The sequence below is a fragment of the Aphanothece microscopica RSMan92 genome, from assembly GCF_046613545.2.
Taxonomy (GTDB): domain Bacteria; phylum Cyanobacteriota; class Cyanobacteriia; order PCC-6307; family Cyanobiaceae; genus NIES-981.
In genome coordinates, this window is record NZ_JBKKKY020000021.1 from 1 (window position 1) to 41,223 (window position 41,223).

41 protein-coding genes and 1 tRNA gene are annotated in these 41,223 nt (G+C 68.5%); 19 read left to right on the plus strand and 23 right to left on the minus strand.

The window, feature by feature from the left end; genetic code table 11:
- The 6 genes from ACLD7X_RS07905 to ACLD7X_RS07930 form a co-directional block, all read right to left on the minus strand.
- The coding region (locus ACLD7X_RS07905; protein ID WP_411423008.1) for a transglutaminase N-terminal domain-containing protein at positions 1–240 on the minus strand (240 nt) is incomplete at its 3' end.
- A complete protein-coding gene (locus ACLD7X_RS07910; RefSeq protein ID WP_411423009.1) occupies positions 225–1,208 on the minus strand; it encodes an alpha-E domain-containing protein in 984 nt (327 codons plus the stop codon). The genes ACLD7X_RS07905 and ACLD7X_RS07910, both read right to left, overlap by 16 nt.
- On the minus strand, positions 1,202–2,686 hold the full coding sequence (locus tag ACLD7X_RS07915) for a circularly permuted type 2 ATP-grasp protein (RefSeq protein ID WP_411423010.1): 1,485 nt from the start codon (positions 2,684–2,686) through the stop codon (positions 1,202–1,204). The genes ACLD7X_RS07910 and ACLD7X_RS07915 overlap by 7 nt, the downstream gene beginning before the upstream one ends.
- 101 nt (positions 2,687–2,787) lie before the next feature.
- A complete protein-coding gene (ureC, locus tag ACLD7X_RS07920) occupies positions 2,788–4,497 on the minus strand; it encodes an urease subunit alpha (RefSeq protein WP_411423011.1) in 1,710 nt (569 codons plus the stop codon).
- Between the two features lie 61 nt (positions 4,498–4,558).
- Complete coding sequence (locus tag ACLD7X_RS07925) at positions 4,559–4,876, minus strand: urease subunit beta (RefSeq protein ID WP_411423012.1); 318 nt, start codon at positions 4,874–4,876, stop codon at positions 4,559–4,561.
- 34 nt (positions 4,877–4,910) lie between these two features.
- Positions 4,911–5,213, minus strand: coding sequence for an urease subunit gamma (locus ACLD7X_RS07930; protein WP_411423046.1), 303 nt, complete (start codon positions 5,211–5,213; stop codon positions 4,911–4,913).
- Between the two features lie 219 nt (positions 5,214–5,432).
- Between ACLD7X_RS07930 and ACLD7X_RS07935 the strand changes: the two genes are divergently transcribed.
- Complete coding sequence (locus tag ACLD7X_RS07935; RefSeq protein ID WP_411423013.1) at positions 5,433–6,689, plus strand: cation:proton antiporter; 1,257 nt, start codon at positions 5,433–5,435, stop codon at positions 6,687–6,689.
- A 51-nt stretch (positions 6,690–6,740) separates the two neighbouring features.
- Here the strand turns inward: ACLD7X_RS07935 and ACLD7X_RS07940 are convergent, their stop codons facing one another.
- Positions 6,741–7,655 carry an urease accessory protein UreD gene (locus ACLD7X_RS07940; protein WP_411423014.1) on the minus strand — a complete coding sequence of 305 codons (915 nt, stop codon included), beginning with the start codon at positions 7,653–7,655 and terminating at the stop codon, positions 6,741–6,743.
- A 17-nt stretch (positions 7,656–7,672) separates the two neighbouring features.
- Between ACLD7X_RS07940 and ureE the strand changes: the two genes are divergently transcribed.
- From ureE to urtE, 8 genes are all read left to right on the plus strand, one after another.
- Entirely contained in the window at positions 7,673–8,167 is a 495-nt protein-coding gene (gene ureE / locus ACLD7X_RS07945) for an urease accessory protein UreE (RefSeq protein ID WP_411423015.1), read from the plus strand.
- Positions 8,157–8,798 (plus strand): urease accessory protein UreF, encoded by a 642-nt coding sequence (locus ACLD7X_RS07950; protein WP_412007391.1) that lies wholly within the window; start codon positions 8,157–8,159, stop codon positions 8,796–8,798. The genes ureE and ACLD7X_RS07950 overlap by 11 nt, the downstream gene beginning before the upstream one ends.
- An 8-nt stretch (positions 8,799–8,806) precedes the next feature.
- Positions 8,807–9,424: an urease accessory protein UreG gene (gene ureG / locus ACLD7X_RS07955; protein WP_411423017.1), complete on the plus strand. Its 618-nt coding sequence runs from the start codon at positions 8,807–8,809 to the stop codon at positions 9,422–9,424.
- 129 nt (positions 9,425–9,553) lie between these two features.
- Complete coding sequence (urtA, locus tag ACLD7X_RS07960) at positions 9,554–10,834, plus strand: urea ABC transporter substrate-binding protein (protein ID WP_412007392.1); 1,281 nt, start codon at positions 9,554–9,556, stop codon at positions 10,832–10,834.
- Between the two features lie 134 nt (positions 10,835–10,968).
- Entirely contained in the window at positions 10,969–12,126 is a 1,158-nt protein-coding gene (urtB, locus tag ACLD7X_RS07965) for an urea ABC transporter permease subunit UrtB (protein WP_411423019.1), read from the plus strand.
- Positions 12,127–12,129: 3 nt separating this feature from the next.
- Positions 12,130–13,257, plus strand: a complete 1,128-nt coding sequence (gene urtC / locus ACLD7X_RS07970) for an urea ABC transporter permease subunit UrtC (RefSeq protein WP_411423020.1) — start codon at positions 12,130–12,132, stop codon at positions 13,255–13,257.
- On the plus strand, positions 13,254–14,015 hold the full coding sequence (urtD, locus tag ACLD7X_RS07975) for an urea ABC transporter ATP-binding protein UrtD (protein WP_411423021.1): 762 nt from the start codon (positions 13,254–13,256) through the stop codon (positions 14,013–14,015). The genes urtC and urtD overlap by 4 nt, the downstream gene beginning before the upstream one ends.
- 62 nt (positions 14,016–14,077) lie before the next feature.
- Complete coding sequence (urtE, locus tag ACLD7X_RS07980) at positions 14,078–14,779, plus strand: urea ABC transporter ATP-binding subunit UrtE (protein WP_411423022.1); 702 nt, start codon at positions 14,078–14,080, stop codon at positions 14,777–14,779.
- Here urtE and ACLD7X_RS07985 read toward each other — a convergent pair.
- From ACLD7X_RS07985 to ACLD7X_RS08000, 4 genes are read right to left on the minus strand one after another with little or no spacing between them, the layout of a single operon-like run.
- Positions 14,769–15,608, minus strand: a complete 840-nt coding sequence (locus tag ACLD7X_RS07985) for an aminotransferase class IV (RefSeq protein WP_411423023.1) — start codon at positions 15,606–15,608, stop codon at positions 14,769–14,771. The two genes, urtE and ACLD7X_RS07985, sit on opposite strands and share 11 nt — an antisense overlap.
- Positions 15,605–16,996 carry an anthranilate synthase component I family protein gene (locus ACLD7X_RS07990; RefSeq protein ID WP_411423024.1) on the minus strand — a complete coding sequence of 464 codons (1,392 nt, stop codon included), beginning with the start codon at positions 16,994–16,996 and terminating at the stop codon, positions 15,605–15,607. The genes ACLD7X_RS07985 and ACLD7X_RS07990 overlap by 4 nt, the downstream gene beginning before the upstream one ends.
- Complete coding sequence (gene queC, locus ACLD7X_RS07995; protein WP_412006747.1) at positions 16,993–17,679, minus strand: 7-cyano-7-deazaguanine synthase QueC; 687 nt, start codon at positions 17,677–17,679, stop codon at positions 16,993–16,995. The genes ACLD7X_RS07990 and queC overlap by 4 nt, the downstream gene beginning before the upstream one ends.
- A 26-nt stretch (positions 17,680–17,705) precedes the next feature.
- The gene (locus ACLD7X_RS08000; RefSeq protein ID WP_412006748.1) at positions 17,706–18,347 is read right to left on the minus strand and encodes a 7-carboxy-7-deazaguanine synthase QueE; all 642 of its coding nucleotides are present in this window, start codon (positions 18,345–18,347) and stop codon (positions 17,706–17,708) included.
- A 174-nt stretch (positions 18,348–18,521) separates the two neighbouring features.
- Between ACLD7X_RS08000 and ACLD7X_RS08005 the strand changes: the two genes are divergently transcribed.
- The 3 genes from ACLD7X_RS08005 to ACLD7X_RS08015 are packed head-to-tail and all read left to right on the plus strand — an operon-like array spanning position 18,522 to position 23,361.
- Positions 18,522–19,253, plus strand: coding sequence for a peptidylprolyl isomerase (locus ACLD7X_RS08005; protein WP_411423027.1), 732 nt, complete (start codon positions 18,522–18,524; stop codon positions 19,251–19,253).
- Positions 19,250–22,198, plus strand: coding sequence for an ABC transporter transmembrane domain-containing protein (locus tag ACLD7X_RS08010; RefSeq protein ID WP_411423028.1), 2,949 nt, complete (start codon positions 19,250–19,252; stop codon positions 22,196–22,198). Before ACLD7X_RS08005 ends, ACLD7X_RS08010 begins: the two co-directional genes overlap by 4 nt.
- Entirely contained in the window at positions 22,198–23,361 is a 1,164-nt protein-coding gene (locus tag ACLD7X_RS08015) for an HlyD family secretion protein (RefSeq protein WP_411423029.1), read from the plus strand. Before ACLD7X_RS08010 ends, ACLD7X_RS08015 begins: the two co-directional genes overlap by 1 nt.
- 69 nt (positions 23,362–23,430) lie before the next feature.
- Here ACLD7X_RS08015 and ACLD7X_RS08020 read toward each other — a convergent pair whose 3' ends face one another.
- From ACLD7X_RS08020 to gcvT, 5 genes are all read right to left on the minus strand, one after another.
- Positions 23,431–25,077, minus strand: a complete 1,647-nt coding sequence (locus ACLD7X_RS08020) for a CTP synthase (RefSeq protein WP_411423030.1) — start codon at positions 25,075–25,077, stop codon at positions 23,431–23,433.
- A gap of 98 nt (positions 25,078–25,175) precedes the next feature.
- Positions 25,176–25,661 (minus strand): Dps family protein, encoded by a 486-nt coding sequence (locus ACLD7X_RS08025; protein WP_411423031.1) that lies wholly within the window; start codon positions 25,659–25,661, stop codon positions 25,176–25,178.
- 105 nt (positions 25,662–25,766) lie between these two features.
- On the minus strand, positions 25,767–26,720 hold the full coding sequence (locus ACLD7X_RS08030; protein WP_411423032.1) for a sigma-70 family RNA polymerase sigma factor: 954 nt from the start codon (positions 26,718–26,720) through the stop codon (positions 25,767–25,769).
- A 131-nt stretch (positions 26,721–26,851) separates the two neighbouring features.
- Positions 26,852–28,672, minus strand: a complete 1,821-nt coding sequence (gene aspS, locus ACLD7X_RS08035; RefSeq protein WP_411423033.1) for an aspartate--tRNA ligase — start codon at positions 28,670–28,672, stop codon at positions 26,852–26,854.
- Between the two features lie 78 nt (positions 28,673–28,750).
- On the minus strand, positions 28,751–29,866 hold the full coding sequence (gene gcvT, locus ACLD7X_RS08040) for a glycine cleavage system aminomethyltransferase GcvT (protein ID WP_425625128.1): 1,116 nt from the start codon (positions 29,864–29,866) through the stop codon (positions 28,751–28,753).
- Between the two features lie 168 nt (positions 29,867–30,034).
- Here gcvT and ACLD7X_RS08045 point away from each other — a divergent pair, with 168 nt between their 5' ends.
- Positions 30,035–30,280: a hypothetical protein gene (locus tag ACLD7X_RS08045; RefSeq protein ID WP_425625127.1), complete on the plus strand. Its 246-nt coding sequence runs from the start codon at positions 30,035–30,037 to the stop codon at positions 30,278–30,280.
- 114 nt (positions 30,281–30,394) lie between these two features.
- Entirely contained in the window at positions 30,395–30,793 is a 399-nt protein-coding gene (locus tag ACLD7X_RS08050) for a cyclic nucleotide-binding domain-containing protein (RefSeq protein WP_411423034.1), read from the plus strand.
- Positions 30,794–30,820: 27 nt separating this feature from the next.
- Here ACLD7X_RS08050 and speB read toward each other — a convergent pair whose 3' ends face one another.
- Positions 30,821–31,699: an agmatinase gene (gene speB, locus ACLD7X_RS08055; protein WP_411423035.1), complete on the minus strand. Its 879-nt coding sequence runs from the start codon at positions 31,697–31,699 to the stop codon at positions 30,821–30,823.
- Positions 31,696–32,547 (minus strand): polyamine aminopropyltransferase, encoded by an 852-nt coding sequence (speE, locus tag ACLD7X_RS08060; RefSeq protein ID WP_411423036.1) that lies wholly within the window; start codon positions 32,545–32,547, stop codon positions 31,696–31,698. The genes speB and speE overlap by 4 nt, the downstream gene beginning before the upstream one ends.
- A gap of 94 nt (positions 32,548–32,641) precedes the next feature.
- Here speE and arfB point away from each other — a divergent pair, with 94 nt between their 5' ends.
- Positions 32,642–33,094 (plus strand): alternative ribosome rescue aminoacyl-tRNA hydrolase ArfB, encoded by a 453-nt coding sequence (gene arfB, locus ACLD7X_RS08065; protein WP_411423037.1) that lies wholly within the window; start codon positions 32,642–32,644, stop codon positions 33,092–33,094.
- A gap of 17 nt (positions 33,095–33,111) precedes the next feature.
- On the opposite strand, the gene mazG is transcribed toward arfB, so the two are convergent.
- From mazG to ACLD7X_RS08080, 3 genes are read right to left on the minus strand one after another with little or no spacing between them, the layout of a single operon-like run.
- Positions 33,112–33,975, minus strand: coding sequence for a nucleoside triphosphate pyrophosphohydrolase (gene mazG / locus ACLD7X_RS08070; RefSeq protein ID WP_411423038.1), 864 nt, complete (start codon positions 33,973–33,975; stop codon positions 33,112–33,114).
- A gap of 39 nt (positions 33,976–34,014) precedes the next feature.
- Positions 34,015–34,506: a metal-binding protein gene (locus ACLD7X_RS08075; protein WP_412006752.1), complete on the minus strand. Its 492-nt coding sequence runs from the start codon at positions 34,504–34,506 to the stop codon at positions 34,015–34,017.
- Positions 34,506–35,492, minus strand: a complete 987-nt coding sequence (locus tag ACLD7X_RS08080; RefSeq protein ID WP_412006753.1) for a lysophospholipid acyltransferase family protein — start codon at positions 35,490–35,492, stop codon at positions 34,506–34,508. The genes ACLD7X_RS08075 and ACLD7X_RS08080 overlap by 1 nt, the downstream gene beginning before the upstream one ends.
- On the opposite strand from ACLD7X_RS08080, the gene ACLD7X_RS08085 reads away from it, so the two are divergent.
- Positions 35,493–35,564: transfer RNA gene (locus ACLD7X_RS08085), tRNA-Val, on the plus strand.
- A gap of 96 nt (positions 35,565–35,660) precedes the next feature.
- Here ACLD7X_RS08085 and ACLD7X_RS08090 read toward each other — a convergent pair.
- A complete protein-coding gene (locus ACLD7X_RS08090; protein WP_411423041.1) occupies positions 35,661–36,419 on the minus strand; it encodes an AhpC/TSA family protein in 759 nt (252 codons plus the stop codon).
- Between the two features lie 96 nt (positions 36,420–36,515).
- Here ACLD7X_RS08090 and ACLD7X_RS08095 point away from each other — a divergent pair, with 96 nt between their 5' ends.
- Positions 36,516–36,659 carry a chlorophyll a/b-binding protein gene (locus tag ACLD7X_RS08095; RefSeq protein WP_411423042.1) on the plus strand — a complete coding sequence of 48 codons (144 nt, stop codon included), beginning with the start codon at positions 36,516–36,518 and terminating at the stop codon, positions 36,657–36,659.
- 324 nt (positions 36,660–36,983) lie between these two features.
- On the opposite strand, the gene bicA is transcribed toward ACLD7X_RS08095, so the two are convergent.
- Positions 36,984–38,690, minus strand: a complete 1,707-nt coding sequence (bicA, locus tag ACLD7X_RS08100) for a bicarbonate transporter BicA (protein ID WP_411423043.1) — start codon at positions 38,688–38,690, stop codon at positions 36,984–36,986.
- A 497-nt stretch (positions 38,691–39,187) separates the two neighbouring features.
- Here bicA and ACLD7X_RS08105 point away from each other — a divergent pair, with 497 nt between their 5' ends.
- Together ACLD7X_RS08105 and ACLD7X_RS08110 are read left to right on the plus strand one after the other, a co-directional pair.
- Positions 39,188–40,528, plus strand: coding sequence for a cation:proton antiporter (locus ACLD7X_RS08105; protein WP_411423044.1), 1,341 nt, complete (start codon positions 39,188–39,190; stop codon positions 40,526–40,528).
- Between the two features lie 8 nt (positions 40,529–40,536).
- Positions 40,537–41,223 (plus strand): DUF6671 family protein (locus ACLD7X_RS08110; RefSeq protein ID WP_411423045.1); only part of this gene is annotated, 687 nt, incomplete at its 3' end.

Genomic DNA, 41,223 nt, shown 5'->3' on the forward strand with positions numbered 1-41,223 from the left:
CTCGCTGACGGCCCGCACCAGAAACTCCTCGGTGGACCCACCGAAGCGGGCCCGCAGGATTTCATCGCCGCTGGCGGCCAGCAGGGCATAGAAGCGGCTGGGCTCCGGGGTGATCTCCAGATGGAAATTCACCAGCTTCTGGAAGCCATGGCCCCGGGGTTTCAGGCAGAAGCGGTGGGGGCCCAGCAGCACGGGCTGGCTGTAGCCGTAGGTGAAGGCATGGATCAGACGGGCACGCATGCCGGATCCGCAGGGGTGGGTTCGAGAGCCGCGGCGACGAAATAGCGCTGCTCGATCAGGTTGTGGAGTCTGTTGAGGTCGCTCTGCAGTCCGTCAATGGCCTCATGCAGCCCCACGGCGAACAGGTCGTTGATGCGCGTGTAGCTCCAGCGGGCCAGGGTCAGACCGCTGAGGCACTCCAGTTCGTCCGGGGCCCCCGGCACCGAGCGCCCCTGCACGATCTTCAGGGTGTCCTGAATACGCTCGAGGCAATAACGCACGGAGCGGGGAAAGATCGGATCCAGCAGCAGGAAGCCGGCCACGGCCCGCGGTTCGATCGCCTGCTGGCGGGACTGGCGGAACATCTGGTAGGCGCCCGCGCTGCGCAGCAGCGAGATCCACTGCAGCTCGTCCAGGACACCGCCCACTTCGTCCGGGGAAGGCAGCAGCAGGAAGTACTTCACATCCAGGATCCGCGTCGTCTTGTCGGCCCGCTCCAGCAGCCGGCCCAGCCGGCTGAACTGCCAGGAGAGGTCGCGGCTGAGGGTGGAGTCGGTGATGCCGTAGAAGAGCTGGCAGGCCCGGCGGATGTCCCGGAGCTGTTCCTGCGGAGGCTGTTTCCAGAAGCCCTCGTTCTCCTGCAGGGTCCAGTAGATGTCGTTGAGCTGCTCCCACATCTCGGTGGTGATCACCTCGCGGATCTGGCGGGCGTTCTCGCGGGCGATGGCGATGCAGTTCACCACACTGTTGGGATTCTCCTCGGCACGAACCAGGAACTCGACCACGTCCTCAGGGCGCCCCTGGGGGTAGAGGGAATCGAACAGCTCGCGGTCGCCGCTGGCGTCGATCAGGGGAAGCCAGGGCTCGGCACTTCCCGGGGGGCAGTCCAGAGCCATCGCCTCGCTCACTTCCACGAAGCGCGAGATGTTCTCGGCCCGTTCCACGTAGCGGTTGATCCAGTAGAGGGAATCGGCGACGCGGCTCAGCATGGCGCTCCCTGCTGGGACGACTGGCTCTGCTGGGCCGTCCCTCCTCCCTGCTCACTGACGATCCAGGTGTCCTTGCAGCCGCCCCCCTGGGAGGAGTTCACCACCAGGGAACCCCGCCGCAGGGCCACCCGGGTCAGGCCGCCAGGGCTGACCCAGGCCCCCTTGCCCCGCAGCACGTAGGGGCGCAGATCCACGTGGCAGGGGAACAGTTCGCCTTCGCTCAGGGAGGGCACGGTGGACAGCTCCAGGGTGGGCTGGGCGATGTAGTTGCGGGGGTTGGCCTTGATCTTCTCGGCGAAGTCGCTGATCTCCTCCTGGCTGGCATGGGGGCCGATCAGCATGCCGTAGCCGCCGGCTTCGGCCACCGCCTTCACCACCAGCTCCCCGAGGTGCTCCAGCACGTAGGCCCGGTCCTCGGCCCTGGCGCAGAGATAGGTGGGGACGTTTTCGATGATCGGCTCTTCCCCCAGGTAGTAGCGAATCATCTCGGGCACATAGGCGTAGATCAGTTTGTCGTCGGCCACGCCGGTACCCGGGGCATTGGCGATCGCCACCCGACCGGCCCGGTAGGCCTGCATCAGACCCCGCACGCCCAGCATCGAGTCGCTGCGGAACACCGCAGGATCGAGGAAGTCATCGTCGATCCTGCGGTAGATCACATCCACAGGCTCCAGCCCGCCGGTGCTGCGCATCCAGACCCGATCGTCCTGGCAGACCAGATCCCGGCCCTCCACCAGCTGGATCCCCATCTGCTGGGCCAGGTAGCTGTGCTCGAAATAGGCGCTGTTGAACACCCCGGGGGTGAGCAGCACCACGGTTGGACGCTCCGTCCACGGAGCCAGTTCGCGCAGGGTCTGCAGCAGGTGCGAGGGGTAATCGTCGATCGGCTGCACCGTCCGCCCGGCGAACAGGCTCGGGAACATCCGCTTCATGACGCGGCGGTTCTCCAGGAAGTAGGCCACCCCCGAAGGACAGCGCAGGTTGTCCTCCAGCACGCGCCAGGTCCCCTGCCCGTCGCGGATCAGATCCAGGCCGGAGATGTGGCACCACTTGTTGAGTGGCGGCCTGAAGCCCTCCATCTGGGGGCGCCACCCCTGGGAGGTCTCCAGGTCTTCGCGGGGCAGGATGCCGTCGCGCAGGATCAGCTGGTCGCCGTAGATGTCGGCCAGGAACAGATCGATCGCCTCGAGCCGCTGCACCAGACCCCGCTCCAGGGTCTGCCATTCGCTGGCGCCGATCAGCCGGGGCAGGGGGTCGAACGGCAGGATGCGCTCCACGCCCCGGTTGCCGGAGCCGTTGAGGCGAAAGGTGGCCCCCAGGCGCTTGAGCAGCATCCCGGCGGCGGCATGGTTCCGGTTGAGCTCCTCCAACCCGAGTTGCCCCAGGGAGGACAGGAGGGGCCGCAGGGCGCTGCGGGGTTCGTCCGTCCCGCTGAAGTATTCGTCGTAGCCGCGCTGGGGCTTGTACTCCGTGAACATGCCGAGCCTTGAGCCGCCTCCGGATCATGGACACCGGAGGGGGACGCTGCTGGTATGAATTGTTACGGAAGCCCCAGAGCGGCAGTTTCCGAGCAGGAAGTTCAGAGCAGGAAATAGCGCTGGGCCATCGGCAGCACCTCGGCCGGCTCACAGGTGAGCAGCTCCCCGTCGGCGAAGACCTCGTAGGTCTGGGGGTCCACCTCCATCCGGGGCAGGGCGGCGTTGTTGCGCATCTGGGCCTTGCCGATGCCCCGGGTGTTCACCACCGGGACGCAGGCACGCTCCAGGCCGAGGCTGCGGGGGATGTCCGCCTCCAGGGCCGCCTGGCTCACGAAGGTGAGGCAGCTCGGGGCCAGGGCCCGGCCGAAGGCGCCGAACATCGGCCGGCCGTGCACCGGGCCGGGGGTGGGAATCGACGCGTTGGCGTCCCCCATCTGGGCCCAGACGATCGAGCCCCCCTTGAGCACCAGCTCGGGCTTCACGCCGAAGAAGCCGGGCTTCCAGAGCACCAGGTCGGCCAGCTTGCCCACCTCCACCGAACCCACCTGGCTGTCGAGCCCGTGGGCGATGGCCGGGTTGATCGTCACCTTGGCGATGTAGCGCTTCAGGCGGGTGTTGTCGTTGCGGGCGCTGTCCTCCGGCAGGGCGCCTCGCTGCACCTTCATCTTGTGGGCGGTCTGGAAGGTGCGGGTGATCACCTCGCCCACCCGGCCCATGGCCTGGGAGTCGCTGGCGATGATCGAGAAGGCGCCCAGGTCGTGGAGGATGTCCTCGGCGGCGATCGTCTCGCGGCGGATGCGCGATTCGGCGAAGGCCACGTCCTCCGGGATGCGCGGATCGAGGTGGTGGCACACCATCAGCATGTCGAGGTGCTCCTCGAGCGTGTTGCGGGTGTAGGGCCGGGTGGGGTTGGTGCTGCTGGGCAGCACGTGGGCCTCGCCGCAGATGCGGATGATGTCCGGCGCGTGGCCGCCGCCGGCCCCCTCGGTGTGGAAGGTGTGGATCGTGCGGCCGCCGATGGCGCGGATGGTGTCCTCCACGAAGCCGGCCTCGTTGAGGGTGTCGGTGTGGATGCACACCTGCACATCGAAGCGGTCGGCCACCGTGAGGCAGCAGTCGATCGCGGCCGGGGTGGTGCCCCAGTCTTCGTGGAGCTTGAGGCCGCAGGCCCCGGCGCGGATCTGCTCGTCGATCGCCTCGGGGGTGGAGGCGTTGCCCTTGCCGTAGAAGCCCAGGTTCACCGGCAGTCCTTCGGCGGCCTGGAGCATGCGGCCGATGTGGAAGGCGCCGGGGGTGCAGGTGGTGGCGTTGGTGCCGGTGGCCGGGCCGGTACCGCCCCCCAGCAGGGTGGTGACTCCGGAGGCGAGGGCCGTTTCGATCTGCTGCGGGCAGATGAAGTGGATGTGGGTGTCGATGGCGCCGGCGGTGACAATGTGCCCCTCGCCGGCGATCGCCTCGGTGCCGGGACCCACCACGATCGTCACGCCCGCCTGGGTGTCGGGGTTGCCCGCCTTGCCGATCGCCACGATCCGGCCGTCGCGCAGGCCGATGTCCGCCTTGACGATCCCCCACCAGTCGAGGATCAGGGCGTTGGTGATCACCGTGTCCACGGCCCCCTCGGCGCGGCTGGTCTGGGCCTGGCCCATGCCGTCGCGGATCACCTTGCCGCCACCGAACTTCACCTCGTCGCCGTAGACGGTGAAGTCCTGTTCCACCTCCAGGAGCAGTTCGGTGTCGGCCAGCCGCAGCCGGTCGCCGGTGGTGGGGCCGTAGGTCTCGGCGTAGGCGCGGCGGGAGATCCGGTAGGGCATCGCGGCTTCGGGACTGGCGAGGGGGTGGCGGCTAGGGAGGACCGGTCAGTCGAGGGGCGGGTCAGTCGAGCGGACCGTTGACCAGCCCGTTGAATCCGACGATGGTGCGCGTTCCGGCGAAGGGCACCAGCCGCACCTCACGGCGGTCACCGGGTTCGAAGCGGATGGCCGTGCCGGCGGGGATGTCGAGCCGCAGCCCGCGGGCGGCTTCCCGGTCGAACGCCAGGGCGCTGTTCGCTTCCTGAAAGTGGTAGTGGGAGCCCACCTGCACCGGCCGGTCGCCGGTGTTCGCCACCAGCACCGTGGTGACCGGTCGGCCGGCGTTCAGCTCCAGCTCGCCCGGTTCGGGAATCAGTTCGCCTGGGATGAGCGGGGCCATGGGCGGCAGCGGTCGCGGGGACAGGAAGCGGAGGTCAGCGGATCGGGTCGTGCAGGGTGACGAGCTTGGTGCCATCGGGGAAGACCGCCTCGATCTGCACCTCCGGCACCAGTTCCGGCACCCCCTCCATCACCTGGTCACGGCTCAGCCAGGTGGTGCCCTCGCCCATCAGGTCGGCGACCGTCTTGCCGTCCCGGGCGCCCTCGAGCACCAGAAAGCTGAGCCAGGCCACCGCTTCGGGATGGTTCAGCTTCAGACCGCGCTGCAGCCGCCGTTCGGCCAGCAGGGCGGCGGTCACGATCAGGAGCTTGTCCTTCTCCTGGGGAGTGAGGTGCATGGCTCTGGGATGGGGAGGCTGCAGGGGCCATCGCCTCTCCACTCTGGCAGTCATCGGCGTGGCGACCAGGTTCGGCCTGGACGTTCCCGCCGATGGGAGCGGGGCTCAGGGTTGCAGGATCCAGCCCATCGCCGGGTGTCAATGTGCACCAAGGCTTCCTGCTCAGGGTTCCGAGCGCCTCACGCTTCCCGGCAGCCGCTCTCACCGTGATCGCTTCTGATGACGACCTACTCCATTGAATTCGCCAAGCACATCCTGCTCCAGTTTGGTGTGATCCTGGCCGTGGGATCCAGTTGCGCCGTTCTTTCCAAGAAGCTGAAGATTCCCGATGTCGTCACATTCCTGGTTGTGGGAACGCTGCTGGGGCCCGGTGGCCTCGGCTGGATCGACATCAAGGCCGATTCCGCACTCAATCAATTGCTGTTGATCTTTGGATCCTGCTATCTCCTGTTTGACGGCGGCGTCTCGCTGCGATTCCGGGTGATCCAGGAGGTGTGGGTCACGATCGTCTCCCTGGCCACCGCCGGGGTGCTGATCACGGCCGTGATCACCGGTCTGGCCGCGCATTACTTCCTGGGCCTTCCCTTCCTTGTGGCTCTGCTGCTGGCCTCGGTGATCGCCTCCACGGATCCGGCCACCCTGATCCCCGTCTTCCGCCAGGTCAGGGTGAAGGACAGGGTCTCCCAGACCGTGATGTCCGAGTCGGCCTTCAACGACGCCACCGGAGCCATCCTCACCTTCTCGGTGCTTGGCGTCGCCATGGGCACGGGCCAGTTCTCGCTGCAGGCCGCAGCCCTGGAGCTGGGGCATCAGGCCCTGCTCGGGATGGTGGCGGGAGCTCTGCTGGGTTACCTGGCAAGCACGCTGATCGCCCACGAGCGCTATGGCTTTCTGCAGGAATACGCACCGCTGGTGTCGCTGATGGCCGTCATCGCGGCCTACCTCGGTGCCAGCGGTCTGCACGCCAGCGGCTTCATGGCGGTTTTCGTGTTCGGCTTCATGGTGGGGAACAAGGAGTTGTTCGGCTTCGAAATGAAGGAGGGCGAGCAGGAACGGATGGACGACTTCGTGGAAACGACCTCGTTGATCATGCGGATGTTCATCTTTTTCCTGCTGGGCAGCCAGGTGGACTTTGCCCTGATCAACCAGCACCTGATCGGCGGGATCGGCGTGGTGGCGGTGTTGATGCTGGTGGCCCGGCCCGTCACGGTCTTCCTGTGTGCCCTGCCGGATCGCCGCGCCCGGTGGTCGATCGAGGAGCTCCTGTTCATCTGCTGGACGCGGGAGACCGGGGTGATTCCGGGGGCCCTGGCGGGCCTGCTGCTCGGCGTCGGCGCCCCTGAGGCCAAGCTGATCTCCTCGGTGACCTTTCTGGCGATTCTGGTCACGATCCTGGCCCAGGCCACCACCACCCGCTGGCTGGCCGGCCGGCTTCGGCTGCTGGAGGCCGGCCCACCCCAGCACACCCTCGGGTGAGGCCCGCTGGGGCCCGCTGAGGCCCGCGGTCGCAGGCCCGCCCAACCTGCCTCACAGCAGCGGTTGCTCCTGGAAGGGCCACACCCGCGGCAGCTGGGGCGGCGGCAGGCCCCGCACCGCCCGGATCCGGGCCCAGATCCGGCTGAACCAGTAGCGCGCCGCCTGGCTGGAGGGGCCCCGGTAGCGGGCCACCAGGCCCTGCGAGAGGGTGCCGCAAGCCATCTCCCCGTCGAGGCCGTTCCGGTCCGCGCGGCAGCTCTCCACCAGGGTCGCCAGTGCGGTGGGTGTTAGGGAGTCTGGTGCCGCCCAGACCAGGGAGCCATGGACGGGCGACCCTGCCAGGCCGTGCTCCCCCTCGAGCGCGCGCCCCCCCAGTTCGATCCGGTCCACCAGAACCCAGTCGCTCCCCTCCGCCCGGTGGCGCCGGATTTCGAGAGCCGAGCGCCACCGGCCCGAACCCAGACCCTCCCCGGCGGCAGTGCGCCCCAGGCGTACCACCTCGCCCCCCAGGAAGGAAGCTTCCGGCGCGAGCTCCACCCGACAGTGTTGCTCGAACAGCCCATTGGCGTAGACGACGACCTCCTGGGGCAGCCACTCCAGGTCGGCCCCCTCCTCGAGGGTGAAATGCAGGTTCTGGCGGGCCCAGAGGCCTTCTGGCGCCTGCCTGAACCTCCCGATGGAGCCGTAGATCTTCTGGGCTGCCACGCTGGTGAGCAGTGCTCGGCTGCCAGGAGCGAGGGTGGTCGTGATGCTCAGCTGGTCGCCACCCACCAGGCCTCCGGCGGTGTGCAACAGCGGCAATTCGCAGCGCCCATCGGCTTGTGGAAAGGCCCGCTGCAGCTTCAGCGGAGCGCTGGCGGCCCCCTGGTGCACGGTCCTGGCCTGTCCCCCGTCATCCACTCCACGGAAGTTCAGCCGCACCTGGCCGTGCCATGGACGATTCCCTGTGATGCTGGAGATACCCACCTCAGCGCGTTCTGGCCATGATCCCCGCAGCCTCGTCAGGCGCGCCAGCCCCGGCCCCTCTGCTTCTCAACCAGAGGCTGGGGGACGGGGACGGACGGAAGCCTTCCCTGAGGTTGGCTCTCAGTGCCGATGAGCGCAGGCGGCTACGAGGTCTACGCCGCAGCGTCTGCGGACGTCCCTTGCTGTTGCAGCTCCCCCGCGGCGAGGCACTCCAGCCCGGTGAATTGCTGGCGGATGGTGGGCTGGAGCAAGTGGTACGGGTAGAAGCGGCACCGGAGCCTTTGCTGCGAGTTGAGGCTCCTTCGGGTCTAGCCCTGCTGCAGGCCTGCTACCACCTGGGCAACCGGCATGTGGCGATCGAGATCCAGGCAGGGGAACTCAGGTTGCTGGAGGATCCAGTTCTCGCCCATCTGCTCGAGCACCGGGGTCTCACGCTGACCCCGATTGTGGCGCCTTTCCTGCCGGAATTCGGGGCCTATGCCACCGGAGATCGTCATCCCCATGACCACTAGTCGGCTTCGCCTTTTCCAACTGGTCAGCCCTGCGCTCCCGGTTGGTGCCTTCAGTTATGCGGAGGGCCTGGAGGCGCTAGTTCAGGCCGGTCGCCTTCAGGATGCGAGCGCTGTGGCGAGCTGGATCGAAGCCGAGCTTCGCCGGGGCATGCTGGCCGTCGAGGCGGCCTGGTTACCGCAGCTGATGGTTGCCTCAGTGGCGGAGCTGTGCGAGCGCGACCGCTGGTTGCTGGCGATGCGGGAGGCTCCAGAGGTCCGTGCCCAGCAGCGGCAGATGGGCGCCTCGCTGCTGCGGCTGCTGGCGGATCTCGGCTTCGAGCCGCCGCGGCTCGACCTGGCCTGGCCCGTCGCCTTCGCCCTGGCCGGCCGAGCCCTGCAGCTGCCCGCGCTCGAGCTGGTGGAGGCCTATCTGTTCGGCTGGACCGCCAACCAGCTCAGTGCGGCGGTGCGCCTGGTGCCCCTGGGGTCCACCGAGGCCCAGCGCCTGCAGCTGTCCCTCGCGCCCCTGATCGCCGAACGGGCCGTGGAGCTGGCGGCGGCGGATCCGCGCGATCTCTGGAACGGGGGCGTGGGGGCCGGGATCGCCCAGCTGCGCCATGCTGAGCTCTACTCACGGTTGTTCAGGAGCTGAGCGGGGCGATGAGCAAGCTGCGCGTGGGAGTCGCGGGCCCGGTGGGCTCCGGCAAGACGGCCCTGGTGGAGGCCCTCTGCCGCCGGCTGCGCCATCGCCTCCAGCTCGCCGTGGTCACCAACGACATCTACACCCAGGAAGACGCCCAGTTCCTCACCCGCGCGGGGGTCCTGGAGCCCGAGCGCATCCGCGGGGTGGAGACGGGCGGTTGCCCCCACACCGCCATCCGCGAGGACTGTTCGATCAACCGGGCGGCGGTGCAGGAGCTGGAGCAGGCCTTCCCGGACCTCGATCTGGTGCTGGTGGAGAGCGGCGGCGACAACCTGGCGGCGAGCTTCAGCCCGGAACTCGTCGACCTCTGCATCTACGTGATCGATGTGGCGGCCGGCGACAAGATCCCCCGCAAGGGGGGGCCGGGCATCACCCGCTCCGACCTTCTGGTGATCAACAAGGTCGACCTGGCGCCGCTGGTGGGTGCCAGCCTGGGGGTGATGGAGGCCGACACCGAACGGATGCGCGGAGGCAGGCCTTGGTGCTTCACGAACATCCGCAGTGGCGCTGGCCTCGATGCCGTGGAGGATTTCCTGCTCAAGCAGTTGCCCCCTTCGCCTGTGGGCCACCCCTGACCGTTGGGCTGAACGGTCGCGATGGCTACAGGTCGAGGTATTCCCGCCCGATACGGTCAGCGATGCCATAGGACCGCGGCGGTCCAATCAAGCGCTTTTCCCGCAGAGATTTCTATGAACCCTTCCTTCATGCGCAAGCCCTCCTTGCGCCTGATTGGCGGTGCCACGGCCCTGGCCACTTCCTTCTCCCTCGTGGCCTGCGGGGGTGGAGAACAGGCTTCCGGAGATTTTGACGGTGAGGTGAAGGTCGGGATCCTCCATTCCCGCTCCGGCACCATGGCCATCTCCGAAAACACGGTGGCCGAAGCCGAGTTGATGGCCATCGATGAGATCAATGCCAAGGGTGGCATCACCATCGACGGCAAGAAGCTCAAGATCGTTCCGGTCGAAGAAGATGGCGCCTCCGACTGGCCTACCTTCGCCGAGAAGTCGAAGAAGCTGATCGATCAGGATCAGGTGGCCGTGGTGTTCGGCGGCTGGACCTCGGCCAGCCGCAAGGCCATGCTGCCGGTGTTCGAGGCCAAGGATCACTTCCTCTTCTACCCGATCCAGTACGAGGGTCAGGAGTGCTCCAAGAACATCTTCTACAGCGGTGCTGCCCCGAACCAGCAGGCCGAGCCTGCTGTGGAGTGGCTGCTCAACAACAAGGGCAAGGACTTCTTCCTGGTGGGCTCCGACTACGTGTACCCACGTACGGCCAACACCATCATGAAGGAGCAGCTCAAGGCCCAGGGCGGCAAGGTGGTGGGTGAGGACTACCTGCCCCTGGGGAACACCGAAGTCGCTCCGATCATCGCCAAGATCAAGCAGGCGCTGCCCAACGGTGGCGTGATCGTCAACACGCTGAACGGCGACAGCAACGTGGCCTTCTTCAAGCAGATGAAGGCCGCCGGCATCACCCCGGCCAACGGCTACTCGATCATGAGCTTCTCGATCGCCGAGGAGGAAGTCGCGGCGATCGGACCCGAGTACCTGGAGGGCACCTATGCGGCCTGGAACTTCTTCCAGTCGCTGGACACCCCCGAGTCCAAGAAGTTCACCGAGGCCTTCAAGGCCAAGTACGGCGACAACCGCGTCACCAATGACCCTGCGGAAGCCGCCTACATGATGGTCTACCTCTGGGCCAAGGCTGCCGAGAAGGCCAACAGCGTCGATGACAACAAGGTGCGGGAGGCCCTGATCGGCGTCAGCTTCGACGCCCCTGAAGGCAAGGTGACCGTTCAGCCCAACCACCACGTCGAGAAGCGCGTGCTGATCGGCGAGGTGCAGAAGGACGGCATGTTCAAGATCCTCGAGGACAAGGGCTTCGTGAAGCCCGTGGCCTGGAACCAGTTCGTGCCCGAGACCAAGGGCTACACCTGCGACTGGACCCGCACCGACGTGCCCGATCCGGGCAAGTTCAAGATGTGAGCCACATGTGAGTCACGGCGTCAGCCGTCCAGCCACACTCCCCGGCCATCCGGCCCCGGTGGGAGGCATCGGGGGGGGGCTCTCCCCCCCTTTTTTCTGATCAGCCATCCACTCGACGCCCTTGTGAGGGGCCCATGGATCTTCTTTACGAAACCCTGTTCAACGGACTGGCCATCGGCGCTGTGCTTGTCCTTGCCGCCCTCGGACTGGCCGTCGTGTTCGGCCTGATGGGGGTCATCAACATGGCCCACGGTGAGTTGATGATGCTCGGGGCCTACACCACGTTCGTGGTGCAGAACCTGTTCAAGAACGGGCCCCTCGAAGCCCTCTTTCCGGCCTACATCCTTCTGGCGATTCCCGCCGCTTTCCTGGTCAGCGGTCTGGCGGGGCTGCTGCTCGAGAAGACCGTGATCCGGCGCCTCTATGGGCGTCCGCTCGAGACGCTCCTGGCCACCTGGGGCGTCAGCCTGATCCTTCAGCAGTTCGTCCGCTCCGTGAGCAGCGCCTTTGCCATCGGCCTGGTGGCGGCCGTGCTGCTCGGCATCGTCTTCCCCCGGCTGACCCCGCCGGGATGGTGGCAACGCCGCTGGACCCCCCTGCTCGGCGTCGGCAGCTGGGTCGCGGCTGCCCTGGTGGGCATCGTGCTGGCCGCGCTGCTGGGGGGGGTGCGTGCCCTCGATCAGCCCTGGTTCAGCGCCCGCAACATCGACGTCACGGCGCCCCAGTGGCTGCGCGGGTCGATCGAGCTCGGTGCTCTGACCATGCCCACGGCCCGTCTGTTCATCATTGCCCTGACCGTGGTGGCCCTGGTTGCCGTCACCTGGTTCCTGCAGAAGAGCGTCTGGGGCATTCGGATCCGGGCGGTCACCCAGAACCGCCCGATGAGTGATTGCCTCGGGATCCCCACCGAAAAGGTGGATGCCCTCACCTTCCTGGTCGGCTCGGGCCTTGCCGGTGTTGCCGGTGTGGCGGTCACCCTGCTGGGTTCCGTGGGCCCGAACCTCGGGGGCAACTACATCGTCGATTGCTTCATGGTGGTGGTGCTCGGCGGTGTCGGCAAGCTGCTCGGCACCGTGGTGGCCGCACTGGGCATCGGCGTGTTGAGTTACGTGGTCGGCTCCGGTTCCCTGCTGCTGGTCTGGCCGGCCATGCCGGCCGGGATCAGCGAGACGGTGAGCTTCTTTGCCACCACCTCCATGGCCAAGGTTCTCGTGTTCGCCGTGATCGTGGTCTTTCTGCAGTTCCGGCCGGCGGGTCTGTTCCCGCAGAAGGGCCGCCTGGTGGAGGCCTGACCGATGCACCCCCTGCGTCGATGGCTTCCCTGGCTCCTGGTCGTGGCGGCCGCCCTTCTCCTTCCGGCCGTACTGCCTCCATTCCGGCTCAACCTGCTGGGCCGTTTTCTCTCCCTGGGCATCGTGGCCCTCGGCATTGATCTGATCTGGGGTTTCACCGGGATGCTCAGCCTGGGCCAGGGCATTTTCTTTGCCCTCGGGGGCTATGCCCTGGGGATGCACCTCCAGCTCACTTCCCTTCAGCCAGGACAGTTGCCGGAATTCTTCGGTCTTTATGGGGTGCAGGAGCTCCCGGCGTTCTGGCAACCCTTCCAGTCCCCGACCTTCACCTTCTTCTGCATCTGGGTGCTGCCGGCCCTGGTGGCCGGGGTGCTGGGCTATCTGGTGTTCCGCAACCGCATCAAAGGGGTCTACTTCTCGATCCTGACCCAGGCCGCGCTGCTGGTCTTCTTCAACTTCTTCAACGGCCAGCAGAAGCTGATCAACGGCACCAACGGTCTCAAGACCGACACGGCCCGGATCCTCGGCGAACTCGTCGGCAGCGATGCCATGCAGCGCAACCTGTTCTGGCTCACGGTCGTGCTGGTGGTCGCTGCCTGGCTGCTCTGCCGCTGGCTCACCCGCGGTCGCTTCGGCGATGCCCTGATCGCCATCCGGGATGACGAGCCCCGGCTGCGCTTCACGGGCTACAACCCCACCGCCTACAAGACCGTGGTCTTCGCCATCGCCGGTGCCATGGCCGGGGTCAGCGGTGCCCTCTACACCGTGCAGTCGGGCATCATTTCCCCCCAGTTCATGGCCGTTCCGTTCTCCATCGAGATGGTCATCTGGGTGGCGGTGGGTGGCCGCGGCACCCTGGTCGGCGCCGTGATCGGTGCCGTGCTGATCAACTACGCCAAGAGCCTGGTCTCCGAGCAGCTGCCGGAAACCTGGCTGTTCATCCAGGGGGGCCTCTTCCTTCTCGTCGTCACCGCGCTGCCCGATGGGCTGGTCGGCTGGTGGCGCCAGGGAGGTCCTCGCCACATCCAGGCCATGCTCGGCTGGCCTCCCCTGGCGCCCACCTACCCGAGTCTGGATCTCGATCCTGCCGTCCAGGCCGAGAAGCAGGACCTCCAGGGAGGTTCCCGATGACATCCACGCCACTGCTCGAGCTGCGCGGTGTGAGCGTCAGCTTCGATGGCTTCTGGGCGCTCAGCGATCTCAACCTCCGTCTTGCCCCGGGGGAACTCAGGGCCGTGATCGGCCCCAACGGTGCCGGCAAGACCACCTTCCTGGATGTCATCACCGGCAAGGTGCGACCCACCAAGGGAGACGTGTTCTTCCGCGGCCAGTCGCTCCTCGGCATCAGTGAGCACAAGATCGCCAGGCTCGGGATCGGTCGCAAGTTCCAGACGCCCCGCGTCTACCAGAACCTCACCCCCCGCCGCAATCTGGAGCTAGCCGTCAGCCGCCGTTCCTCCCCCTTCGATCTGCTGTTCGGCCGGCTCGATTCCAGCGCCCGGGACAGGGTGCAGCACCTGCTGGGGGTCGTGGGCCTCGAGCCCCACGCCAACCAGCGGGCCGGCGGTCTGTCCCATGGCCAGAAGCAGTGGCTGGAGATCGCCATGCTGGTGGCCCAGGATCCCCAGCTGCTCCTGGTGGATGAGCCGGTCGCGGGTCTGACGGATGAGGAGACCATGCTCACCTCCGAACTGCTCAAGCAGCTCTCCGGCGATCACACCGTGCTGGTGATCGAGCACGACATGGAGTTCATCCGCGACCTCAAGGCTCCTGTCACGGTGCTCCATGAAGGGCATGTGCTCTGCGAGGGCTCGATGGATCAGGTGCAGAGCGATCCGCGGGTGATCGAGGTCTATCTCGGCCGTGAGTCCGAGGGCGAATTCAACTGAACCGGAAGTCCATGACCGCCATCACCGTCCAGCCGACCTCCCCCCAGCCCGTCTCGGACAGGGTGCTGGAGGTTCAGGATCTGAACGTCTATTACGGCGAGAGCCACATCCTGCGCAATGTCGATCTGTCCGTGCGTCCCGGGCAGATGGTCTGCCTGATCGGCCGCAACGGGGTGGGCAAGTCCACCCTGCTCAAGACGGTGGTCGGGCTGCTCCGCCAGCGCAGTGGCCGGGTGGAACTGCTGGGCCGGGACCTCACCGGTCTGCCGCCCCACCGCAGGGCCCGCGGGGGCATCGCCTATGTGCCCCAGGGGCGCGAGATCATTCCCCAGCTCACCGTGAGGGAAAACCTCATGCTGGGCATGGAGGCGCTTCCGGGCGGCCTGGGCCAGCACCGCCACATCGATCCGGTGGTGTTCGAGCTCTTCCCCGTGCTGGAGAAGTTCCTGGCGCGACGTGGCGGCGACCTCTCGGGCGGGCAACAGCAGCAGCTGGCCATCGCCCGGGCCCTGCTCGGCAAGCCGAAGCTGCTGCTGCTGGACGAGCCCACCGAAGGCATCCAGCCCTCGGTCGTGCTCGACATCGAGCGGGCCGTCCGACGCATCATCGAGACCACCGGCATCAGTGTGCTCCTGGTGGAACAACATCTCCACTTCGTGCGCCAGGCGGACTGGTACTACGCCATGCAGAAGGGCGGTGTGGTGGCCAGCGGTCCCACCGCCGAACTCAGCAAGGAGGTGGTGGACCGCTTCCTCAGCGTCTGAGCAGCCGGCGCCAGAAGCTTTCGGCCCCCTCCAGCCGCGGCAGCGGCTGGTTGTCCAGCTGGCTGATCGGCCGGCAGCCCAGGCTGTTGAGCAGTACGGCGCCATCCCCGTGCAGGAGCTGGTCGGGCTGCACCACTCCCTCCGTGGCCAGTCCCAGGGCGAGGGCCCGGGCCCGCATCACCCCGGGCAGGCACCCGCTCGCCAGGGGCGGGGTGATCCAGTGGTGGCCCTGCCGCAGCATCAGGTTGGCCGCCGTGCCGCAGCAGAGCCCGCCAGCACTGCTGCTGAGCAGCGCGTCGTCGGCCCCTGCCGCGGCGGCCTGCCGACGGGCCTGGATGGCGGATGCATAGCTGAAGGTCTTGCAGCGGCTCAGCAGGCTGCCGGCCTGGCGCCGCTCCGTGGGACTCACGATCACCCGCACCGCGCTGAAGCTGGCCTCGAGGGCGGTGAGCTGCAGCCAGCACCGGTGCGCGCTGTGGCGGGGGATCGCCAGACCCCGTCCCCCCCCCGAAGCGGCGCTGCCCCGGCTCCAGTTCAGACGCAGGGCTCCCCGCCGGATCCCACTGCGCCGGATGGCCTCCGCGATGGTGTGCGCCAGGACCGGGGCCAGGGGCGGCGGCTCCATCCCCAGCAACCGGGCCCCGTCCGTCCAGCGCTCGAGGTGCTCCTCCAGCAGCCAGGGCTGACCTGCCTCCACCCAGACCGTCTCGAAGATCCCGTCGGCGAGCAGCAGGCCCCGGTCATCGAGGGGCAGCTGCAGCGCCCCCGGCTCCCCCCAGCGCCCGTGGGGGGCTGGGGAATCGATCCAGGCGATCGCTGCACTGCTCATGCCAGGGCGTCCAGCAGGGGATCCAGCTTCCAGCCCATCTCGTCGGCCTCGGCCTCGGGATCGGAGTCGGCCACGATGCCGCAGCCGGCATGGGCCCTGAACCTGGCTCCACGCACCAGCACGGATCGGATCAGGATGCTGCTGTCGAAGCTGCCATCGGGACCCAGGCGGAACAGGGAGCCGCAGTAGGGCCCGCGGGCCACTGGCTCCAGCGCACTGAGCCGGGAGCAGGCCCGGATCTTGGGGGCGCCGCTGATCGAGCCCCCAGGCCAGCAGGCCGTCACCAGATCCACGATTCCGGCGCCGGGGCGCAGCTGGCCCTCCACCACCGAGGTGAGATGGTGCACGCTCCTGTAGCTCTCCAGCCCCACCAGCTGGGGCACCCGGATCGAACCCGGCAGGCAGACACGGCCCAGGTCATTGCGGAGCAGATCGACCACCATCACGTTCTCGGCCCGGTCCTTCGGGCTGCTGACCAGTTCCGCGGCGGCGGCGGCATCCTCCCCGGGGTCGGCATGCCGGGGCCGCGTGCCCTTGATCGGGCGCGTTTCCACCCGGCCATCGGAGCTCAGGCGCAACAACCGCTCCGGGGAGGCCGAGAGCACCGCTTCGAGATCGGTTTCGCCGCTGGAGGGGGGGGCGCCGCCCGCCGGTGCGCGGATCGCCAGGCCTCCGAACGGGGCCGGACAGCGATGGCGCAGGCGGCCGTAGAGGGCGAGCAGCTCGGCGGCGCTGGCCGGTGCGGGAAGGGTCTGCTCACAGCAGGCGGTGAGGTTGGCCTGGAACAGGTCTCCGCAGCGGATCCAGTCCTGCACGCTGCGCACCTGGCCGGCGAAGTGCTGCCGGTCGGTGTGCCAGTGCCAGCCATCGCGCTCGAGGGCCGGCGCTGACGGCGGCAGCGGCGGGGAGGTGCCTGGCTGGCTGATCAGCTGGGTGAAGCGCTCCAGGCGCTCCGGGTCACGGCCCAGGAGTTGCAGGCGCTGCGCCCGGTGCTCGAAGACGAGCAGGGGATCGGGGCGCACGGCCCAGAGCACCGCCATGTCCGGGGGGCGCCAGTGCCGGGCGGGCTCCACCCAGGCAGCGGCCTCGTAGCCCAGCCAGCCCAGCCAGCTCTCGCCGCTGCGAGCGAGTTCGTCCAGCAGGGCCAGGGGGTCCGCCGCGCCGGGCTCCCCCGGCAGACCGCGGCAGCTCCGCTGCTCCACCGGCCCCACGGCCAGGTAGCTGAAGCTGGCGAGATCCGAGCCAGGCGGCGGGATGCCGGCGGGCTTCTCCTCCACCTGGCCGTCCAGCCAGACCAGTCCCTCGGCTCCGAGCGCACCGCTGAGGTGACACACCAGCGGCCAGGGGGGCTGCCAGGGCAGCTCCCGGCGCAGCAGGCGGGGACTCATCGACCGGCCAGGTCCGGCCGACCCGCCGCCCGCAGAGCCGCATCCCGGATGCGGCAGCTGTCGCAATGCCCGCAGGGGCGCGCTCCGCCGCTGTAGCAGCTCCAGGTCGTGGCGATCGGCACGCCGAGGCGCAGGGCCTCCTCCACGATCTGCGTCTTGCTCCAGTGCACCAGGGGCGCCCAGAGCCGGGCGCCGCGGCCTTCCCGGCCGGCCCGGGTCGCCAGGTCAGCCAGCTGCTGGAAGGCCTCCAGGTAGTCGGGACGGCAGTCCGGATAGCCGGAGTAATCGATCGCATTCACGCCGAGGACCAGCCGCGCCGCGCCGCGCGCCTCCGCCAGGCTGAGCCCCAGGGCGATGAACACGGTGTTGCGCCCCGGGACATAGGTGGGGGGAATGACGCCCTCCTCCACACCGGTCGTGGGCACGGCGATGGCCGCGTCGGTGAGGGCGGATCCCCCCCAGGCCGCCAGGTTCACCGCGAGGGTGTGGTGTTCGGGCAGCCGCAGGGCGCTGGCGATGGCGGCGGCGGCGTCCAGCTCGCGCCGGTGTCGCTGGCCGTAGTCGAAGGAGAGGCCGATCACCCGATAGCCCGCCTCGATCGCCAGGGCGGCCGCGGTGGCGGAATCGAGGCCACCGGAGAGCAGGGCGACGGCCGTTGGCGGGGAGCTGGGGGAGCTGACCATGGGCTCAGGCATGCAGGGGGCGCCGCTCAGCGGATCGCGAGCCACTTGTGGCACTGGAGGCTCAACCGCCAGTGCGGATGCCTGCGGACGTACTCCAGGGCCAGGCGCTCACCGGTCCTGCTGCCCCAGCCGGGCTGCAGGAGCAGGCGAGGGCTGGGGCCCCCGCTGCCGGCCTGGAGGGCCATGGCCTCGGCAAACGCGAGATCGTCCTCGTGGTGCACGATCACCTTGAGTTCATCGCACCGCTGCAGCAGCTCCGGGCGGGGCGGGCTGTGGCGCTTGGGGGAGAGGGTGATCCAGTCGAACTGGCCGCGGAGCGGATCCACCCCACTGGTCTCGAGGTGCAGGGGCAGTCCCTGAACGGCCAGCTGCCGGCACAGGGGCGCGAGGTCGTGGTGGAGCGGCTCGCCTCCGGTGATCACGACAAAGCCCGCCCCCATCCGACGCGCCTCCCCCACCTGGGCGCTCAGCTCCGCGAGCGGCAGCCTGGGGTGGGAGCGTTCCGGCCAGGAGTGCTTCGTGTCGCACCAGCTGCAGCCCACCGTGCAGCCCGCCAGGCGGATGAAGAACGCACTGCGGCCGGCATGGAACCCTTCACCCTGGAGTGAATGGAAGGTCTCCACCACGGGAAGGGCGGCGGGCGGGTGTGGGGTCGTGGACGCCGCCAAACCCTGATAACGAGCATTGCCAAACCCAATTCTAGGGAGCAGGCTTTCCATCAGCGCGGTCTGGCCTCGCCCCCTCCCTGCCCCCTGCAACGGTCCCCCTGACACGGCCCGTCGCGTCCTGGCAGCATGCTGGGTAGGCGCGGGTCAGCCGTTCAGGCCTTTCGGGTACGAGCCATGGAGTTGCCAGAGGGTCCGGATCTGCGGAAACTTGCCCGCTACGGGTTGCTGCGCCCCTACATCCGGCAGCTGGTGCTGGAGGAGGCGCTGGCCTCGGTGGAGCTGGAGTCCGACGAGCAGGAGGCGGCCTGGGCCCAGTTTCTGCAGGACAACGAGGTGGAGGGCAGCCAGGAGCTGAAGCAGCTCCAGGAGGGGCTGCTGCTCTCGGACGCCGACCTGGCCTATCAGGCGCTCTATCCCGTCAAGGTCTGGAAATTCAGTGTGGCGCGGTTTTCCGCGAAGGCCGAATCCCGCTTCCTGGCCAGCAAGCCCCAGCTCGACCAGGTGGTCTACAGCCTGCTGCGCACCCAGAACCCCCATCTGGCGCGGGAGTTGTTTCTGCAGATCAACGAGGGGGAGGCCAGCTTCGATGCCCTGGCCGCCGCCCACGCCGAGGGGCCCGAGCGGGCCACCCGCGGCATCGTCGGGCCCGTACCCCTGGCCCAGGCCCACCCCGAGCTGGTGCAACGGCTTCGAACCGCCCGACCCGGTGTCGTGCTGGAGCCCTTTCCGATCGCCGAATGGTGGCTCCTGGTGCGGCTGGAAAGCCTGATTCCTGCCACGTTTGACGAAGAGGTCTCCGACGCGATGATCCAGGAGATGTTGGATGAATGGCTCGAGCAGGAGGTCGACCACCGCATGGCGCAGCTTCGGCAGCACAGCCCGGTTGAGGTGGTGGCGGTTTCATGAGCTCCTTGCTCGACACGGCGGCCCTGCAGCAGCATCCCGCCTTTGCCGGACTGTCGGCGCAGGCCCGGCAGGCGTTGGAGCAGGCGGCCACCGTCCAGCCGTTCGCCCTCGGCGCCCCCCTGTGCGATGACAGCCTGATCCCCTCGAGGATCCTCCTGCTGCTCTCGGGTTCGGCCCGCCTGCTCGTGCGGGATCAGGACACCCTGCGCACCGCGGCGAAGCTGGGACCCGGCAGCTTCGTGGGGCTGGCCTCGCTGCTGCGGGCGGCCCCCTGCGAAGAGGTGAGCACGGCGTCCGCCGTGGAAGCCCTGGCCATTCCCGATGCGCTCATCCTCGAGCTGCTGGCGCAGGAACCCACCTTTGCCACCTGGTGCGGCTCCCACCTGTTCGACGCGGAACTGCTGGACCTGCTCGCCGGCCTGCTGGAACGCCATGCCCAGGGTGGAACCTCCCTGCTCGACCTGTGGCAGCAGGTGGCGCAGGGGGCCAGGCTCGTGCCGCCCGATGCGGCCGCGCTCCGCGATCTCCCCGCCGACCTGATCCTGTTGGCCGCCAGTGCGAACCTGGTGGCCCATCCCCTCGGCGCCCGGCTCGATCCGTCCGCCGGTGTCCCGGCGGCCAAGCCGCCCCTGCCGCCCCGGCTGCTGGCCCTGCCGGAGGCACCAGTGGCCCTGCTGGGCTCCCAGGGGCCCTCCACGGGCGCAGAGGCGGTTCAGGTCGATGGGGGCTCGGCCCTGGTGGCCAGCGGTGCCGGGTCGGCCCCCCTCGCCAGCCGCCTGGATCTGGGGCAGCGCGAGCGCTCGGAACTCCGCCTGCTGCGCGGCAACGGCCCGCTCGAGGAGACCCTCGCCTGTTTCCAGATGCTGGCGGCTCAGCTGAAGCTGCCCTTCCGCCGCGACTCCATCGAGAAGATCCTCCGCGACGTGCTGCGCCGCGGTCAGACCCCCGACCTGCAGCTCTGCGGCAACATCGCCGCGATGATGGGCCTTCACGTCAGCGGCGTGCGGGTGCCGGCGCGCCAGGGCACCCGCCTGCAGGTCCCCGCGCTGGTGCCCTGGAAGGGCGGGTTTGCCCTGGTGCGAGCCGCCGACGCCCAGGGTCTGGTGCTGGCCTCCCCGCGCGAAGGCTGGGTGACCCTGTCCCCCAGCGAGATCGAGGAGGCCTTCCCCAACGGCATCGAGCTGCTGTTGATGGAGCGCAGCAGCACCACCCCGGACCAGCGCTTCAGCTTCAACTGGTTCTGGCCTTCGTTGAAGCGCTACCGCGGTCTGCTGCTGCAGGTGCTGGTGGCCTCCTTCGTGGTCCAGCTGTTCAGCCTGGCCAACCCCCTGCTGATCCAGGTGATCATCGACAAGGTGATCGCCCAGCGCAGTCTCGACACCCTGCAGGTGCTGGGCATCGCCCTGGTGGTGGTGACCCTGATGGAGGGCCTGATCGGCGCGCTCCGCACCTTCCTGTTCACGGAGACGACCAACCGCATCGACCTGCGCCTCGGTGCCGAGGTGATCGACCATCTGCTCCGGCTGCCGCTCAGTTATTTCGATCGCAGACCCGTGGGTGAGCTGGGCACGCGGGTGGCCGAACTCGAGAACATCCGCGAGTTTCTCACCGGACAGGCGCTCACCACACTGCTGGATACAGCCTTTTCTGTGATCTACATTGCTGTGATGGTGATCTACAGCTGGTTGCTGTCCCTGATCGCCCTCTGTGTGCTGCCCATCCAGGTGGGACTCACCGTTCTCGGTGCACCCCTGTTCAGGCGTCAGTACCGTGATGCGGCCCACGAGAATGCACGCACCCAGAGTCATCTCGTTGAGGTTCTGACAGGAATCCAGACGGTCAAGGCCCAGAATGTCGAGATGATCAGCCGCTGGAAGTGGCAGGATCTCTATTCTCGCTACATCTCGCGCAGCTTCGAGAAGACCATCACCGGCACGGCTTTGGTGGAGACCTCTCAGGTTCTCCAGAAACTCTCTCAGCTGCTGGTGCTCTGGGTTGGTGCCAGTCTGGTGCTGAAGGGTGAGATGAGCCTGGGCCAGCTGATCGCCTTCCGCATCATTTCCGGCTACGTCACCCAGCCCCTGCTTCGACTTTCCTCGATCTGGCAGAACATTCAGGAGCTCAAGGTTTCTTTCGAGCGCCTGGCCGACGTCGTCGACACTCCGGAGGAGTCCAACGAGGCGGACAAGCAGAAGATTCCCCTGCCTCCCATTGTCGGCGACGTCGACTTCTGTGATGTCAGTTTCAGCTTTGAGCCTGACTCCCCCCTGGTGCTGCGGCATGTCGACCTGAGCATCCCGGCGGGAACCTTTGTGGGCGTGGTGGGCCAGAGTGGCAGCGGCAAGAGCACCTTGATGAAGTTGCTCACCCGTTTGTATTCCCCGAACCAGGGTCGAATCCTGATCGACCACTATGACATTGACAAGGTTGAGCTCTATTCGCTGCGCCGTCAGATCGGCATCGTCCCCCAGGAGCCCTTGCTCTTCTCAGGCTCAGTGGCCGAAAACATCGCCCTGACCGATCCAGATGCCACCAGCGACGCCATCGTGGAAGCGGCGCGTCTGGCCTGCGCCCACGACTTCATCATGGAGCTGCCCGGCGGTTATAGCGCCAATGTGGGGGAGCGGGGATCCGGCCTCTCCGGTGGTCAGAGGCAGCGCCTGGCGTTGGCTCGAACCCTGTTGTCACGGCCCAAACTTCTTGTGCTGGATGAGGCGACAAGTGCACTGGACTACGACACTGAACGACGTGTCTGCGATAATCTTCTGGAGAATCTGAGTCACTGCACGGTCTTCTTCATCACCCATCGTCTCTCCACGATTCGTCGTGCTGATCTCATTGTGATGCTTCAGGATGGTGCCGTCGTAGAGACTGGCAGCCACGATGAGTTGATTGAACGAAGGGAGCGCTATTTCGCCCTTTATCGTCAACAGGAGGCCCACTGATGGCTGACCAGCGTCGTGCATCCTCCCTGGTCAAAGCGGCCCAGAACGCCATCGAGCGGCGTGTCCAGACCGGCCACGAGGCGATGGTCCTGCAGCAGTCGCGCTTCCTGGCCAGGGCGATCACCTGGGCCCTGATCGGCACCACGGGGTTCGGCCTGGCCTGGTTGGCCCTGGCTAAGACGGATGAAGTGGTGATTGCCACCGGCAAGCTGCAGCCGATCGGGGATGTCAAGACCGTGCAGATGCCGGTCGGGGGTGTGCTCGATACCATGCTGGTCGAAGAGGGGCAGCAGGTGAAGAAGGGCCAGGTGCTGCTGCGCCTCGACAACGAGGCGACCGTCGATCGCCGGGAGAGTCTGACGGAATCGATTCAGTCGAAGCAGCACCAGCTGGAACTCAAGGAGCTGGAGTTGCAGCGCTATCTCAGCCTGAACGACACGGAACAGCGCTCGCTGGAGCGCAATCTGGCCCTGGAACAGCAAATCCTCGACCGGTTGGAGTCGCTGCAGAAGGTGGGTGCTGTGCCGGAACTGCAATACCTTCAGCAGCGCAACCAGACGCGCGAGGTTCAGGGCGAGCTTGAGAAAGTCAAGGTTGACCGCTTCCGTCAGCAGGCCATCCTGCAGCAGGCCGTTGCCGAAATCCGTGGTGAGCTCTCTGACCTGCGTAGCCGTTTGACCGAGTCCAAGGTGAACATCCGCTATCAGGACATTCGCTCTCCTGTGGATGGGATTGTCTTCGATCTGAAGCCCAAGGGACCCGGCTTCGTGGCCCAGGGCAGTGAGCCAGTCATGAAGATCGTTCCGCTCAAGGATCTCGAAGCCAAGGTTGAGATCGACAGTGCCGATATCGGTTTCGTGCGGGTGGGCAAGCCCGTGGATGTGAGCATCGACTCCTTCCCGGCTTCGGATTTCGGCGTCGTGCAGGGCACGCTGGTTTCCATCGGCTCGGATGCGCTCCCCCCTGAGGAGCAGAATCCGAAGTACCGCTTCCCCGCGGTGATCAAGCTGAACACCCAGCAGCTCAAGCTCAAGGACGGGCAGGGCCTGGACCTGCAGGTGGGGATGTCCCTCACGGCCAACATCAAACTGCGCAAGGTGAGCTATCTCCAGCTACTGCTGGGCGAGTTCAAGGACAAGACCGACTCCCTGAAGCGTCTCTGAGCTGCGGCCCCGTCTGAGCTGCTGTTCGCTGCGGTGTCGGTCGTTGCCTCCAGCACCTGGAGCTCCGATTCAGGTGCTGGAGCCTGATGTGGCCTCCACCATCTCGCGGGGGCTGGAGGGCAGGCGCTGCTGGGCCGCTTCCACCAGGCCGAGAAAGAGGGGATGGGGCTGGCCCGGCCGGGAGAGGAACTCCGGGTGGTACTGGCAGGCGGTGAAGAAGGGATGGTCCTTCAGTTCGATCAGCTCCACCAGCCGGCCATCCGGGGACGAGCCGCTGATGGCATAGCCCGATTCCAGAAACAGGTTCCGGTAGGCGTTGTTGAATTCGTAGCGGTGGCGGTGCCGTTCGTAGACCACCTCCTGGCCGTAGAGCCGGTGCCCCATCGTGCCGGGGGCCAGGCGGCAGGGGTAGACGCCCAGCCGCATGGTGCCCCCCAGGTCGACCACGTCCTGCTGTTCCGGCAGGAGGTGAATCACCGGATGGGGGGAGTCCGGATCGAGTTCGGCGCTGGTGGCGCCCTGCAGCCCTGCTTGGTTGCGGGCCCACTCGATCACGGCGCACTGCATGCCGAGGCACAGCCCCAGGAAGGGCACCCGCTGCTCCCGCGCCCAGCGAATCGCCGCCACCTTGCCATCGACGCCCCGGTTGCCGAAGCCCCCCGGCACCACCACCGCGTCCATGCCCTGGAGCAGGGCATCGGCGCCGAGGGTCTCGATCTGCTCGGCGCAGATCCAGCGCAGATCCAGGGAGGCATCCCGCTCGAGGCAGGCGTGGCGCAGGGCCTCCACCACCGACAGGTAGGCGTCATTGAGCTGCACGTACTTGCCCACCAGGGCGACCCGCACGGCGGGGCCGGGATGGCGCAGCTTGGTGACCAGCTCCTGCCAGCGGGCCATGTCGCTGCTGTGATCCTGCAGACGCAGCACGTCGAGCACCTCGCGGCACAGCCCCTCCTGTTCCATCGCCAGCGGAACGGCGTAGATGCTGTCGGCATCGAGGGCCTGGATCACCGCCCGGGTGGGTACGCCGCAGAATCCGCCGATCTTGCCCTTGAGGTCATCGGAGATCTCGCGATCACTGCGGCACACCAGCACATCGGGCTGGATGCCGATCGAGCGCAGCTCCTTCACCGAGTGCTGCGTGGGTTTGGTCTTCAGTTCGCCGGAGGTCCCGATGTAGGGCAGCAGCGTGACGTGGACATAGGCCAGATCGTGGCGTCCCACATCCCCGCGGAATTCACGGATGGCCTCCAGAAAGGGCAACGACTCGATGTCGCCGACGGTGCCGCCGATCTCGCCGATCACCACGTCAGCGCCGCTGTTGGCCGCCACCCGGTGAATGCGCTCACGGATCTCGCGGGTGATGTGGGGGATCACCTGCACGGTGCCGCCGTTGTAGTCGCCGCGGCGCTCCTTGTTGATCACCGCCTGGTAGATCGAGCCGGTGGTCACGCTGTTGAGCCGGGACATGGCGGTGTCGGTGAACCGCTCGTAGTGGCCCAGATCCAGATCGGTCTCGGCGCCGTCCTCGGTGACGAACACCTCACCGTGCTGGTACGGGCTCATGGTGCCCGGGTCAACGTTGAGGTAGGGGTCGAGCTTGAGAATGGAGACGCTGTAGCCCCGGCTCTTGAGCAGGCGTCCCAGGCTGGCGGCCACGATGCCCTTGCCGATGCTGGACACCACGCCACCGGTCACGAACACGAACTTGGGCACGTGTCCGGTGGTGGCGGTGTTCGCGGGCATGGCTCACCTGGCTGACCAGCCAATCTACCGACCCTCCCCAGGCAGCGGCTCAGCGCCCCAGCGGGGGTTCAGCCCTCCAGGAGGCTGCGCAGCATCCAGGCCGTCTTCTCATGGATCTGGAGGCGCTGGGTGAGCAGGTCGGCGGTGGGTTCGTCATTGGCCGCATCGGCGATGGCGAAGACACCCCGGATGGTGCGGGCCACGGCCTCATGGCCTTCCACCAGCTCCCTCACCATGGCCATGGCGGAGGGGATCCCATCGGTTTCGGGAATGGAGGAGAGGGTGCTGTAGGTCTGGGCTCCGAAGGGTGCGGGAAGGCCGAGGGCCCGGATGCGCTCCGCGATCTCATCGAGCGCAGTCCAGAGTTCGGTGTACTGCTCCATGAACATCAGGTGGAGCGTGTTGAACATCGGCCCGGTCACATTCCAGTGGAAGCCGTGGGTTTTGGCGTAGAGAACCGTGCTGTCGGCGAGGACGCGGCCGAGCCCTTCCGCGATCTGCTGGCGCTGGGATTCGGAGATGCCGATGTCGATGGGGGGGGCGGTGACGGCCATGGGTCTTATGCGGAATAACTCCGTTTTAGCTGGGGATGGGTCCGGCTGCGCGGCGCTGGGGCGTGGGGCGTAGGAGTTCGTTGTTGTTCGCGGCGAGGGGCCGGATCAGCGTTCGTCCAGGCTCCCCAGGTAGTCCAGCACCCTGCAGCGGTTCTGGGGCTGACGCAGCTTCAGGAGGGCGCGGGATTCGATCTGGCGGATCCGTTCCCGCGAGAGCTGCAGGTTCTCGCCGATCTCCGCCAGGGTGCGGGGCGTGTCGTCGTCGAGCCCGAACCGCTGCCGGATCACCGTGGCCTCCCGGCCGCTGAGCTGCTCCAGCAGTGCCTCGAGGTCGGCATGCAGCTGCTGCCGGGTGAGCTGTTGCTCGGGGGTGGCGTGGCTGTCCTCGAGCAGATCGCCCAGGGCTGTCTCGGTGCTGCCGCCGCTCACCCGTCCCTCCAGGGAGACCGGCCTGGGGATGTGCGTGAGGGTGCGCCGCAGGCGCTCCTCCTCCAGGCCCACCGCCGCCGCCAGCTCCGAGAGGCTGGGGGTTCGGCCGAGCCGGCCCGAGAGCTGGTGCTGGGCCAGCCGGACCCGGTTGATGGTTTCCGTGATGTGCACCGGCAGGCGAATGGTGCGGCTCTGGCTGGCCAGGCCCCGGGTGATCCCCTGGCGGATCCACCAGTAGGCGTAGGTGCTGAACCGGAAGCCCCGGCGCGGGTCGTAGCGTTCCACGGCGCGCTCGAGGCCGAGCGTGCCCTCCTGCACCAGATCCAGCAGGTCGAGACCGCGCCGCTGGTATTTCTTGGCCACGGCCACCACCAGCCGCAGGTTGGCCTGCAGCATCTTCTCCTTGGCGCGGCGGCCGCGGTGAAGGCTCAGCCGCAGTTCCGCCACGCTCAGGCCGCAGCGCTCGGCCCAGCCCGTCAGCTCCCCGTCCCCCTGCTGGAGCAGCAGCCGCTCCCGGGTCTGGACCAGCCGCGCCAGGGTGATCTCCTGCTCCTGGCTGAGCAGCTCAACGCGCCCGATTTCGCGCAGGTACAGCCGCACCGGGTCGTTGGTGGTCGAAGCGTGGGACAAGGGTGAAGGTCGGGGGTGGAGGTCGGGTCACTCCACCGATGGCAGCAGACCTTGCGCCGGGGCCCGATTCACGGCCTTTGCTTTGGTTTTGCGTCAGCGGGCTGTTGCACGGGCTCCGCTGCCGTGCCGGCTTACTCCTCGGCCACCCAGGTGCTGGCCACATGCAGCTCCTCCAGCTGCTGGTCCGCCACCCCGGCGGGGGCCTGGGTCATCAGGCAGCGGGCCTGCTGGGTTTTCGGGAAGGCGATCGTGTCGCGGATCGACTCCTCACCCGCCAGCAGCATCACGATCCGGTCCACGCCATAGGCCAGGCCGCCATGGGGCGGCGCGCCCATGTCGAGGGCCTCCATCAGGAAGCCGAACTGACGCTCGGCCTCCTCCAGCGGCAGGCCGATGGTCTGCAGCACCTGGCGCTGCAGGGCCGAATCGTGGATGCGCAGCGAGCCGCCGCCCAGCTCCAGGCCGTTGAGCACCAGGTCGTAGGCCTGGGCTCGGGCCGTGGGCAGGGTGGTGGCCCAGGCGCCGGGGTCATCGCCCAGGTCGTCCGGGTTGGGGGCGCAGAAGGGATGGTGCAGCGCCTCGAGCCGGTTCTCCCCCGCGTTGAACTCGAACATCGGGAAATCCACCACCCACAGGAAGTTCCAGCGGTCGTTCTCCCGGTCGGGTTTCACCATCCCCAGCTCTCGGGCCAGGAACTGGCGCACCCGGTCCAGCGCCTTGTTCACCGTGGCGGTGTCGCCGGCCCCGAACAGCAGCAGGGTGCCGGGCTCGGCGCCGGTGCGCTGCAGCAGTTCGGCCTTCTTCGCGTCCGTGAGGTTGTCCTTGATGGCGCCGATCGTGTCGATCTCGCCGCCGTCGCGCACGCGGATGAAGGCCAGGCCCCCGGCCCCCGCCGCCTGGGCTTCGCTGAACACATCGCCGCCGGGCTTGATCCGCACGTTGGAGAGGGCCTCGTTGCCGCCGGGCACGGCGATGCACTTCACCGAGCCGCCCGCGGCCACCGCCCCGCTGAACACCTTGAAGCCCATGTCCGCCACCAGGTCGCTCACGTTGGTGAGCTCCATGCCGTAGCGGGTGTCGGGCCGGTCGGTGCCATAGCGCTCCATGGCCTCGTGCCAGGTGAGGCGCGGGAAGGGGCGCGGCAGCTCGACGCCTTTCACCGTGTTCCAGATCGCGGCGATCAGGGCTTCGTTGAGCTCCAGGATCTGCTCCTGGTCCATGAAGCTCATCTCCATGTCCAGCTGGGTGAATTCCGGCTGGCGGTCGGCGCGCAGGTCCTCGTCGCGGAAGCAGCGGGCCACCTGGTAGTAGCGCTCGATGCCGCCCACCATCAGCAGCTGCTTGAACAGCTGGGGCGACTGGGGCAGGGCGAACCACTCGCCGCCGCACACCCGCGAGGGCACCAGGTAGTCGCGGGCGCCCTCGGGGGTGGAGCGGGTGAGCACCGGCGTTTCCACCTCGATGAAGCCCTGCTCCTCGAGGAAGCGGCGGGCCGCCTGGATCGTCTGGGCCCGCAGCCGCAGGTTGCCGTTCATGCGCTCGCGGCGCAGGTCGAGGTAGCGGTGGCGCAGCCGCAGCTCCTCGCGGGTGTTCTCCTCGTCGTGCACCGACACGGGGAAGGGCAGGTTGCCCTTCACGCTGTTCAGCACGGTGATGGCGCTGGCGAGCACCTCCACCGCCCCTGTGGCCAGCTTGGGGTTCAGCGATTCGGCGGGCCTGGCCCGCACCCGCCCCGCCACCTGGATCACGGTTTCATGGCGCAGGTGCTCGGCCACGGCGAAGGCGTCGGCCCCCAGGTCGGGATCCACGGTCACCTGCACCGTGCCGCTGCGGTCGCGCAGGTCGATGAAGATCACCCCGCCGTGGTCGCGGCGCCGGTCCACCCAGCCGCAGAGCTGCACCTCCTGGCCGGTCGTGTCCTGACGCAGGTCGCCGCACCCGTGGCTGCGCATGCTGAGAATCCCTGAGCAATGGGCGATTTTCCCACCCGGCCGGGCCTGCCCCGCGGCCCGGCGGCATCGCTCAGGGCGTCAGCCCCGCCGGTAGAACGGGCGCTTCACCACCACGGCGGGCTCCGCCTTCCCGCGGATCTCCACCGCCAGGTCGGTCCCGAGCCTGGCGGCGGCGGGAGGCACGTAGGCCAGGGCGATCGCCTCGCCCAGGGTGGGTGACCAGGTGCCGCTGGTCACCTCCCCCACCACCTGGCCCTGTTGCAGCACGGGGTAACCATGGCGGGCGATGGCGCGGCCCTGGAGCTTCAGGCCGACCAGGCGGCGCTGCACGCCCTCGGCGGTCTGCTGCTCCAGGCGGGCCCGGCCGACGAAGGCCTTGGGCATCTCCAGGTGCACGAGCCAGCCCAGGCCGGCCTCCAGGGGTGTGGTCTGGCTGTCCATCTCCTGGCCGTAGAGATGCATGGCCGCCTCCAGGCGCAGGGTGTCGCGGGCGCCGAGGCCGCAGGGGGTGACGCCCTCGGCCAGGAGCTGGTCCCACAGGGCGAGGCCCCCCTGGCGGGGAAGCAGCAGTTCGAAGCCGTCCTCGCCGGTGTATCCGGTGCGTCCCACGAAGGCCTGGCAGCCGGCCACGCTCAGCTGCCGGTGGCCGAAGCGCGGCAGATTCCCCAGCGCGGTGTCGCTCAGGGCTTCCAGACGGGCCTGGGCCTCGGGGCCCTGCAGGGCGAGCAGCACGCCGTCACCCTTGCGGTCGGTGATGGCGATGCCGAGGGGCTCGAGCTGGCTGCGGAGCCAGGCGGTGTCGCTGTCGGCGCAGGCGGCGTTGATGACCAGCACCAGTTCGTCGCAGGTCTGCCCGGCCTGATCGGCCTGGCGTCCGCGGTCGTAGACGATCAGGTCATCGCGGATGCCGCCCGCCTCGTTGAGCAGCACCGTGTAGCAGGCTTCGCCGGGACCGATCCGAAAGAGATCGGTGGGCACCAGCCCCTGCAGGGCGTCCTTGGCCCCATCGCCCCGCAGGGTCAGCACGCCCATGTGGGAGATGTCGAAGACCCCGCAGCGCTCGCGCACCGCCTGGTGCTCGGCTACCAGGCCGGAGAACTGCACCGGCATCTCCCAGCCGGCGAAGGGCACGAGCCGGCCACCCGCGGCCCGGATGGCGTCGTGGAGGGGAGTGCGCAGCAGATCCACGGCCAGAGGTTCGGGATCCCGAGGTTATGGCGGTGCCAGGACCGGCGGGGCCAGGTCGCTGTCTCGATCTGTTGCGGCCCCCTGCTGACCTGCGAAGAGAATCCGGAGATTCGGATTCCTCGACTGCACGCTGGGCTTGGTCCCCCTAGTTTGAGCGGCCTGGAGGTCGTGTGGATGGGTCATCGCCCGAGTTGCCGCAGTTGCCGCCATTGCTGCGCGCCCCAGGGTGAGCAGATGGGCTGGTGCATGATGCGGCGGCTTCCCATCCATCCCGAACTCGCTGCGGAGCTGTGGTGCCACCACTGGTCGGCCCGCTCACCCCGGTTGCCCCAGACCGTCGCCCAGGATCCGGGAACGGTGTGTGCCGTTCCCCAGACGACCCGCCAGCTCAGCCTCGAGGCGGTGCTGCCCCAGTTCTGAGCCCAGCCGCCGGGTGGGGCGCGCTGCGTCTTTGGGTATCTGCAACACAAAATCCTGGCACTCCGGGGATGTAAGACAGAAGTGACACCTGGTTGCCACAGGAGGTGACTGGACTTGATCGGAACCGCGACGCGCACCACGCCCATCGAGCTGATGTCGGCCCATGTGGACTGTGAGGTGGTGACCCTGCCCACCGGGGCCAAGGTGTACCGGCACGGAGCCCCCGCCGACTCGATCTACGCCGTCAGGCGGGGGATCGTCGAGCTGCTCGGAGCCACCCGGGAAACCCTGTGTTATCGGTCCGGGGAACTGTTCAGCTACCAGGACATCGTCTGGGGTGACGGCACCCACCACAGCGATGCCCTGGCCCGCACGCCGGTGGAAATTCTGCGGCTCGATCGTCTCCGCTTCCTCAACCTGCTCCACAACCACCCGACCCTGGCCGTGCAGCTGATCAGTCAGCAGCATGTCCGCCTGCGGGAACAGCGCACCAGCGGCACCTGCTGCTACTGAGTTCGGAGCCTCAGCGGCCCAGCAGTCTCAGCGGCCCAGCAGCAGCAGGAGGCTGCGCGTCACCTTGGCGGCCAGCACGCTGCTCACGCCGGTGGGGTCGAGCTGGGGGGCCAGTTCCACCACATCCGCCGCGACCAGGTCGTGGTGGCGCAGCTCATTCACCAGGGCCGCGAAGTCCGGCCAGTGGAAGCCACCGGGCTCGGGGGTGCCGGTGCCGGCCATCACCGCCGGATCGAACCAGTCGAGATCCACGGTGAGATAGATGGGCCGGCCCCGCAGCGGCCCCAGGGCCTCCGCCATGCGCTCGATCGCCACCAGCCGTCCGCTCTGGCGCAGCTCGCTGAACTCCTCCCGGGTGCCGCTGCGGATCGCGATCTGCAGCAGCTGCTGGCTCGGCAGCACCTCCAGGCACCGCCGCATGGCGCAGGCATGGCTGTGGTGGGCACCGAGCCAGCTCGAGCGCAGATCGGCATGGGCGTCCAGCTGCACCAGCACCAGCTCGGGGTGGCGCTGGGCCACCGCCGCCACGGCGCCGGAGCTGATCGAGTGCTCGCCGCCGAGCATCAGCGGCCGCAGCCCCTGCGCCAGCACGCGCGCGGTCGCCTGGCGCACGGCCTCCACCACGGGTTCGGGGTCGCCGAAGGGAATGGCCAGGGCGCCCAGATCCGCGAAGGCCAGATCCTCCAGGTCCCGATCCAGCTGGGGGCAGTAGGTCTCCAGGCCGCTGCTCACCTCCCGGATCGCTGCCGGTCCGAAGCGGGTGCCGGGACGGAAGGAGGTGGTGCCGTCGTAGGGCACGCCGAACAGGGCCACCCGGCAGCCGCCGGGATCGCGGCGGCTGGCCATGTAGATGGCTCCGTCGGTGTCGAAGAGCTCGGCCATGCTGGGATTCATGGTCGGCTTCATCGGTTGAGGTCGCGCTCGATCGCGGCGGGCACGGCCTCGAAGGCCCCCCGCTGCCAGCGGGGACTCCAGATCTCACAACCGTCGGCGACGACAGCGGCACGCACGGAATCGGGCTCGAGGTAGCGGCGGCCGTCCGGGGCGGCGAAGGTCCAGCTCCACCAGCCGCTGGGGTACATGGGCACCCAGCCGTACATCGGGTCGGCGTGGCCGAACACCTCCCGCAGCAGCCGCACCATGGCCAGATGCACCTCCCGGAAGGCCTCGGGGGATTCGCTCTGGGTGGCGAACACGCCACCGGGTCGCAGCAGGCGGCGGCAGTGCTCGAAGAAGGCCCGGTTGAACAGCCCCTCGGCCGGTCCGGCCGGATCGGAGCCGTCCACGATCACCACGTCATAGCTGGCATCCGGAGCGTTGGCGGCCCAGGCGATCCCATCGCCCACCGTCAGGTGGAAGCGAGGGTCGCTCCAGCAGCCGCCACCGATCGTGGGCAGGTGCTGCTGGCTCCACTCCACGACCAGACCATCGATCTCCACCATGTCCAGATGGCGCACCCCGGGGTGGCGCAGGCATTCCCGCGCCGTCCCCCCGTCGCCCCCGCCGATCACCAGCACCCGCTCGACCGCCGCGGCACTGCAGAGGGCCGGATGCACCAGGCATTCGTGGTAGTGCCGTTCCTGCCGCTCGGCCGTCATCCAGCAGCCATCGAGCAGCAGGCCCTTGCCGTAGCGCTCGCTCTCGATGATGGTCACCGTCTGGAACGGCGAGGCCTGTTCGGCGATCACCCGGCCGGCCAGGCCGTAGCGCACGCCCTCGAAGACCTCGTCGATCCAGCCTGGGGGGTTGGCCATGGCCCGGGGGAGATGGTCGAACGCTGTCTCCGTACGGTTGCACAGTCCGGGTCCGGCCCCTGCGGTTCCGTTCCGTCCATGGCAGGCTCAGGGCATGGCCTCCGACCAGCCCAGCGGCGATCTGCGCATTACAGCGGCGGTGCGGATCCCGGCCGCGGAACTGCGCTGGCGCTTCTCGCGCGCTTCAGGCCCGGGGGGACAGAACGTCAACACCACCGACTCCCGCGTCGACCTGATGTTTGACCTGGCCGCTTCGGCGGCACTGCCGGAGGCCCTCAGGGCCCGGGCGCTGGAACGGCTGGCGCCGCGCCTGGTGGAGGGAGCCGTGGTGATCACCGCCCGCGAGCATCGCTCCCAGTGGCAGAACCGGGTGGCGGCCCAGCGGCGGCTGGTGGCCCTGCTGCAGCAGGCCCTGCAACCGCCACCGCCGCCCCGACGCCGCACCCGTCCGACCCGCGGATCGGTGGAGCGCCGGCTGGACTCGAAGCGGCAGCGCAGCGCCCTCAAGAGCCGGCGAAGCTCCCGGGTGCCGGTCCCGGAGGGCTGAGCCTGGCGGGCCCTCCCCTAGGCGGTGGGATCAGCCCCGGGCTGTTCAGCCTGGGCCTCGGCCCGGATCGCGGCCTTGGCCTGCTGCCAGTGCTGCTCCAGCTCGCGGATGCTCCGGCCCTGGAGATCGCCCCCCAGGGCGGCCTCGACGCGCGAGAAGCGTTCCAGGAACCGCCGGTTCGTGCCGGCGAGGCCCTCCTCCGGATCGAGGCCGCACCAGCGGGCCACGTTCACCAGGGTGAAGAGCACATCGCCGAGTTCCTCCTGGGCGTGAACCCTGTCGCCGCTGGCCACGGCCTCCTTGAGCTCCTCGAGCTCCTCGTGCACCTTCTCCCACACCCCCGCCATGGCCTCCCACTCGAAGCCGGCCGCGGCGGCCTTGCGGGAGATGGTCATGGCCCCGGCCAGGGCGGGCTGACCGCGCACCTTGCCGGCCAGCCGGTCGCTGAGGGGGGACGGGAGCGGGTCGGCCGCGGCGCTCCCCTGACGCTCGGCGGCCTCCTGGGCCTTGATCGCCTCCCAGCTGGCCTTCACCGCCGCACTGTCGGTGGCCTCGGCACCGGCGAACACATGGGGATGGCGCCGCACCAGCTTGGCGCCGAGGCCTTCGGCGATGCCCTTGAGATCAAAGCGGCGCTCCTCGGCCGCGATCTGGGCATGCAGCACCACCTGGAGCAGCAGGTCGCCGAGCTCTTCGGCGAGGTGGCGGTCGTCGCCGCGGCGGATGGCATCGGCCACCTCGTGGGCCTCCTCCAGCACGTAGGGCACCAGGGAGGCGTGGGTCTGCTCCAGATCCCAGGGGCAGCCGCCCTCGGGATCCCGCAGGCGGGCCACCACGGCGATCAGGTCCGCCAGGGCGGCCAGGGTGGGGTCGGAGACCATGGGCGCGGGTTCAGGGCTGGGCAGGTTCAGGGCTGGGCATCAGCGGCGGCGCCGCGATCGGGGCCAGCGCGGCATCGGGTCGCCATCCTGGATCAGGTGGAGCCAGCTGCTGGCCTCCACGCCCACCAGGGCGCTGACGATCGGTCCGCGCTGGTGCTGCCAGAGGTTCCCGGCCCAGCCGATCCACACGGAAGGCGCCGGGGTACCGAGGGGGGTGAGGGCCGCCGAGCCGGCCAGCACGAGGACGGCGAGATAGGCCAGGCGCACCGCCGTGCCCAGCAGTGGACTGTGGGAGAACAGCGAGCGGTGGGGGAGGACCTTGCGGTACGGCCACCACAGCCAGCCCAGGGGGCCCCAGCGACGGGTCGCGTTGGAGCGGGTGTCGAGGTCGGGCGAGAGCCAGAGCCCGCCCAGCAGGAATCCCGCTCCGGCGCACAGCACCCCCACCGGACCGAGGGCCGGTCCCCACAGCAGCCCGAAGGGCAGGGCGAGCAGGCCGGTGGCCCGGTCGTGGTGGCGGCCGCTGGCCATCAGCCGCTCCTGCCCAGGCTCCGGGCGGCCGGCGGGGGCAGCCGCCGGCATGGCGAGCCGCTGCCGTCGCCCTCCCGCCAGCGGCGGTTGATCCAGTAGTACTGGTCGGCATAGGCCTGGATCCAGGCTTCGTGCCAGCGCGCCACCGCCCCCGCCTGCTCCGCGAGGCCGTGGGGACCACTCCCGGGCCGGATGGGTTCGCCGCAGATCAGCCGGAAGGTGCCGTCGTCCTCGCGGACATGGGCCACCGGGAAGAGGGGGGCGCCGGTCTTCTGGGACAGGGCCACCGGGCCAGTGGCGAACTTGGTGCTGAGCCCCAGAAAGTCGACCACCAGGTCGCTGCGGTGGCTGTAGAGATCGGTCATCACCACCAGGCCGCAGCCGTCACGCAGGCTCTGCAGGATGCCGCGGGCATCGAACTGGGAGATCCAGCGGCAGTGGTTGTCGGCGCTGCGGGCGGCGTTCAGCAGCTCGTCGGCGCGGGGGTTGTGGGCCGGCCGGTAGATCACCGCCAGGTTGTCGAGGCGCTGGCTCAGCCAGCGCAGGCCCAGGTCCCAGCAGCCCAGGTGCAACGAGCCGATGATCACGCCCTGGCCCTGGCGCTGGCAGGCCAGCAGCTCGGCCAGGCCGGCACCCTCGGCCGTGATCCGGGCATCGGCGACCGGCTGGATGATCGATTCCAGGCAGGAGAGGAAGAAGCTCTCCAGCGACAGGCGGGCCAGAAGTTGCCTTTGCTGATCGCTGAGCTGGTCGCCGTACACCCGCTCGAGGTTCGTGGTGGCCGTGCTCAGGCGTCTGGCAAGGGCAGGCCGGGCCAGCCCGATGGCCAGATGGATGCCCCGCCGCATCGTGGCGTGGCGGCGACCGCGCAGCAGGGCCAGCAGCAGCCGCACCCCCAGGGCCTCGATGCGCCAGCGCAGCCGCTGCCACGCCGACGGGGGACGCCGTCGGCGACGCCTTCGTACCTGCGGTAGCGTCGTGCCCACGCGCGATTAGCTCAGCGGTAGAGCGCCTGCCTTACAAGCAGGATGTCGCTGGTTCGAACCCGGCATCGCGCATGGGCAAGGGTCGTGCTGAGGCAGGGATCCGGGGTGGAGGGCCATCAGGCGGCTGCACGGGTTGGGCTGGAGTATCCGCGAGACCACGGCTGCGGTTCAACCCAGGTAGGGATCCAGGAATCGGAGCGGCTCGCGCATCGTGGCCGAGAACCCCAGCAGTCCACGATCCCTGTGGACATAGAGCAGCGAGTCGTCAGCGTCGAGCAGGAAGGTGCCTCCCCGCTGGGTGAGGAAGTCGTCGCGGGGGACGTAGGTGCCCCAGTGCCCGAGCACTTCGCCCATGTTGCGCAGCCGGATGGTGGCCAGCTCGAACGGCCGCAGAAACCCCCTCCCTCCCGCGAGGGCGAACAGCGATCCCTGCAGCGGCGGCAACGGCGGGGCATGGATCACCGCCTCCTCGGCGATGCGCTGCGGCGCCTGTCGATCACCGGTGTAGCCGCGCAGCACCTCCGGGAGCGTGCCGGGCGAGCCCAGGCCCGCGCACATCAGCAGCAGGTTGCCCCACGCTCCGATCGGCAGCTGCAGCCCCGCATAGAGCCCAAGGGAGCGATGCAGGGCCGCATCCGGCACCGCCTGCAGCCGCTCCAGCGGCAGCGCGGTGAAGGCGCAGAAGCGCTGCCGGCCCGCCTCTGCCCCGATGCCGAAGGCCAGCAGGTTGATCCCGGCCGCCTCGAGCCGGGGCAGCCAGGCCGCCAGGGCCTGGGCGTACTCCAGGCTGTCGAAATCCCCCAGCTGCCCCCACACCACCACCAGGCGGCGCCGGCCCGTGCCCATGCCCTCGTGGCTGCCCAGCACCTCCAGCAGGGCTGGAGGTGCTGCGGCCGGAGGCTGGCCGATGCCGGGCGCGGGGGGCATCTACGTGGGAGCAGGACCGGGAGCCTCCAGCATGGCCGGGACCCGGCAACACGCCGTTGCACTCTGTTACAGTCTCCTTAACAAAACGCAACGCTCATGACGGACTCCACCAGCCGCTTCGGCTTCAGTTCCTTCGCCGAGACCTGGAATGGCCGCCTGGCCATGCTCGGCTTCGTGATCGGCCTGGCCACCGAGCTGCTCACAGGCCAGAGCATCCTGTCCCAGCTCGGCCTGGGTTGAGCGACATGACCACCGATTTCACCGCGGCCCTCGCCGCTCTCTTCGTCCTCACGGTGGTGCTCACCGCCATGGTGGCCTTCGTGCTCTCCCGCCCCAGCGACCTTTCGCCCAGCTCCCGATGATCGCCGCTCTCGCTCTCGTGCTGATCGTGGCCTGGATGGCCGGCGCCCTGCTCCAGCCCGACCTCGCCAGCTGATCTCCCCCTCCGTCCCCTCCATCCACCTGCGTCATGGCCAACACCCCGGCAGACGACAGGTGGGTTCAGGGCGCTGCCACGAATGCTTCTGAGCCCCTGTCCCTGGGCTGAACCCAGGGCGGTTTCACTCAGGCGACGGTGTTCAACGCCTGCTGCAGCGCCTCGGAGCGGCTGAGGCTGGCGTTCTCCGGCGGCAGCTTGGCGAACAGGCCGAGCTTCTCGAGCCGTTGGCGCGTGGTGCCTGTGGCGCCGACGACGAACACCTGGCGGCCCTTCTCGATGGCTTCCTCGACGGCGTTCTCCACCGCCAGGGCGGCGGTGACCCCGAGGTGGGACACCTCACTGAGATCGAACACCACGGCCTTGCAGTCGCCGATGGCGTTGTGCTCGCGGCCGATGGCCTTGGCCACCCCGAAGATCATGGCGCCGGTGAGCTGGAAGAGCAGCACCTGGCCCTGGCCCTGATCGAGCAGGCGCTTCTCCTCGGGTTCGAGCAGCAGGTCGCCATCGCCGGTGGAGACCGACTTGACGGCCCTGCTCTGCAGGGCGCTCATCTTGTCGATGGTGAGGATGTTGGCGATGAACACGCCGATGCCCACGGCGGCGATCAGGTCGACCAGCACGGTGAGGGCGATCACCAGGTACATGATCAGCGCGCCGGTGATCGAGATGCGGTGGGCGCGCTTGAGGAAGCTCCAGTCGACGATGTCGAAGCCGACCTTGAGGGCGATGCCGGCGAGGACGGCCTGGGGGATTTGGGCGGCGAGGCGACCGCCCACCAGGATCACCAGCATGAGGATGAGGGCGCGGCTGAGGCCGGAGAGGGCGCTGCGGCCGCCGGCCTGGATGTTGACCACGGTGCCCATGGTGGCGCCGGCGCCGGCGAGCCCCCCGAAGAGTCCGGAGACGAGGTTGCCGAGGCCCTGACCGATCAGTTCCTTGTTGGAGTCGTGCTCGGTGCGGGTGATGCTGTCGGCGATCACGGCGGTGAGCAGGGCGTCGATGCAGCCGAGCATGCCCAGCACAACGCCATCGATGAGCATCAGCTGGAGCTGGGGCAGCGCGAAGTGGGGCGTCACCAGATGGGGGAAGCCTGAGGCGATCGCGCCGATGCGGCGGATGCCCTCCACCTCGGCGGAGGCATCGGCGCCGCGCAGCAGGGTGAGCGAGAGGATCGTGCCGGCGATCAGGGCGATCAGCTGGGGCGGGGCGACCTTCTTGATGCGGGCCGGCGTGAACCAGAGGATGGCCAGGGTGACCAGGGCCAGGGTCACTTCCGCCGGTCGGGCACCGGCGATCAGGCCCGGCAGGTTGGTGAGGGTGCCGAGCACGCCGCCCCTGGGGATGGCCTGGCCGAGGAACGGTCCGAGCTGCAGCACCATCAGGATGATGCCGATGCCGCTCATGAAGCCCGAGATCACCGTGTAGGGCATCTGGGTGATGTAGCGGCCGAGGCGCAGCACCCCGAACAGGATCTGGAACACCCCGGCCAGCATCACCACGGTGAAGGCCATGGCCAGGCCGGTCTCCCGGTCGGGGGCCTGGCCGATCAGGCTGGCGATGACGGCGGTCATCACCACGGTCATCGGGCCGGTGGGCTCGGAGATGAGGGTGGGGGTGCCGCCGAAGAGGGCGGCGAAGAGGCCCACCAGCACGGCGCCCCAGAGGCCGGCGGCGGCACCGGCGCCGGAGGCGACCCCGAAGGCCAGGGCCATCGGCAGGGCGATCACCGCCGCGGTGACGCCGCCGAACAGGTCGCCCCTGATGTGGCTGCTGCTGAAGTGGTTCAGCAGGCGGAAGGCAGGTCGCCCGGGTGGCGCCGTCACTGTGGCCATCGCTACATCGTGGCGTGTTGGGCGGAACCTTAAGGGGTGGGATGGGCGTCTTGCCCCTGTGAGGCCGTCTTTCGGCTAAGGCCTGATGAGAATCGCAAGGATGGGGCGCTCGCCTCAATGCGGAGGCCGAAGGGCCCAGAAAATCCAGGGGCTGCGTTAAACCTTGGGCTCGGCAATCCGCAGGCCTGGCTGTGGTGTTACTTGTTGTTTTGCTGGCATTCTGGTTGGCCCTTCGTGTGCTCTTGGTCCTCGGTCAGGTGTCCCGGCACAGTCCGGAAGCCAGTCTGGCCAGGGATTTCCAGCGGGAGCTGCGCCACAGGGGGTTGATCGACTGGCGCTGGTCAGGTTCCGCGGGGGACTGACTGCCGGAGCTGGGCGAGCCGATTGATCACCTGTGCTGATTGCAGGCATCACGGGCTCCACTGGTTCCCGATGTGTTCAGGGCAACAGATCGGCCCCAATCCCACCTAAAACTCCTTGCACACCTTCCGCACCTGATGGATCCCTTGCCCGCGCTGCTGATGGAAGTCGGCAGCCACCAGGTTGAAGTGGCCGAGACCCTGATAGGGGTCGGTCGTTTTCTTGTGATTTTCGTGGCGGCGCGCGCCATGGCCGAGCTGATGGTGCGCCTGCAGCTGCCCACCATCCTCGGGGAACTGGTGGCCGGGGTTCTGATCGGCGCCTCCGGCCTGCATCTGGTTCTCCCTCCTGAGGCTCAGACCCAGCTCAGCTCCGCCGTTCTGGGGCTGGTCGGCTCCCTGGCGGATGTCACCCCGGACACGGTGGCCTCGATCTACCGCGAAACCTTTCCCAGCCTGGAGGCCGTGTCGCAGATCGGGCTCTTCGCCCTGCTCTTTCTCACAGGGCTGGAAAGTGAACTCGACGAGCTGGTGGCGGTGGGGGTGCAGGCGAGCACGGTGGCCTTCACCGGCGTGGTGCTGCCCTTTGCGCTCGGTACCGCAGGGCTCTACTTCATCTTCCATGTGCCCTTGATCCCGGCGGTGTTCGCCGGCGCCGCCATGACGGCCACCTCGATCGGGATCACGGCCAGTGTGTTCGGGGAGTTGCAGTGGCTCAAGCGCAAGGAGGGCCAGATCGTGATCGGCGCGGCCGTGCTGGACGACATCCTCGGCATCGTGATTCTGGCGGTGGTGGTCTCCCTCGCCGGGGGTGGTGCCTTCACGATTGGTCCGATTCTCAAGCTCTGCGCCGCGGCGCTGGTGTTCGTGGCGGCGGCGCTGTTCCTCAGCCGCACCGCGGCGCCCGGGTTCGACTGGGTGGTGGACCGCCTCAAGGCTCCCGGCGATGTGGCCGTGGCCAGTTTCGTGGTGCTGACGCTCAGCTGTTTTGCGGCCCAGGCCATCGGTCTGGAGGCAGCCCTCGGGGCCTTTGCGGCCGGGTTGATCCTCAGTGCCTCGAAGCACACCCACGACATCGACACAGCGGTCAAGCCCCTGGTGGCCCTGTTCGCCACCGTGTTCTTTGTGCTGATCGGCACCGGCATGGATCTGTCCGTGCTCAACCCCTTCGACCCCGCCAACCGGGAAGGCCTGATCGTGGCCGTGTTTCTCCTGGTGGTGGCCGTGGCGGGCAAGGTGGCGGCGGGTTGGTGCTACACCAGCAAGGAACCCACCAACCGCCTGGTGGTCGGGCTGGGCATGATGCCCCGTGGTGAAGTCGGTCTGATCTTTCTGGGCCTCGGCACCCAGGCCGGCATCCTCACCCCCGCGCTGGAGGCAGCGATTCTGCTGATGGTGATCGGCACCACCTTCCTGGCTCCGATCCTGCTGCGGGTGGTGATCGGCACCAAGCAGGCCCCCGTCCCCCAACCCTCCTGAGCCCCGGGATGGCGCCGGCGTCTCCCTATGCCGGATGCAGGGTCTGCCTCACCACGCTCCACGGCAAGGAGCGGGTGCTGGCCAGGCCCTTTTTTCATGGGCTCGGGGCTGAGCTGCTCGTGGCCGGCTGCGACACCGACCAGCTCGGCAGCTTCAGCGGTGAGATCGAGCGGCTGGCCGACCCTCTGACCACCTGCCGCCGCAAGGCTGCGCTCGGACTGGCCGCCACCGGGCTCCCGCTGGGCCTCGCCAGTGAGGGGAGCTTCGGGCCCCATCCCGCCGTGCCCTTCCTGCCGGTGGGCCAGGAGGTGCTCGTGTTCATCGACCTGGAGCGCGAGCTCACCGTGGTGGAACAGCGGCTGGAGCTGCGCACCACCTTCGCCAGCCGCACGGTTCGGCCGGCCGAGCTCTCCAGCGCCGCCTTCACGGCCTGGCTGCACCAGGTGCGCTTCCCGAGCCATGCCCTGATCGCCCGGCCGGCCCAGCCCAGTCCGCGCGCTGCCAGGCTCTGCATCAAGGCCATTCGCAGCCGGGCTGATCTGGAGGGGGCCCTGGGCCACTGCGCTGCCGCTTCGGACGATGGCGCGGTGCTGGTGGAAACCGACATGCGGGCCCATTGCAATCCCACCCGGATGGCCAGCATCCGACGGTTGGGATTCCAGCTCGTGCGGCGGCTTCGAGAGCTGTGCCCAGCC

Bases quoted from the DNA above. Each gene is read 5' to 3' on its own strand.
- aspS (WP_411423033.1), bottom strand. From the start codon at position 28,672: ATGCGCAGCCACGGGTGCGGCGACCTGCGTCAGGACACGACCGGCCAG.
- ACLD7X_RS08090 (WP_411423041.1), bottom strand. From the start codon at position 36,419: ATGCCCCCCGCGCCCGGCATCGGCCAGCCTCCGGCCGCAGCACCTCCA.
- ureE (WP_411423015.1), top strand. From the start codon at position 7,673: ATGATCCCCGCAGCCTCGTCAGGCGCGCCAGCCCCGGCCCCTCTGCTT.
- urtB (WP_411423019.1), top strand. From the start codon at position 10,969: ATGGATCTTCTTTACGAAACCCTGTTCAACGGACTGGCCATCGGCGCT.
- ACLD7X_RS07950 (WP_412007391.1), top strand. From the start codon at position 8,157: ATGACCACTAGTCGGCTTCGCCTTTTCCAACTGGTCAGCCCTGCGCTC.
- queC (WP_412006747.1), bottom strand. From the start codon at position 17,679: ATGGTCAGCTCCCCCAGCTCCCCGCCAACGGCCGTCGCCCTGCTCTCC.
- arfB (WP_411423037.1), top strand. From the start codon at position 32,642: ATGGCCTCCGACCAGCCCAGCGGCGATCTGCGCATTACAGCGGCGGTG.
- ACLD7X_RS08105 (WP_411423044.1), top strand. From the start codon at position 39,188: ATGGATCCCTTGCCCGCGCTGCTGATGGAAGTCGGCAGCCACCAGGTT.
- ACLD7X_RS08095 (WP_411423042.1), top strand. From the start codon at position 36,516: ATGACGGACTCCACCAGCCGCTTCGGCTTCAGTTCCTTCGCCGAGACC.
- ACLD7X_RS07910 (WP_411423009.1), bottom strand. From the start codon at position 1,208: ATGCTGAGCCGCGTCGCCGATTCCCTCTACTGGATCAACCGCTACGTG.
- ACLD7X_RS08075 (WP_412006752.1), bottom strand. From the start codon at position 34,506: ATGGCCAGCGGCCGCCACCACGACCGGGCCACCGGCCTGCTCGCCCTG.
- speE (WP_411423036.1), bottom strand. From the start codon at position 32,547: ATGGCCAACCCCCCAGGCTGGATCGACGAGGTCTTCGAGGGCGTGCGC.
- ACLD7X_RS08005 (WP_411423027.1), top strand. From the start codon at position 18,522: ATGGAGTTGCCAGAGGGTCCGGATCTGCGGAAACTTGCCCGCTACGGG.
- ACLD7X_RS08025 (WP_411423031.1), bottom strand. From the start codon at position 25,661: ATGGCCGTCACCGCCCCCCCCATCGACATCGGCATCTCCGAATCCCAG.
- urtC (WP_411423020.1), top strand. From the start codon at position 12,130: ATGCACCCCCTGCGTCGATGGCTTCCCTGGCTCCTGGTCGTGGCGGCC.
- ACLD7X_RS07935 (WP_411423013.1), top strand. From the start codon at position 5,433: ATGACGACCTACTCCATTGAATTCGCCAAGCACATCCTGCTCCAGTTT.
- bicA (WP_411423043.1), bottom strand. From the start codon at position 38,690: ATGGCCACAGTGACGGCGCCACCCGGGCGACCTGCCTTCCGCCTGCTG.
- urtA (WP_412007392.1), top strand. From the start codon at position 9,554: ATGCGCAAGCCCTCCTTGCGCCTGATTGGCGGTGCCACGGCCCTGGCC.
- urtD (WP_411423021.1), top strand. From the start codon at position 13,254: ATGACATCCACGCCACTGCTCGAGCTGCGCGGTGTGAGCGTCAGCTTC.
- ACLD7X_RS07990 (WP_411423024.1), bottom strand. From the start codon at position 16,996: ATGAGTCCCCGCCTGCTGCGCCGGGAGCTGCCCTGGCAGCCCCCCTGG.
- ureC (WP_411423011.1), bottom strand. From the start codon at position 4,497: ATGCCCTACCGGATCTCCCGCCGCGCCTACGCCGAGACCTACGGCCCC.
- ACLD7X_RS07925 (WP_411423012.1), bottom strand. From the start codon at position 4,876: ATGGCCCCGCTCATCCCAGGCGAACTGATTCCCGAACCGGGCGAGCTG.
- mazG (WP_411423038.1), bottom strand. From the start codon at position 33,975: ATGGTCTCCGACCCCACCCTGGCCGCCCTGGCGGACCTGATCGCCGTG.
- ACLD7X_RS08015 (WP_411423029.1), top strand. From the start codon at position 22,198: ATGGCTGACCAGCGTCGTGCATCCTCCCTGGTCAAAGCGGCCCAGAAC.
- ACLD7X_RS08010 (WP_411423028.1), top strand. From the start codon at position 19,250: ATGAGCTCCTTGCTCGACACGGCGGCCCTGCAGCAGCATCCCGCCTTT.
- ACLD7X_RS07930 (WP_411423046.1), bottom strand. From the start codon at position 5,213: ATGCACCTCACTCCCCAGGAGAAGGACAAGCTCCTGATCGTGACCGCC.
- ACLD7X_RS08045 (WP_425625127.1), top strand. From the start codon at position 30,035: ATGGGTCATCGCCCGAGTTGCCGCAGTTGCCGCCATTGCTGCGCGCCC.
- ACLD7X_RS07915 (WP_411423010.1), bottom strand. From the start codon at position 2,686: ATGTTCACGGAGTACAAGCCCCAGCGCGGCTACGACGAATACTTCAGC.
- ACLD7X_RS07985 (WP_411423023.1), bottom strand. From the start codon at position 15,608: ATGAGCAGTGCAGCGATCGCCTGGATCGATTCCCCAGCCCCCCACGGG.
- speB (WP_411423035.1), bottom strand. From the start codon at position 31,699: ATGAAGCCGACCATGAATCCCAGCATGGCCGAGCTCTTCGACACCGAC.
- ureG (WP_411423017.1), top strand. From the start codon at position 8,807: ATGAGCAAGCTGCGCGTGGGAGTCGCGGGCCCGGTGGGCTCCGGCAAG.